The organism is Rhodococcus oryzae (genome assembly GCF_005049235.1).
Taxonomy (GTDB): Bacteria; Actinomycetota; Actinomycetes; order Mycobacteriales; family Mycobacteriaceae; genus Rhodococcus_G; species Rhodococcus_G oryzae.
Map to the genome: position 1 here is coordinate 683,190 of NZ_SUMD01000001.1, position 56,730 is coordinate 739,919.

Here is a 56,730-nt window from a genome sequence, read left to right on the forward strand (position 1 = left end):
CCGCTGCTCGGGAGTGCCGTAGCGCCGCCGGGCGCCCGCCATCGTCAGTTCGCGCAGCCAGCCGTTCTCGTCGTGGCCCTCGGGCACCTCGAACGGCGGTAGCTCGGGCGCGATCAGCCGCAGGTCGAAGGAACACTCGCGGCCCAGCTCGACCGCGCCCGGCACCGCGGTGGGATGCGCGGCGAACAGCCGGGCCATCTCCGCCCCGGACCGCAGGTGCGCGCCGCCGGTCGGCCCCAGCCATCCGGCCGCCTCGTCCAGGCTCTGCCTGGCTCGGATCGCCGCCATCGCCATGGCCAGGCGTCGGCGCGGCGGTCCGGCGAAATGCGCTGCGGTGGAGGCGATGACGGGCAGTCCCGCCGCCCTGGCGAGCCCGGCCAGCGCGCCGTTGCGTTCGTCGTCCTCGGCCACGCCGTGGTGGGTGAGCTCGACGGCGACCCGGTCCCTGCCGAACCTCTCGATCAGCCCGCGCAGCTCCGCCTCCGCCGCCGAGACGCCCCCGGAGTCGAGCGCCATGCGCACGTGCCCCTTGCGGCAACCGGTGAGGATCTGCCAGTGCCCACCCGCCGCCTCGGTCAGCGCGTCCAGGTCGTAGCGCGGCTTGCCCTTCTCGCCGCCAGCCAGGTGCGCCGCCGCGAGCTGCCGCGACAGCCGCCGGTAGCCCTCCCGCCCGCGCGCCAGCACCAACAGATGGGTGCCGCCCGGGTCCGGCGTCCCGGTCCGCGAACCGGCCGAATCCGCATCGTGTGACGGCAGGGACAATTCGGCACCGAAGACGGTGCGCATGTTCAGCTCCTTGGCCGCCTCCGCGAACCGCACCACCCCGTAGAGCCCGTCGTGGTCGGTCAGCGCGATCGCCTCGAGCCCCAGCCGGACCGCTTCCTCCACCAGTTCCTCGGGCGGGCTCGCGCCGTCGAGAAAGCTGAAGGCCGAATGCGCGTGCAGCTCCGCGTACGGCACGGTCGGCGTCTCGTCATGGGAGATCGGGCCTGCGCGGTACTCGCCGCGCTTGCGGGACCAGGCCGGGCTGTCGCTGCCGTCGCCGGGGTACATCGCCTCCGGCGGGTTCCGTCCAGGCCTGCCGGAGAGCACCCGCTCCATCTCCGACCATGTCGGCGGCCCGTTTCCCCAGCCCATCGCATTCACCTTCCCTGCGCATCCGCCGCCGGGGACCCGGCGACGGAGCTCGAGCGGGGAAGTCGCATCGAACGTGTGTTCTATTATGGTCCGAGCCGGGCGCAGGAGTCAACCGGCCTCACACGATGAGCACCGCCGCGCCGGTCACCCGCCCCTCCTTCAGGTCCGACAGCGCCCGGTCGGCCTCGTCGAGCGAGTACCCCATCGCACTGACCAGCAGCCGATGCGTCCCCGCGAATTCCAGGAACTCGCGGGCGTCGGCGCGGGTGTTGGCCGTGACCGATCGCAGCGTGCGCTCCTGGAACAGGTGCCGCTGATAGTTCAGGGGCGGGATGTCGGAGAGGTGGATGCCGGCGACGGCCAGCGTCCCGCCCCGATCCAGGGCGGCCAGCGCGGTCGGGACCAGCTCGCCGACCGGGGCGAACAGGATCGCCGAGTCCAGCGGCACCGGCGGCGGATCCGCGGCGCCGGATGCCGAGGAGGCGCCGAGCTCGAGCGCCAGGGCCCTGGCCCGCTCCCCCCTCGTCATCACGTGGACCTCGGCGCCCCGAGCCAACGCGACCTGCGCCGCGAGATGGGCGCTGCCGCCGAAGCCGTAGATCCCCAGGCGCCCGCCCGCCGGCACGTCCGCACACGTCAACGCCCGGTAGCCGATGATCCCGGCGCACAGCAGTGGCGCCAGCTCCTCGTCCAGGTAGCCGTCGGGCAGCCGGTGCGCGAACGCGGCGGGCACGGTGGCGAACTCCGCGTACCCGCCGTCGACGTCCCATCCTGTGTACCGCGAGTGCGGGCAGAGGTTCTCCCGACCCCGGCGGCAGTACCGGCACTCGCCACAGGTCCGCCGGAGCCACCCGATCCCGACCCGATCGCCGAGACCGAAGTCCGAGCCGGCCTCGTCGCCCCACCCGACCACCTCGCCCACCACCTCGTGGCCGGGCACCACGTGGCTGCGATGCACGGGCAGATCGCCCTCGACCACGTGCAGGTCGGTGCGGCAGACCCCGCACACGCGCACCCGCACCAGCAGCTCCGAGGGGCCCGGTTCCGGCACCGGCAACTCGGCGAGCTCCACCGGCTCACCGCGCATCGGCCCGGGCTCGCGGACCCGCCATCCCGACATGACATCCGGAATGCCCATGGGTCCACTCTCCGCGTTTCGGCGGCCGGGCACCAGGGGAAGCCCCGCGCAGGCCATCGGTAGAGTCGGGGCGCATCCGACCCCCCGATCCGAGAGAGTCCTACATGACGCGCTGGGCCAAATTCGTCGTCTCCCGGAAATGGTGGGTCCTGATCCTGACGGTGCTCGCCGTGGTGATCAGCGGACTCTGGGGACTCGGGGTGTTCAGCAAGCTCAGCCAGGGCGGCTATATCGACCCGAACAGCGAAGCGGCACAGGTCAGCTCGCTGGTCAACGAGAAGTTCGGCCCGCAGTCACCGGACATCGTCGCGATCTACACCGCGCCCGAGGGCAAGACCCTCGCGGACATCGGATCCGAGGTCGAACAGAACCTGGCGGCCTTCCGCGACCAGGTACCCACCCTCGGCACCGCCTCGTACTGGTCCGTCGACCCGAACACCGCGAAGCTGATGACCTCCAACGACGGCACCAAGGCCCTCGCGACGATCTCGATCGACTGGGACGCGGGCGCGGAGTTCACCGAGCTCGACAAGATGACCGCGGCGCTCACCCCACCGGGCATCGACACCGAGTTCGCGGGCGGCACCGTCGTCGGGTACTCGTTCAACGTCCACCTGCAGCAGGACCTGGTGCGCGCGGAGGCCATCGCGCTGCCGATCACCCTGCTGCTCCTGGTGGTCGTCTTCGGCACCGTCACGGCCGCGGCCGTGCCGGTGTTCGTCGGAATGCTCGCGGTGCTCAGCGCGCTGGCGATCCTGCGGCTGCTCACCACCGTCACCGAGGTCAGTTCGTTCTCGATCAACGTCGCCTCCCTGCTCGGTCTCGGCCTGGCCATCGACTACGGCCTGTTCATCGTCAGCCGCTTCCGGGAGGAGCTGGCCTCGGGCACCGATCCCGGCGCCGCGGTGCGCCGCACGGTGGACACGGCCGGCCGCACCGTGATGTTCTCCGGATTGCTGTTGGTCTGCGCCTTCGCGGGCATGCTGGTGTTCCCGCAGGCGGTCATCCGTTCGCTCGGCTTCGGTGCGATCGCCGCCGTGACGGGGGCCGCGGTGCTCTCCCTCACCGCGGTGCCCGCGCTGCTCGCGGTCCTCGGCCACCGGATCAACTCGCTCGCGTGGCGGCGCGGAACCGTCGAACGCGGCGAGGAGCGGGCCCGCAAGTTCTGGGGCGGCGTGGTCACCAAGGTGATGCGCAGGCCGGCCACGGTGGCGGTGACCATCACCGCGGGCCTGCTGCTGCTGGCCGCCCCGCTGTTCGGCGCCAGCCTCGGCGAGGTCACCTACACCGCGCTGCCGCCGAACGACCCGGCCCGCACCGCGGCAGACACGCTGTCCACCGAATTCCCCACCACCGGTGAGGCCGCGACGGTGATGGTGCGCGGTGAGAACGGGGCGCCACCCACCACCGCCCAGCTCAGCGAGGTCGGTGCGCAGGTGCGGGCCGTCGACGGTGTGGCCGCTGCGCGGATGGTCGCGGCGGCCGACGATTTCGCGGTCCTGTCCGCGACCTACGCCGAGGGGGCGACCCCGGGCCAGGTCGTCCGCGACGTGCGGGCCATCCCGGCCCCGGCGGGCGTCGACGTATTGGTCGGCGGCGGCGCCGCCCTCGTCGACGACGGCAACGCCGCGGTCACCGCGAAGCTGCCCCTGATGCTCGCGATCATGGTCGGCTCGACCCTGGTGCTGCTGTTCCTCGCGTTCGGGTCGGTCGTCCTGCCGATCAAGGCGGTGGCGATGGCCGGGCTGAGCATGGCCGCCACGTTCGGCGTGCTGACCTGGATCTTCCAGAACGGTCACGGCGCCGAACTGCTCGACGTGACCCCAGCTCCGCTCGAGGCGACCTTCGTAGTCCTGATCCTCGCGGTGGTATTCGGCCTCTCCACCGACTACGAGGTGTTCCTCATGTCGAGGATGGTCGAGGCGCGGGCGAACGGGGCGACCACCGAGGAGGCCGTTCGCTTCGGCGCCGAGCGGACGGGCCGGATCGTGACCACAGCCGCGGCGCTGCTGATCATCGTGACCGGTGCCTTCACCATCTCCGGGCTGTCGATCATGCGGTTCCTCGGTGTCGGCATGATCCTGGCTCTGATCATCGACGCGACCGTGGTCCGGATGCTGCTCGTCCCGTCACTGGTCAAGCTGATGGGCGAGGCGAACTGGTGGGCGCCCGCATGGATGCGGAAGCTGCACGAGAAGGTCGGCATCGGGCACTGACCGGTTGGCGTTCAGCACACCCGCTTGGCGAGATGAACCAACGCGTAGCCCGCCGGGAGTCGGCGTGCGATGGGTTTCCTCATATCCGAACCGGGCGTAGAGCCGGAGGTTGCCCAGGCTGCGCTCACCCGTGAACAACTGCACGTCGGTCACCGACGCCGGTAGGCGCTGCTCCACGATGGCCAGCAGGCGACTGCCCAACCCTCGCCCCTGCACATCCGGGGCAACGACCAGTCTGCCCAGCTCTGCCACGTTCGGCTCCTCCGACGAGATGTGGAAGCGAACGGCGGCCACGAGGCGAACGGCCTCATCGCGTAGACCGATCGCCGTCACACCGGGTTCGGACAGTTCGCTCGACAACTCGCCGAATGACTGCGTCAGCGGAGGTAGGTCCAGATCGTTATGGGCCTGGGCCTCAGTCACATACGCGGCACACTGCAAGGTCAGCAACTCACCCGCGGCCTCCGCCGTCAACCACACCACCGATTCCATGGTTCCACTCGTCCAGGCGCCGATATCGCCCCTTCCACAAGTTCTTACTTCGGAGTAAGTTAACTGGCGTAGCCCTATGCAGGAGGAGAGCTGATGTCGACCTACATCGTGACCGGCGGGACCGGGTTCCTCGGCCGCCACGTGCTCGCGCTGCTGCTGCGCCGCGATCCCGACGCCCAGGTGCACGTGCTGGTGCGACCGGCCTCGGTGACCCGGCTCGAGCGCCTGGCCGCCGACTGGGAGGGCGGCGACCGGGTGCACCCGCTGATCGGCGACCTCACCGAGCCCGGGCTCGGCCTCGCCGCCACACCGCCCGCCGCCGACCACCTCCTGCACCTCGGCGCGATCTACGACATGACCGCGGGCGACGAGCAGGCGAGCACCAACGTCGAGGGCACCAGGTCGGTCATCGAGCTCGCCCGGCGGACCGGCGCCACCCTGCACCACGTGTCCTCGATCGCGATCGCAGGCGACTACAAGGGCACATTCACCGAGGACGACTTCGACCTCGGCCAGGGCTTCCCCACCGCGTATCACCGGACCAAGTTCGAGGCCGAGAAGCTTGTGCGCGAGGCCCCCGGGCTGACCTGGCGGGTGTACCGTCCCGCCGCGGTCGTCGGGGATTCGACCACCGGCGAGATGGACAAGATCGACGGGCCGTACTACCTGTTCCCCGCCATCGCCGGGCTCGCCAAGCTGCCCTCCCGACTCCCGGTGGCGGTGCCCAGCCTCGGCGCCACCAACCTGGTCCCCGTCGACTTCGTGGCCAAGGCCATCGTCGCGCTGATGCCGGCGCCCGGCCACGACGGCGAGGCCTTCCACCTGGTGAACCCCGAACCGCAGCCGATGCGCGAGGTGTACGCGGCCCTGGCCCAGGCCTCCGGCGCCCCGCATCCGGTGGCCGACCTGCCCGGCGTCGTCGCCGCCCCGGTGATGCGACCGCCGTTGCGCAGCGTCAAGGCCGCCAGGAACGTGGTGCTGGGCAGGCTCGGCATCCCGCCGGTCATCCTCGACCACCTCACGCTGCCCACCACCTTCGACTCCGCCAAGACCCAGGAGGCGCTGCGCGGTACCGGGATCACCGTGCCGCCCTTCGGTTCCTACGCAGGCATCCTGTGGTCATACTGGGAACGCAACCTCGACCCGGCGCGCAGCCGCCGGTCCGGCCCCCTGGCCGGCAGGCACGTGATGATCACCGGTGGGTCGTCGGGGATCGGGCGCGCCTCGGCGCGCGCCGTCGCCGCCAAGGGCGCGACCGTGCTGCTGCTGGCCCGCGGCGCCGAGGAACTCGAGGCCACCGTCGCCGAGATCCGGGCCGAGGGCGGCGCCGCGTTCGGGTACCCCTGCGACATCACCGACGGGGAATCGGTCGACCAGACCGTCAAGACCATCCTCGACGAGCACGACCACGTCGACATGCTGGTCAACAACGCCGGCCGATCGATCCGACGCAGCGTGTTCGCCTCCACCGACCGGCTGCACGACTACGAACGCACCATGGCCGTCAACTACTTCGGCGCGGTCCGGCTGGTCCTGGCGCTGCTCCCCCAGATGCGCGAGCGCGGCTTCGGTCATGTCGTGAACATCTCCAGCGCCGCCGTGCAGAGCCACACGCCCCGGTTCTCCGCCTACGTCGCCAGCAAGGCCGCCCTCGACGGATTCACCGACACCATTGCCTCCGAGACGCTTTCGGCGGGCATCACCTTCACCACCATCCACATGCCGCTCGTCGAGACCCCCATGATCACGCCGTCGGGGAAGGCGAACATCGGCAAGGTCATCAGCCCGGAGAAGGCCGCGGCGATGGTGGTTCGCGGGCTGATCGAGCGCCCCAAGCGGATCGACGACCCGCTGGGCACCCTCGGCGAATACGGCCAGCTGTTCGCGCCCGGCGTCAAAGACCGGGTGCTGCACCGGATGTACCGGGCGTTCCCGGACTCCCCCGCCGCCAAGGGCGTGACCGAGAACGGCGCCGCGGTCCCCGTCGCGCCGCCCGCGGCGACACCCGCTGCGAAACCGAGGCACTCCACCGTCTCGAAGGTGGGACGACGGATCGCCCGCGTGGTGCCCGGCACCCACTGGTGAGGCGGTGCGGTCGGGCTAGCGCGGGCGGATCAGTGCCTGCGCCACGATGACCCGATCACCGTCGAAGGTGACGGCGGGCGATCCGTGCAGGTCGTAGCCGGCGTCGAGGGCGGCGCTGACCCGCAGACAGAACTCGGCGTCGTCGGGCCCGGTGAGGACGCGGTACCGCGGCAGTTCACTGTTCTCGGACATGCACCCCAGTGTCGCAGGGAGCGCGGCGATCACGCGGCAAGCGGCCGGACCGATTCCGCGACCAGCGCGACGACGGCCTTCGACGCGGCGCCGCAGCTCGGCGGGCGTGCCTCCAGTTCGGTCCGCGACAGCTCGACCACCCAGGCCCGCCCGTCGCGGTGGCGGACCACCGGCAGCGCGCCGGACTCGTCCACCGTGAGGTCCGAGGCACTCGCCGAAACCTGCTCCCGCACCGCGATTTCTGCGACCTGGCCGGCCGAGTCCCAGCAGCTCCGGCCGCGGAGCCCCTCGAGCTGGACCTCACCGCGACCGGCCGCGAGCACCGCCTCGGCGCTCTGCCACGCGCCGAGCCGTCCGTAGGTGTACCCCGTCGGGAGCAGGATCATCGACGGCGCGAACCGGTGACCGCCGGTGTGCGAGCACTCCCACACCGAATCCCCGAACCGCTCGGACAGCTCCGCCGCGATCGGCCTGCCGAGCACCGCGCAGCACTGGTCGCGCTTGCCGTGTGCGCACACCAGGGTCACCGGGTCGGTCACCGGCCGCCCGATCCCCGGCGCGGACGCGGGCAGCTCGAGATCGAGGTCAAGCAGGGCGGCGGGATCGGCCACCTCCAGCCGCTCGCACCAGGCACTGGACGGATCCGACCGCCCGATCAGCACGGTGCGCCTGGCCGGCGGGGCCGTGGCCCGGCCCGGGCGGGGTTCAACTGCCCGGCCCGGGCGGCGGATCAGCAGCAGCCGCACGCCCGCGGCCTCGGTCCGTCGTTCCAGCTCCGCCGACAGCTCGGGCCCGAGCGCCTGGCCGCCGAGCACGTCGCGGCCCCAGGCGCCGGGGTGTTCGAGGCACAGCCAGCCGGTGACGTGCGCCGCGGTCCCTGCAAGCGGCTCGTCCGTCGCGGAGAGCGCGGAGCAGGTCGGCGCTGGAGCTGGGGCGGTCACCCGACCATTGTGCCCGCGGCGTCACCCATGGATCTTCTTGCCCTCGGCGAACATCTGCACGAACTTCTCGATCCGGCGGGCGCGGGTCTCCGGCTTCTTCGCCTCCTGCAGCCGGTAGAAGACCGCATAGCGGTTGACCTTGTTCAGGGTGCCGAAGAACTCCTCCGCCGCCGGGACCAGGGCCAGCGCATCCAGGAAGTCCTGCGGCACGGTCGCGGTGGACTGCCCCTCGTAGGCCCGCTCCCAGCGACCGTCGGCCCTGGCCGCCTCGATCTCCGCCAGCCCCGACGGCTGCACCAACCCCTCGGCGATCAGCCGCTCGGCCTTCTCCCGGTTCCGCTTCGACCACGGGCTGCGCCTGCGCCGGGGGGTGAAGCCGCGCAGCGAGAAGTCGTCGTCGCACTTGCGGGCCTGACCGTCGATCCAGCCGAAGCACAGCGCGACCTCGACGGCCTCGTCCCAACTGGGGCTGGTCTGGGCCGACCCCTTCTTCGCGAACTTGAGCCAGATGCCGGGTGAGCTGTCGTGGTGCGCGGCCAGCCACTCGCGGAAGCTCGCCTCGTCCGGGAAGTACTCGATGCTGCGTTCTGCGGGGCGAGCGGAGCGACGGGGGGTGTTTCCAGCCATGGTGCAAACGTAGGCGGCGCCCCCGACAGGTTATTGAACAAACGCGCCGCTACCGGCGGCCGGTCGCCATGCCCGCCCACACCCGGACGAAGCCCTGCGACAGGTACGCGAGGGTACCGATGCTCAGCACCCACTTGGTGATGCTGACCGTCGACGTCGCGCGCACCACCGGGTCGGTGATGCGGTCGCGGTGGTCGAGCAGGTACAGGTCGACCACGTTCTCCACATAGTCCGCGGCCGCGGCGACGACCGGGGCCGCGTACAGCGCGCGCCGGGTGGCCGGGGACAGCTCGGTGAGCTGGCCGAGCCGCTTGGCACCGGTGACCAGCGCGACCCCGTAGATGACCGGATGGATCATGTCCGGCCCGAAATGACTGCGGAACCGGGCCGTCTCCGCCTCGTCCATGCTGTCGAGGACGTCCCGATAGGCCCTGGCGGACATCGCGGTCTGGGTCTTGAGCAGCTTGGGCCCGGCGGGGCCGAGCAACCGCGCGATGTTGGCCTGCGAGAGCAGATATGCGGCGGACCAGCCGATGAGCTTGCCGTCGAGCGCAGTCAGTGTCATATCCCGATCGTAGGATCGATGGCGATGACCGAATCGACCCCACCCCACGGCACACCGGAGGCGGTGCTGCACCCCGACGAGGCCGCCGAGCGGTTCACCGTCGCGCGGCGGCACCCCCGAGAGTCGCTGGCGCCCTTCGTCGAGTACATCTGGATCGTGCACTGGGCCGTCGACGGCACTCACGAACAGCAGGTGCTCCCGCAACCGAGGATCCACCTGGCCGCCGAGGACGGCCGACTGCTCGTGCACGGGGTGAGCCGCGACCCGTTCAGCCGAAAGCTGATGGGAACCGGGCACGTGATCGGTGTGGCATTCCGGGCGGGCGGATTCCGTCCGTTCCTACGGTCGAGCGTCGGCGCGCTCGAGGGCACCGTGCTGCCCGCCGGGGACCTCCTCGGTCGGGGCGACGGCCCGGTCGCGGCCGCGGCGCTCGACACGGTCGACGACGACGAGATGACCGCGCTCGTCGAGGACTACCTCGAAGCCGCGCGGCCGGACCCCGATCCGACCACCGAGAAGGTGGCCACGCTGTTGGACCGGATCGAGCACGATCCGAGCATCCACCGGGTCGACGAGGTGGCCGCACTGGCAGGGATGAGCGTGCGCAGCCTGCAGCGGATGTTCACCGAGTACGTCGGCATCGGGCCCAAATGGGTGATCCAGCGCCACCGCCTGCTCGACGCCGCCGAGCAGGCGCACAGCGGACACCCCGTGGTGTGGGCCGAACTGGCCGACCGGCTCGGGTACAGCGACCAGGCGCACCTGATCCGCGCGTTCACCGCGGCGGTCGGGACACCGCCCGCCACCTACGCGCGACAAGCCGGGAGCTGGCGGCCCCGCGGGTAGGCTCCGGGTTCGGGTCGGGGCCGACAACAACGGGGGTCTGCGGATGCGGCAGTGGTTGGCGACGTTCTGGGACCGGCCGCCGGGATGGTCATTGCTGGCCACCACCATGCTGGTGTGCGGAGCGGCGTTGTGGGCGTTCACCTTTCCGACGCCGAACAGCTGGATCCTGATCCTGTTCTGTCTCTGGCCCGCGGCGCTGATCGCGATCTGCTGGACCGTCAAGACCACGACCTTTCTCGTGCGGCGCAACGCCTGGTCCCATTGGATCCTCGCCGTACCGCTCGTGGCGTTGGGCAGCATCACGCTGCTGGTGTTCGGCGCACCACTGCAGGCGCGGTGGCAGCTCTCGCAGTCGGACTTCGCGGCGGCGGTCGAGGAGATCCGATCCGGCACCGACCGGACCGACTTCGACGGCCGGATCGGCGTTTACGACGTCCGAGACGTCCGAACGCACGGGGACAACGTCTACTTCGTGGTCGCCGACAGCGGCTTCCTCGACGACGACGGTGTGGCCTATCTGCCGGCCGGGGAGCCCGCGACGCCCGACCCGGTGGGCGAGGGCGTGCAGGTCTGGCACCTGCGCGGCCCCTGGTACTCGTTCAGCGCGGGGTGGTGACCCGGCCGCAGGCGATCAGCCCTCGAGGAAGGCCGTGACGGCGGCCTCGAACTGAGTCGGCCGGTCGCGGTGCACGCTGTGGCCGACCTTGATCGTGATGCCCTCGCACCGCGGGATGGCGGCCGTGGCAGCGGCCAGCCGGTCCGGATCGACCATCCCACCCGGACCGCCGCTGATCACGAGGGTAGGGGCGGTGATCCCGGACAGGTTCTGCCACCACACCGGGTTCGGTTCGCGGAACTGGGCCAGCGCGCTGCGGGTCATCGACCGGTCGAACGCGAGGACCGCGCGCGGGTGTCGGATCACCCCGGTCACGGCGTGCCAGAGTTCGACCGGCGTCGGCAGCCTGCTGCTCATCCGCCCCAGCGTCTCGCCGGTCCGGAGCGGGAGCGGCGCCTCCTCGAGGACCAACCGCCGCACCAGGTCCGGGCGCGCCTGCGCGACCAGCGAGGCCGTGTGCCCGCCGAGCGAGTGCCCGACCAGGTCCACCCGTTCGAGCAGGAGGTGGTCGCACAGGTGCAGGAGGTCGTCGCCGAATTGGGGGAACAGATAGGACGGCGCGTGCGCGCTGCGGCCGTGGCCACGCAGGTCGAGGGCGATGACCCGGCGCCCCCGGCCGACGAGGGTCCTGGCGAACCGGTCCCAGGTGTGACTGTCGCCGCCCATACCGTGCACCAGGATCACCGGAACCTGGTCGTCGCCACCGGAATCGCGAAAGGAGAGCTCGACGTCGTCGGCGGTCGTGGCGGTCATCAGCATCACCGTGCGCAACCGCCCTTCGCAGCCTCGGCCATCTCGTCCGCGGCCACGTGGTGAGGTTACCCAGGCCGCTTCGCGAGAACTGCCGAGGGCCGCAGGTCCAGCCGCCGCAGCAGCTGCGCGTTGATCGCGACGACGACCGTCGAGGCCGACATCAACAGCGCCCCGACCTCCATCGGGAGGGTGAACCCCCACGGCGCGAGCACCCCGGCCGCGAGCGGCACCGAGATCAGGTTGTATCCCGCCGCCCAGCTCAGGTTCTGGATCATCTTCCGGTAGGTCGCACGGGAGAGTTCGATCACCGACAGCACCGAACGTGGGTCGTCGCTGACGAGCACGACACCCGCGGACGCGATGGCCACGTCGGTGCCCGCACCGATCGCGATCCCCACATCGGCCTGCGCCAGCGCGGGCGCGTCGTTGACACCGTCCCCCACCATGGCCACCTTGCGGCCTGCGGACTGCAGGGCCTTGACCTTGGCACCCTTGTCCTGCGGCAGGACACCGGCGAAGACCTCGTCGATGCCCAGTCGCTGCGCGACCGACTGAGCAACCGCCTCTGCATCCCCGGTGATCATGGCGACGTGCACGCCACGCTCGTGCAGGGCGTCGATGGCCTCCTTCGATTCGGGGCGGATCTCGTCGGCGAGGGCCACGGCCCCGGCGACCGCACCGTCTCGGATCACGTGCAGCACGGTCGATCCCTGGCCCGACCATTCGTCCGCCCGCGTCAGGGCGGCGAGGCCGTGGCTCGCGAGCATTCCCGGTCCACCGACGCTGACCTCCGTGCCCGCGACGGTCGCGGTGACCCCCACCCCGTTGCGCGCCTGGAAACCGGTGGCCACGAGCGCGGTGCGCTCATTCTGCCGAGCCGCGGCGAGTCCGCGCTGCTCGGCCGCGGCGACGATGGCCCGGCCGAGGGGGTGCTCGCTGTCGCGCTCGACGGCGGCGGCCAGCTCGATGACCTGGTCCTCGGTGTGCCCGGGCGCCGCCGCGACGGAGACGACGGCGGGCTCCCCCTTGGTGAGGGTGCCGGTCTTGTCGAACAGCACGGCGTCGACCGTGCGCATCGACTCGAGGGCGCGGCGGTCGGTGATGAGCACACCGGCGCGGGCCGCCCGCTCGGTGGCGATGGAGACGACAAGCGGGATCGCCAGGCCGAGCGCGTGCGGGCAGGCGATGACGAGAACGGTGATGGTGCGGGTGACCGCGGATTCGGGGGTGCCGAGGATCAGCCAGGCGACGGCGGTGAGCACCGCGGCGCCGAGCGCGAACCAGAACAGCCAGCCCGCGGCGCGGTCCGCCAGCACCTGGGCCCGCGACGACGAACTCTGCGCCTCGCTCACCAGCCGCTGGATGCCCGCGAGCGCGGTGTCGTCCCCGACCGCGGTGATCTGCACGCGCAGAGCCGAATCGGTGGTGACGGTGCCCGCGACGACGCGGTCGCCCACCGCGCGGCGGACCGCCGCCGACTCGCCGGTGATCATCGACTCGTCCACGTCGGCGGCGCCGGAGACGACTGTGCCGTCCGCCGGGATCCGGCCGCCGGGCCGGACGATGACGAGGTCGCCGGTCGTCAGCTCGGAGGTCGGCACGGTGACCGGCTCGTCGCCGTCGAGCCGCTCCGCCTCGTCCGGCAGCAGTGCCGCGAGGGATTCGAGCGCGCTCGACGCCTGCCCCAGCGAGCGCATCTCGATCCAGTGCCCGAGCAGCATGATCACGATGAGGAGCGCGAGCTCCCACCAGAAGTCCAACTCGTGGTTCAGGATTCCGAGGCTCGCGCCCCAGGATGCGACGAACGCCACGGTGATGGCCAGCGCGATCAGCAGCATCATCCCGGGCCGGCGGGCCTTGATCTCGGCAACGGCGCCGGTGAGGAACGGTTTGCCGCCCCAGACGTACATCACCGTGCCGAGGACCGGTGAGATCCAGGTGACGGGTCCGCTGTGCGGCAGCGTGTACCCGATCAGGTCGGCGAACATCGCGTTGGCGAGCACCACAGGAACGGCGATCGCGAGCATGATCCAGAACAGTCGTCGGAACTGCCCGACGTGATCAGCATGGTCGCCGTGTCCGCCATGACCTTCGTGTCCGTTGCGGCCTTGATCGTGCACCTCGTGGCCGCCGACGACCGTCGCCTGATCGTGTCCGTGCCCCGCATGTTCGGCGGGTGCCTGATGTCCGGCATGAGTTCCGCGATCCGAAGCCATGACCCGACAATATACCCATAGGGGGTACCCAGCAAGGTGGCGCGCGACACCCGGACCTCACTCGTACACGCCCTCCACGGTCCAGACCCCCTCGGCGCAGATCAGCAGCAACGCCCTCGGCTCGTCCAGCAGCACCTGCGCCCTGGCCGCCCGCTGCGCCGCCGCCGGATCCCACCACCGCTCGTCCACCGGCCACGGCCCCGCCCAGCCCTGCAGCTCCCACTCCCGCCTGCCCCAGCGCAGCCGGACCGGCGCCACACTGAACGCACCGCGCTCGGTGACCAGCACGGCCGCGCCGCCCTCCCCCTCCAACGCCACCCGTGGCCGGCCCGACAGCACGGCCGAGGGCGACGGTTCGGGCAGCCGCCCGGGCCAGGGCGCCGAGGGGTCCGCGGCCGGCCGCAGCTCATCCCCGAGCGGTAACAGAGTGACCCGCTCGAACGGCCCCCTGCCGCCGCTGAGCACCGCCACCTGAACCGCGTCACCCCCGAGCAGACCCTGCACGCGCACCAGCGCCCGCCTGGCCCGCTCGTCCTCGGCGCCGACCCCGCCCCACAACCCCAGTTGCAGCGCACCCGCCGCGACCACCTCCACGGGCTCGAGGCGCAACACCTCGATGCCCGCCGTCGGCCGCGACTCGCTGCGTCCGGTGAGCCAGCCGTCCAGCTGCCAGCGCACCCGGTCCGCCGTGCCCTCGGGCGTGAGCGGTTCCGCGCACCGCCAGGTCCGCGAAAGATGCTCCCCGTTACCGGTGCTCGCGTGGACCAGCAGCCTGGTGCACGCGACCGCCGCGGCGGACAGCTTGGCGTGCAGCCGCTCGGCCAGCGCCCGCCCCGCGAAGGCCGCCGCGTCCACCCGCTCGATCGGTGGGTCACAGCGCTGCTCGACGTCCAGGTCCGGTGGCAGCCGCCGCGCCGACGGCGGGCGCTCGGGCTCCCCGCGCGCGCTGCGGTGCGCCGACACCGCATCGGAACCGAACCGGGACGCCACCGCCACCGGGGTCAGCGCCGCGAAGTCGCCGATGGTCCGCAGCCCCAACCGGTGCAACAGATCGACCAGGTCCGTGCGCCCCTTCGCCGCCAGGCTCGGCTCCGCGGCGAGCTCGGCCACCGGGATCGGGGCGAGGAACTCGGCACCCGCTCCCGGGGGGACCAGGGCTGCCCTGCGGGCGGCGATCACCGCGGTGGACAGCTCGTCCGCGATCCCCACCTGGCACTCCACCCCCGCCGCCGAGGCCTCGTCGATCAGCCGCTCGGCGGCGGCGGACTCGGACCCGAAATAGCGGCTGACCCCGCGCGCGGCGAGCACCAGCAACCCCGGCCGCAACACCTCCACGCCCGGCGCCACCGCATCGATCGCCGCGGCAACCGGCTCGAACAGCCGGGCGTCCCGGCCAACGTTGAACACGAACACGTGCAGCCCCGGGCAGCGCCCCTGCGCCTCCCTCTTGCGCAATCCCCTGCGCACCCCCTCCGACCGTGCCGTCGCCGAGCAGGCCACGACACGATTGCCCAGCGTCACCGCGACGGGTTCCGTCGGGGGCAGATCCGCCGCCGCCGCGGCCGCGATCGCGGGCCAGTCGGGACACCACAGCGCCAACACGCGCGCGGATTCGCCGGGGGTCACAGCGACACCGCCTCCGGGAACACCCCGGGCTGCCGCACCGTTTCCGCCGTCCACTCCACCCGGCCGCGAACCGGCCGCAGATCGAGACGGGTGGTGCGGGGCTGGAACGACCGGCCCCTCGCGCTGACCGCCAGCCGGAGCGCGCGCAGCCGCCCGCGCCCCAGTTCGGCGCCCTGCCCCATCCCGTCGTAGCCGCACACCCTTGCCTCGAGCCTGACCTCGGCGCCGTCCCAGTGTCCGTCCGTCACCACCAGGGTCGAGCCCTTGCTCCGCGCCCGCGCCACCACCGCACGCGCCCGGGAGGGCGGCACCGCGAGCCCGCCGAGACCGAGCACCACCAGGTCCAGCCCGTCGAGCAGGACGGCCGCGACCTCCACCGGGTCCTGGCCCGGGTCCGGGATCAGCGCGAGCCTGCCGAGCTCGGCCCCCATCTCCGTTGCGGCCAGCAGGCCGAGCCGGGGCAGGCCGATCACCGCCGCGTGACCTCCTGCCTCGGTCACCGAGGCGAGCAGGCCGAGCAACAACGAGCCGGCCCCCGACACGGACACCACCGAACCCCGTGTCAGCCCCCCGCGCGGCAGCAGCGACGCCAGCGCGGGCGGAACGGGAAGGATGCCCGCGGACCCGGCGGGCTGCGGACGCCCCTGGTCCTCGGCCGGCTGCGGCACGGGCCGGGCCGCAACCGATTCGCCCCGCGCGGGCACGGCCGCCATCCGGCGCCGGAGCTGCTCGAGCCGTTCCTGTCTCGACAACCCGGCCAGGTCGGACCGTCCCGAATCGGCCACCTCGGACATCGCACCAACCACCGACACCACCGTCTCCCACCTTTGCTCCACCGCCGTCACGGCCGGTCGATCACCCACGGGGAAGACGCGGTTATCGAACACGCATTCGAACTCTTCTCAGTAAAGACCCTCCTCCCGACATCCGTCAAGACGAGGGGAAACCGCCAGTTCAGCGTCCGCTCGAGACGTCCGGCCGCGCCCTCCACTAACCTCTCGGATGTGACGGAGCAAGAACAGTCGAAGCGGATCGCCGGACCGGATTACCTGGTGGCGGGCCGCTACCGACTGCGCTCCAAGCTGGGCAGCGGCGGCATGGGCGCGGTCTGGCTGGCACAGGACACGCTGCTGCACCGTGAGGTCGCCATCAAACAGGTCACCTCGACGGCCGGGCTGACCGAGGAGGCCGCGCAGGAGATCCGGGCGCGGGCCATGCGCGAGGGCCGGATCGCGGCGAAGCTGTCGCACGACCACGCGATCGCCATGTACGACGTCGCGCTCGAACACGGCGACCCGTGGCTGGTCATGGAGTACCTGCCCTCACGCAGCATGGCCCAGGCCCTCAATGTCACCGAGACGCTGCCGCCGCTCCAGGTCGCGCAGATCGGGGCACAGGTGGCCGACGCCCTTGTCGACGCGCACGCGGCCGGCATCGTGCACCGCGACATCAAGCCGGGCAACATCCTCATCGCCGATCGGGGGCGGGCGGCGGGCACGGTGAAGATCAGCGACTTCGGGATCTCCCGGGCCAAGAGCGATGCCACCCCCGCCCAGACCGGCGTGATCACCGGCACCCCGGCCTATTTCGCGCCTGAGGTCGCGCGCGGGGGCGATCCCACCGAGGCCTCGGACGTGTTCTCGCTCGGTGCAACGCTGTACACGGCCACCGAGGGACAGCCGCCGTTCGGGATCGACGAGGACTCCATCGCCCTGTTGCACCGGGTGGCGAGGGCGGAGATCATGCGGCCGGTCAAGAGCGCCGAGATCACCGACGCACTGCTGCACATGCTCGAGCCGGACCCCTCCCGCAGGCCCACCATGAGCGAGGCCCGCGACCTGCTCGCCTCACTCGCGGCAGGCGCTGGCGGCAACCTCGCCTATGTCCTCGACTCGCCACTGCTGGAGGCCGACGGCACGGTCCCGTTCTGGGCCAGGCGCGGCGCCGCGAGCGGGCAGATGCGCCGCTCGAACCGGCTGCCCACCAGCACCATCGCGGGCCTGCCCGCGGTGGACCAGAACGTCCCCCTCGGCAATGTCCCCCGCCCCGGTCCCCGGGTGCCCGGGCCGCCGAGCCTGGCCATGAACCCGTCGGCCCCTGCGCCGTCGCGCCGGTCCGTCCCCACCCCGCCGATGGCGCTCGTGCTGACACTCATCGCGATCGCCGCCATCGCCGTCGTGGTCCTGACCATCGCACTGATCACGATGTGACCGGCGGGTCGACGGACTCGCGTCGAGTCAGTCGATCTGACGCCGGTGCGCCCACCGGGTGAGCGCGTTCCGGTTGGACTGCTGGGTCTTTCGCAGCACGTTCGAGGCGTGGGTCTCGACCGTCTTCACCGAGATCACCAGGTCCTCGGCGATCTCGCGGTAGGTGTAGCCACGGGCGAGCAGCCGCAGCACCTCCAGCTCACGCGGGGTCAGCGAGTCCAGTTCGGGATCGAGCGGGGGCTCCGGGGCTGCCGATTTCCCCGTGAAGGAATCGAGCACGAAGCCCGCCAGCCGGGGCCCGAACACCGCGTCGCCACCGGCCACCCGGCGCACCCCGTCCGCGAGCTCGGATCCGGAAATGGTCTTGGTGACATAGCCACGCGCGCCCGCCCGGATCACCGCGATGACGTCCTCCGCCGCATCGGACACACTCAGCGCCAGGCACACCGGGCCCGCCGCGATGCCACCGAGCACGGCCACCCCGCCGCCGTCCGGCATGTGCACGTCCAGGAGCACCACATCGGGCGTCGTGGCGTTGATGCCTGCGATGGCCTCGGCCACCCCGCCCGCCTCGCCGACGACCTCGATGTCCGGTTCCGAGCCGAGCTCGGCCCGCACCCCGGACCTGAACACGGCATGGTCGTCGACCAGGAAAACGCGATACGCGGCGGTCGGGGTGCTCACCTGGGCTGCTCCTCGGGACGGGACTGGGGATCGGACTCGGGCTTGATCTCGGGATGCGGCATCAGCTGTTGCGACCACTCTAGAACAGCGGCCTCCTCGGCCGTGGGCCCCGCACCCTCGTCGCTCGGCGGCCCGTCGTGCCCATTGTCGTTGCGGGGCATCTGAATCCGCACCTCGGTCCCGCGCCCCACCGTGGAACGCACCTCCACCGCGCCGCCACGACGTTCGATCCGGGCCCTGATCGACTTGGCCAGGCCCTGCCGATCCTCCGGCACCGCGTCCACATCGAAACCGGTACCGCGGTCGCGCACAAACACATTCACCTCATCGGCCTCCGCCTCGGCGAACAGGTCGACATTCGTCTCGCCGGAATGCTTGGCGGCGTTGACCAGTGCCTCACGGGTGGCGCCCAGCAAGGCCGTGATGCTCTCCTTCGACAGCCCCGACTCGGCCGGGCCGACGTCGAGCCGGACATCTCCGACGGTGACAGGGCGCACCGTGATGCCGTGCTGGTCCTCGATCTCGCCCGCGATGGTCCGCAGCGCCTCGGCCAGGCTGGCGTGCGCGGCCTCCCCGCCGTCGAACAGCCACTTGCGCAGCTCGCGTTCCTGCCCGCGCGCGAGGCGCGTGACCTCCTGGGGTCGGTCGGCCTGCTTCTGGATCAACGCCAGCGTCTGCAGCACCGAATCGTGCAGGTGCGAGGCGATCTCCTCGCGCTCCTCGTTCCGGATCCGGGCGGCCCGCTCGTCACCGAGATCCCGCCACATCCGCAGCCACAGCGGCACGGTCAGCAGCCCGGCGCCGATCAGCGTCACCAACACGGCCAGCAGCGACGACCGCAGCGAGTTCAGGTCGACCCGCGCGATCACCACCACGCCGAGGCCGATCACGATGAGGCTGGCACCGCCGAGCACCCGCGCCCAGGTCAGCACCGTCGGCCGCTGTGGCAGCCCGAGCGCCGAACGCGGCCCGCCCGAATCGAACTCGCGCCACACCAGCGCAGCACCGACGGCCACCACGATCACCGGGGCTATCACCGAAGCCGCGCTACCGCTGAACAGCCAGGCCAACGACGCGGACAGCGCCAGTCCGATCACCGCGAGCCCGAGGGCCCGGCGTCGCTCCACGGGGCTCGGTGGCTCGGTGTCCGAGCCGGGAGGGGTGAAGATCCACAGCAGCCCGTAGGCGACGATGCCCGCCCCGGCCAGCGCGGCGAGGAACACGAACGCCACCCGCACCTTGAGGACGTCGATACCGAGATGGTCGGCTATCCCGCCCGCGACACCACCGACCACCCGACCGCCGACACGGCGCTCGAGGCGGGAGTAGGGCGCCTCTCCGGTGGGGAGGGCACGCGGGACCGGCTGCACACCATCGATGGTGGCACGCCGACCGCCCGACGCGCATCAGGGTCCGACCCTGAACCGACCACGGGCACCCCGACCCGGTCCGCGGCGAAAGATCAGGGTTTCTCCCGATGTGCACGGCGGCCTGCGCCGACGACGATTGTCATCATGAGCAATCCGAACTTCCAGGAACAGCTGCACGAGTTGTGGCGCACCCGTCCGGTGCGGTTGCCCAGGCAGGGGCCGATCGCGGGCGTCGCCGCCGGAATCGGCCACCGCTACCGCGTGGATCCCGTGCTGATCCGGGTCGCCTTCGCGGTGTCGACCGTCTTCGGCGGGGTCGGCATCGTCCTCTATCTCGCCGGCTGGCTGCTGCTCCCCCAAGCGGGCGACCAGACGTCCGCGGCGGAATCGCTCGTCGGCCGCGGGCACAGCTCGGAGTCCGGCACCAAGACGGTGGTGCTCGCGGTCGCCCTGATCATCGCGCTCAGCACGCTCGGACCCGTCGGTGTCGGGGCGGGCGGCTCCGGCCTGATCAGCCTCGCGCTGATGCTCGGCGGCCTGTGGCTGCTCTACCAGCGCACACCGGTGCCACCGGCGCTGCCAGCGGATGCTCATCCGGCGAACGCTCACACCGGCGTGATGTTCCCGCCGAGCCCGTTCCCGTCGACGGCGCCGTACACGGTCGGCGCGTACACGACGCTGCCGCAGACCTACGAGCCCTCGACGCCGCCCACCGCCCCGACGCCGGAGCCGGCATCGGCAGCACCCGCCGACGCGGCCGAGGCCGCCGCAGCTGCGGCTCCCGAGGCAGCTCCGGCTCCCGAGGACATGGCCGCCGCTCCCGGCGCGGCCGCGAGCACGGACACCGGCGCAGTCACGACCGACGTCCCCCAGCCCCCGGCCTGGGACCCGCTCGGCGTCGCGCCCTTCGCCTGGGATCTGCCCGAGCCCACCCCGCCCGCACCGCCCGTGCTCCCGAAACCGCCGAAGTCCCGCCTGACCACCACGGTGCTCGGCCTGGCCATCATCGCGGCCGCGGCCACCTGGGCGGTCAGCTCTGCCACCAACGCGGAGTGGCTGACCCCCGCCCGGATCGGGGCCGTCGCGCTCGCCGTGATCGGCATCGGAATGCTCATCGGAGCCTTCCTGCGGAGGGGCTACGGACTGCTGGTCGTGACCGGGCCGCTGATCGGCTTCGTACTGTTGGCCTCGCTGATCGGGCCCATCGATTGGAACACCGAGAACATGGGTGAGAAGTCGTGGAAGCCCACGGCGGCGGCGGACCTCCAGTCCGAATACTCCGGCCGGTTCGGAGATTTCACGCTCGACCTGCGCTCCCTCCAGCTCGACAAGGACACGACGGTCGACGTGGACCTGAGCATGGGCAGCTTCAGGGTGTACGTCCCCGAGAACATGGACGTGAAGAACACGTGCTCGATGGCGTTTGGGGAGACCAACTGCCTGCCCGAGGGCATCAACGGTGGGGCCGACGGAACCGGAGGCCCCGTACTGACACTCAACATGGACGGAACGTTCGGAGAGATGCGGGTGGATCGTGGCTGAGAACACCGAAACCACAGACAAGGCGGGGCGCCGCCCCTCGGCACTGCTCCTGCTCTCGGGACTGGCCGCGCTGCTGGTCAGCGTGTGGGCCCTGATCGGGCCGTTCCACTTCGAGTCCCTCGGGGACGCCCAGTTCCGGTGGATCATCGTGATCGCCGCGGTGGTCGCCGGCCTGGGTCTGGTCTTCGCGCCCGGCCGCCGCAAATAGTGCCGCCGATCCCCGACTCCTACGGCGCCCGGGTGCGTTCCTACGCCCCGGACGCCGAGGAGTGGTTGCGGCGACTGCCCGGACTGATCGCGCGCCTGCTGGACGAGTGGGGGCTAACCTGGGACGGCTCTCAGCTCTGGCACGGCAATGTCGCCGTCGTGATCCCGGTCCTGCTGCCCGACGGCACGCCCGCCGCGCTGAAGGTGTCGTACCCGAGCTTCGAGTCCGCGAGGGAGTCGGCGGCGCTCGCGCGCTGGGGCGGCAGGGGCGCGGTCCGCATGCTGCGCGCCGACCCCGACGAGCAGGCAATCCTGCTCGAACGCCTGGATCCGACCCGGTCGCTGCTGAGCGTGCCGGTGCCGCAGGCGATCCCGATCTGGGGTGCGCTGATGCGCGGACTGTCCATCGTCGTGCCAGACGGCGAGTTCGACACCCTGCCGGACCTGGCCGCGCGCTGGGCGGAGCAACTGCCGGACCTGTGGCGGCGCCTCGGCAGGCCGTGCCCGCAGTGGCTCATCGAGGACGCCGTCGCCGTGTGTCGGGAACCGGCGGGCGGTGCGGTATTGGTCCACACGGACCTGCATTTCGAGAACGTCCTCGCGGGCCCGGACGACTGGCGGGCCATCGACCCCAAGCCGCTGTCCGCGGTCGGCGAGTTCGCGGTCGCGCCGATGCTGTGGAATCGCCTGGCGGACTTGGACGGCCGGCGCGGCGCAGGCCTGCGGGCACGCTGTGACGACCTCGCCGACTCGGCCGGGCTCGACAGGGAACTGGCGCGGCGATGGTCGATCGCGCGCGAGGTGGACAACCATCTCGACTATCTGAGCATGGGCGAGGCCGCGGACGCGCAGCGTTCGTTGTGGGTCGCGACCGCGCTGTCCGGGCGCGAGGACCCCCATGTCGACCCGGCCGCGCTGGCCGCACCCTGAGACGCCGGAGCGGAGCCTGCGCAGCGACCCTGACACGGCCCCGAGTCCGCCCGACGAAAGATCGGGGTGCTTCCCGATGGTGCGCGCCGCGGCCGGTCGACAGTATTGATCACATGATCACGAACGAGACCGCGACGCCGAAAAGCACTTTCCTCCAGGACCTTCCGCAGCGACTGCCCGATGAGGGACTGATCGCGGGTGTCGGCGCCGGGATCGCGCGCCGACTGAACGTGAGCACGACGAGCGTCCGGCTGGCGCTGCTGCTCTCGCTGCTGTTCGCAGGCGCGGGTGTCCCCGTCTACCTCGCCGCCTGGCTCCTCATGCGAAAGCCGAACGAAACCATGTCGATGGGCGAGTCGCTGCTCAGCACGGACAGCGGCGAGTCCAAGACCATGCCGATCGTGCTGGCCACCGCGACCGTCATCACCACGGTCGGCTGCGCCCTCCCGGTCGGCGCGGGCCTGCTCGGCATGATCGCGCTGGTCGGCGGCTACCTGTACCTGGACGGCCGGAAATGACTGAGCGCGTGTTGCACCCCGGTCGGGGTGCAACACGCGCTCAGGGCGGCGGAGCCGCCTACTCCCACTCGATGGTGCCCGGCGGCTTGCTGGTCACGTCCAGCACCACCCGGTTCACCTCGGCCACCTCGTTGGTGATGCGGGTGGAGATCCGCTCGAGCACGTCGTACGGCAAGCGCGTCCAGTCCGCGGTCATGGCGTCCTCGCTGGAGACCGGGCGCAGCACGATCGGGTGACCGTAGGTGCGGCCGTCGCCCTGCACACCGACACTGCGCACGTCGGCAAGCAGCACCACCGGGCACTGCCAGATCTGCCCGTCCAGGCCGGCGGCCGTCAGCTCTTCGCGCGCAATGGAATCCGCCTGGCGCAGCGTCTCCAACCGATCCTGGTCGACCGAGCCGACGATGCGGATCGCGAGGCCGGGGCCGGGGAACGGCTGCCGGGCGACGATCTCCTCCGGCAGGCCGAGCGCGCGGCCGACCGCACGGACCTCGTCCTTGAACAGCAGCCGCAGCGGCTCGACCAGCTTGAACTGCAGGTCCTCCGGCAGGCCGCCGACGTTGTGGTGACTCTTGATGTTCGCGGTGCCGGTGCCGCCGCCGGACTCGACGACGTCCGGGTACAGGGTGCCCTGGACCAGGAAGTCGACGGTCTCACCGTGCGCGGCGCTCTCGCCGAGCACCTCGGAGACCGCGCCCTCGAAGCTGCGGATGAACTCGCGGCCGATGATCTTGCGCTTGGTCTCCGGATCGGAGACGCCCTCGAGCTCACCGAGGAAGGTGTCGACCGCATCGACGGTGATCAGCTTCGCGCCGGTCGCGGCGACGAAGTCCTGTTGGACCTGCTCGCGCTCGCCCGCCCGCAGCAGGCCGTGGTCGACGAACACACAGGTGAGCTTGTCGCCGATCGCGCGCTGGACGAGCGCCGCCGCCACCGCGGAGTCGACGCCGCCGGACAATCCGCAGATCGCCTGTCCGTCGCCGACCTGCTCGCGGACCTGCTCGATCAGCGACTCGGCGATGTTCGCGGCGGTCCAGCTGGACGGGATGCCCGCGATCTCGTGCAGGAAGCGGCTCAGCACCTGCTGGCCGTGCGGGGAATGCAGCACCTCGGGGTGGTACTGGACGCCCGCGAGGCGCCGGGCGCGGTCCTCGAACGCGGCGACGGGCGCGCCCGCACTGGTGGCGGTCACCTCGAAGCCCTTGGGCGCATCGGTGACCGCGTCGCCGTGGCTCATCCACACCGGCTGGGTGGTGGGCAGGCCCTCGTGCAGCACGCCGCCGTCCACGCTGAGCTGGGTGCGTCCGTACTCGCGGGTTCCGGTGTGGGTGACGGTGCCGCCGAGCGCACCCGCCATCGCCTGGAATCCGTAACAGATTCCGAACACCGGGATGTCGTGGTCGAAGAGTCGGGCGTCCAGCTGCGGGGCGCCTTCCTCGTACACGCTCGACGGTCCGCCGGAGAGGATCACCGCGAGCGGCTTGCGCTCGACGATCTCTTCGATGGTCGCCGTGTGCGGGACCACCTCCGAGTAGACGTTGGCCTCCCGCACCCGGCGAGCGATCAGCTGCGCGTACTGCGCCCCGAAATCGACGACGAGAACGGGCTGCTGCTGAGCTGGGCCGGAGTGCTGGGTATCTGCCACGTGGCCAGTCTAATCGGCCCAGCTCCCCCGCCCCGCGCGCCCCATGACCGGCTCGGCCTGCCCGAACGCCGGAAGCCCCCGACCACACGGGTCGGGGGCTTCCTGGGGTCGAACGGCGGTCAGGCCGCGCCGGTTCCGGTCTTCTCCTGCGCGGCACCGCCGCTGATGTTCTGAGCGGCACCGCCGCTGCCATCATGAGCGGCACCGCCGCTGCGGATCTCCACGATCGGCAGAACAAGAGCCGCGGGGGCGCTCGCGGGCACCACCGGGCTGTTGGGCGCGATCGGGTTGATCCGCCGGTAGCCCTCGCCCTGCGCCGGACGCAGATCCTGCTCGCCCTTGTTCGGCCACAGCGACGCCGCGCGCTCGGCCTGCGCGCTGATCGTCAGCGACGGGTTCACGCCCAGGTTCGCCGACACCGATGCCCCGTCGACCACGCTCAGGGTCGGGTAGCCGTACACGCGGTGGTACGGGTCGATGACCCCGTGCTCGCGGTCCGACCCGATCGCGCAGCCACCGAGGAAGTGCGCGGTCAGCGGGATGTTGAAGATCTCGCCCCAGGTGCCACCCGCGATGCCGTCGATCTTCTCGGCGATCCGCCGAGTGGCGTCGTTGCCCGCCGGGATCCACGTCGGGTTCGGCTCGCCGTGGCCCTGCCTGCTCGTGACCTTGCGACCGAAGACACCGCGCTTGGTGTAGGTGGTGATCGAGTTGTCCAGGTTCTGCATGACCAGGGCGATGATGGTGCGCTCGCTCCAGTTCTTCACCGTGAGCATGCGCAGCATCTGCATCGGGTTCTTCGCGACGACGCCGAGGAACTTCACCCAGCGGGGGGTGGTGCCGCCGCCGTCGGTCATCAACGTCTGCAGCAGACCCATCGCGTTCGAGCCCTTGCCGTAGCGCACCGGCTCGATGTGGGTGTCCGCGGTCGGGTGGAACGAGGAGGTGATGGCGACGCCCTTGGTCAGGTCCATCGCCGGGTCCACCGTCAGCTTGCCCGCGCCGACGATCGATTCGGAGTTGGTGCGGGTGAGTTCGCCGAGCTTGTCGGACAGCCGCGGCAGCGAGCCGCTGTCCTTCATCTCGTGCATCAGGTGCTGGGTGCCCCAGGTGCCGGCTGCGAGCACGACATTCTGCGCGGTGTAGGTCTTGTGGTTCTTGCGGATCTTGGCGCCGGTGCGCCGGGTCACCACGTCCCAGCTGCCGTCGGAGGCCTCGTGCAGCCCGGTCACCGTGGTCATCGGGATGATCGTGGCCCCGGCCTTCTCGGCGAGGCCGAGGTAGTTCTTCACCAGGGTGTTCTTCGCGCCGTGCCGGCAGCCGGTCATGCACTCGCCGCACTCGATACATCCGGTGCGGTCCGGGCCCGCGCCGCCGAAGTAGGGGTCGGGCACGGTCTTGCCCGGCTCGCCGAAGAAGACGCCGACCGGGGTCTGGATGAAGGTGTCGCCGACGCCCATGTCCTCGGCCACCGACTTGATGACCTCGTCCGCGGGGGTCATGTGCGGGTTCTGCACGACGCCGAGCATCTTGCGGGCCTGGTCGTAGTACGGGCTGAGCTCGTCGTGCCAGTCGGTGATGTCACGCCACTGCGGGTCCTCGAAGAAGGAGGCAGGCGGCTTGTAGAGGGTGTTGGCGTAGTTCAGCGATCCACCACCGACGCCCGCGCCCGCGAGGATCAGCACGTCGCGCAGCAGGTGCACGCGCTGGATGCCGTAGCAGCCGAGCGCGGGCGCCCAGAGGAACCGCTTGAGGTCCCAGCTGGTCTTCGCGAAGTCCGCGTCGGCGTACCGACGGCCGGCCTCGAGAATGCCGACCCGGTACCCCTTCTCCACCAACCGCAGCGCCGTCACGCTGCCTCCGAAGCCGGATCCGACGATCAGGACATCGAAGTCCGTTGCACGCTTGCCCATCTGGACACCTCCACCATGAACCTGGATTAGTTACTCGTCAGTATGCACCGGATCCCTGTGACCGATGCCACAAGGGTTACCTAACTGTAACGACAGGTATCAGGAACAGGCGGAATACCGACGAGCGACGTCAGGCGCGCACCGTCAGGCCGACCTTCTGGAACTCCTTGAGGTCCGAGTAGCCGGACTTCGCCATCGAGCGACGCAGTCCACCGACCAGGTTCAGCGAACCGTACGGATCGGCCGACGGTCCGGTCAGGACCGTGTCGAGCGACGGGCGGTCACCGAAGGCGACCGGCAGCAGTGCGCCACGCGGCACCGACGGATGCGCGGCAGCCGACGGCCAGTACCAGCCGCCGCCGGGGGCCTCCGCCGCGACCGCGAGGGGCGCGCCGAGGACCGCTGCGTCCGCGCCGCAGGCGATGGCCTTGGCCAGGTCGCCCGAGGTGGTGATGTCGCCGTCCGCGATGACGTGCACGTAGCGCCCGCCGGTCTCGTCGAGGTAGTCGCGACGCGCGGCCGCGGCGTCCGCGATCGCGGTGGCCATGTGCACCCCGATGCCCAGCACCTCGCCGGTGGTGGTGGCGCCCTCGGTGGAGCCGTAACCGACGATGACACCCGCGGCACCGGTGCGCATCAGGTGCAGCGCCGTGCGGTGATCGCTCACGCCGCCCGCGATCACCGGGACGTCGAGCTCGGAGATGAACGTCTTGAGGTTCAGCGGCTCGCTCTCGCCGTGCGCGACATGCTCGGCGGAGATGATCGTGCCGTGGATCACCAGCAGGTCGATCCCGGCCTTCACCAGCTCCGGGGTCAGTGCGCGCGCGTTCTGCGGGCTGACCCGGACCGCGGTGGTGACACCCGATTCACGCACCTGCGCGACGGCCGCCGCGAGCAGGTGCGGCTGGATCGGCGCCGCGTGCAGCTCCTGGAGCCGGGCGATCGGCGCGTCCGGGTCCTCGTCCGTCTCGGCGAGGTGCACCAACTCGGCGAGCTTCGCGTCGACGTCGGCGTGCCGACCCCACAGGCCCTCGCCGTTGATCACGCCGAGCCCGCCCCGCTTGCCGAGCTCGATCGCGAACGAGGGCGAGACCAGGGCGTCGGTCGGGTGCGCGAGCACCGGGATGTCGAAGCGGTACGCATCGAGCTGCCAGGCCGTCGACACCTCCTTGGAGGACCGGGTCCGGCGGGAGGGGACGATGTCGATGTCGTCCAGCTCATAGGTGCGACGGGCTGTCCGGCCCATGCCGATTTCAACGAGGTCGCGCACGCGCGCCCCTTTCTTCGTTGTGGCTGATGCTTGCCTGGATCTTCGCTGGAAACTATCCCGCGCGGCTACCGCGCGGCGTAGTTCGGCGCTTCTACCGTCATGGTGATGTCGTGCGGGTGGCTCTCCTTGAGGCCCGCGGCGGTGATCTGCACGAACTGCGCCTCCTGCAGTTCCTCGATGGTGCCGGAACCGGTGTAACCCATGGCGGCACGAAGACCGCCGGTGAGCTGGTGGATCACCTGCGTCAGCGGGCCGCGGAACGGGACCCGACCCTCGATACCCTCGGGGACGAGCTTGTCCTCGGCGAGCACGTCGTCCTGGAAGTAGCGGTCCTTGGAGTAGGACTTGCCCTGTCCGCGACTCTGCATCGCACCCAGCGAGCCCATGCCGCGGTAGCTCTTGAACTGCTTGCCACCGACCAGGATCAGCTCGCCAGGGGACTCGGCGGTGCCCGCGAGGAGCGAGCCGAGCATCGCGGCGGACGCACCGGCCGCCAGCGCCTTGGCCACGTCGCCGGAGAACTGCAGCCCGCCGTCGGCGATGACCGGGACGCCGAGCGCCTTGCACGCCGCGGTGGCCTCGAGGATCGCGGTGATCTGCGGGGCACCGACACCGGCGATGACGCGGGTGGTGCAGATCGAGCCCGGACCCACACCGACCTTGACCGCGTCCGCGCCCGCCTCGACCAGTGCCAGAGCGCCTGCCCGGGTCGCGACGTTGCCACCGATGAGCTGGACGCGGTCGCCGATCTCCGCCTTGAGCTTCGCGATCATCTGCAAGATGTTGACCTGATGGCCGTGCGCGCTGTCGACGACAAGCACGTCGGCCCCGGCGTCGGTCAGCGCCATCGCGCGCGCCCAGGCATCGTCGCCGACCCCGACAGCGGCGCCGACCAACAGGCGGCCGTCCCGATCCTTGGTGGCGTTCGGGTGCTGCTCGGTCTTGACGAAGTCCTTGACAGTGATCAGTCCGGTGAGCTTGCCCTGGCCGTCGACGATCGGCAGCTTCTCGAGCTTGTGCCTGCGCAGCAGCCCGAGCGCGGCCTCGGCGGTGACGCCCTCGCGCGCGGTGATCAGCGGGGCCTTGGTCATCACTTCGGCCACCGTGCGGTTCTGGTCGACCTCGAAGCGCATGTCGCGGTTGGTGATGATGCCGACCAGCTGACCGGCGTCGTCGGTGACCGGTAGTCCGGAGATCCGGAACCGCGCACACGTTGCGTCGACCTCGGCGAGCGTGTCCGACGGCTTGCAGGTGACCGGATCGGTCACCATGCCGGCCTCGGACCGCTTGACCGTCTCGACCTGCGCAGCCTGCGTCTCGACCGAGGAGTTGCGGTGCAGCACGCCCATCCCGCCCGCACGCGCCATCGCAATGGCCATCCGAGACTCGGTTACGGTGTCCATCGCCGAGCTCACCAGCGGAACGTTGAGCCGGATCTCGCGGGTCAGCTGGCTCGAGGTGTCCACCTGGTTGGGAACGACGTCCGAAGCCGCCGGCAGCAGCAGCACGTCGTCGAAGGTGAGACCCAGCATCGCTACCTTGTCGGCGCGGTCTCCACCGGTTCGCACGTGTCCTGCGGAATTACTCATGCGGCTTCCGGACCTTTCCTGGAACTGTGTTGCGCCGCCGCGGTGGGCGTCGAATCCCGCGGCGCTGACGAGTCGTGAATGCTCGGGCGAGAGTGAACTATTCCCTCAGCCCGCCCACCATGGTATCGGCTGTATGCGTGGGCGAGCGAACGCGGTGAGATGTGACAGCTGGCGCAGACCCGCATGCGCTGCGTACCGTGGACCTGTGCGTGATCAATTGCCCCCCGGTCTGCCGCCGGATCCGTTCGCCGGCGACCCCTCCGATCCGTCGGCCGCGTTGGACGCGATCGAGCCGGGTCAGCCCCTCGACCCCCATGAGCGACTGGCCGTGGAAGAGGACCTCGCGGACCTCGCGGTCTACGAGGCCCTGCTCGGCCATCGCGGCATCCGCGGGCTCGTCGTGTGCTGCGACGACTGCCAGCAGGATCACTACCACGACTGGGACATGCTGCGCGCCAACCTGCTGCAGCTGCTCGTGGACGGCACCGTGCGCCCGCACGAGCCCGCCTACGACCCGGTCCCCGAGGCCTACGTCACATGGGACTACTGCCGCGGCTACGCGGACGCCTCCATGAACGAGGCGCTGCACGGCGACGGCTTCGACGCCTGAGCCACACCCGACACGACGAAAACGGCCCGACAAGGATTCACCTTGTCGGGCCGTTTCGCGTCTGGGCTCGGATCAGCTGGGCGCCACGTTCGACGTCAGGTCCCGCGGCGTCGGCGTGTCCTGGGTCGGCGGCTCGACCCTGGTGGTGGTCGGCGCGGGCGGGACCGTCGTCGGCACCACCGGCGGGCTGGTGACAACCGGCGGGACCGTCGTGACGACCGGCGGGATCGTGATCGGCGGCACCTGGGTCGGCGGCACCCCCGGGTCGACAGGCAGGACGGTCGGCAGGCTCGGAAGGGTCGGCCCGGTGGTGGGCAGCACCGGCGCGGTGACCGTGTCGCCGGGCAGCGTCACACCCGGCACGGCGGGCAAGCCGGGGGTCGTCCCGGCCGCCGAGGGCAGCGTGGTCGTCGTCAGAGGGGTCTTGGCGGCATCGGCCACCAGCCGCTCCCGCCAGGCCGTCAGCTCGTCGTGCTTGGCCGACTCGTTCACGTCGTCGACCCGCTTGCGTGCGGACTCCAGCACCACCAGCGCCGCCTGCGGGTCGCCTGCGCGGATGAGGCGCTCGGCCTCCTCCAGGTTGGTGGTCGTGTCGATACCCGCGACGGTCGAGTTGGCGCGCTCGGTGAACACGACCTCCTTGACCTTCCACAGCGGATCGCCCGGTACGGCGTTGTAGGAGAAGACCGTCAGGCCGGCCATCACGACGGCGACGGCAGCGGCAGCGCCCGCGATGGGCCGGAGCAACCGCAGATTCGAGCGGCGGGGCGAGCCGATCGTGGCGAGTTCCCGGTCAACGGCGGCGGCCACCTGGTCGAGATCGGGCTCGGCCGGCATGGCGGGGGCGAGGATCTCGGCGCGCCATGCGGTCAGCAGGGTCGCGAGCTCGAACTCCTCGGGGCTGTTCGTCGCGATCGGGCCGTCACCGGCGATCGCGTCGATGAGGGCGTCGTCTCGCGCGATGGCGGCGAAATCGACGGCGGTCGCATCGGTGTCACCGAGGGACGACGCGTCCGGGGTGAGATCGGCACCGGACGTGTCCCGCTGCGTTCCCTCGCGGTCCCCACCACGCTTGCTGCCCCTAGCCATACATCTCACCCGCTTTCGCAACTTCGTTCTTCAACTTCGCGAGCGCCCTGTGCTGGGCGACCCGTACTGCTCCGGCCGTGCTGCCCACGGCAGCTGCCGTCTCCTCCGCCGACAGGCCGACAACCAAACGCAGGACCAGGATCTCCCGATGCTTCTCGGGGAGGGTTCCCAGTAGCGCGCTCATCTGCCGGGTGGTCTCCGAGTCAAGAGCGAGCTTCTCGGGTCCCTCGTCGGTGGAGATGACATCTGGTACCTCGGCCATCGACTCGGCTTTGTTACGCCCGGCGTTCCGATGGGCATCTGCCACCTTGTGCGCGGCGATGCCATACACGAATGCCATGAATGGGCGGCCCTGATCCTGATACCGCGGCAATGCGGTCATCACTGCCAGGCATACCTCCTGCGCCACGTCGTCCGCGGACAGTTGTCCCCTTTCCGCGGCTCCGACCCGTGATCGGCAGTAACGCACAACCAAGGGTCGAACACTCTCGAGCACTCGAGACAAGGCAACTCGATCGCCCTGCGCTGCCGCAGCGACGGCTGAGTCCAACTCCTCGCTCGTATTAGTCATCGTCAGAGTGATTCCTGGCGTTACAGTGGCGCCCGCTCCAGAGCGCTCCCACCTGGCGGTGGAACGTTTGAAGGATAGCGACAGACACTCACAGATCCCTGAATCGGCCACCGCGGTCGGAGATTTGCCGTCGACATTCATCCCGGATCGCCGCCGCGTCCGCACCGGGACGGACTCCATTGACAAGCATCGCCGCCGCCCAGCGCAGTGGCAACAACTCGTGCTCGGCGCACCGGTCCAACACCTGTTCGCCCAGATCAAGCGCCGCGGCAGGATCCGGGCCTGCGCTGTGAGCGGCCGCCAGCAGGAGGTCCGACTTCACCTGGTGCCGAACCGAGTCGACGTCCCTGGCGAGCTCGACGGCCGTGCTCGCGTGCCGACGCGCCGTGGCGGGATCCCCCGACGCCAACGCGATCTCGGCGCTCACCCAGTTCAGACGGATGCTCTGCCGCCACAGCCCTTGGTCGTTCCCGACCAGCGGCGCGCACCGCTCAAGGAGGGCGGAACCGAGTGCGAGCCGACCGCAGCCGAGCGCGTCCGCGGCCAGCCCGGTCAGTGCGTCGCATCGAGCGGCGATCAGCGCCGCCTCCTCCTCACCCGCCGGTCCGCCGAGTGCCGCGAGCGCTCGCCCGTCGAAGCCCGCCGCCAGCCGATGCCATCCGAGTTGCCTGAGCAACGAGGCCTCCGTGCTCAGCGCGAGCGAGGCGACGCCCTGGCCCGGGCGCCCACGCGCAATGCGCACGAGTTCGGTCCGCGCCGCGGCGTAGCGCCCCTGCCCACCGAGCGCCACCGCCCTGAGCCAGCGCTGCTCGTTGTCGTCGGCGGCAGGCAACGGGGCCAACCCGGGCTCGTCGCCGAATGCGGCGCTGATCAGTGTCCCCACCAGGCCAAGAGTAGAGCCGGCCCGCGCGCCCCCGCGCCGCACCCACCCGCGCCCGAATACCCATTCACGTCACGTTTGTCGAGAGTTACGGGCGCGCCGACGTATTTCAAGGTTGAATCAAAGATTGAATCAGGCAACTGATTCAGAGTCCGGTTTGTGGCAATTGCGTTAACCAAGAATCTCAACGCCGGTCCGCACGATGACAGGGCGCGCACCACGCCCTCCGACCGCATAGGACCAGCAAAAGCACTCGTCAGCACCCATTACAGGACACCGAGGCCGAGCCGGGGGGCCGTCGCAGCGACAGCCGATCACGGCTACATGTCCTTGTCTATGAACGGAACGTTAAATTCTCGTGCGAACACTATGGAAATCCCCACTTGAAGAACTATTGACTCGTTTTCCGCAATACCTCTAACGTTGCCGAGACGAATTGATTTCAGACCTGGAGGCTCTTCAGGTGTATGGATGGACAGGAGATGGCATGCCTCAGCCGAATCACCTCCCCGGACCGAACGCCGATATCTGGGACTGGCAGATGCACGGCCTGTGCCGCGGAGTCGACTCCGCGATGTTCTTCCATCCGGACGGTGAGCGGGGCCGGGCACGCACCCAGCGTGAGACCCGCGCCAAGGAAATGTGCCGTCAGTGCCCCGTGCTCGCGCAGTGCCGCAGCCACGCCCTCAGCGTCAGCGAGCCGTACGGGATCTGGGGCGGCATGTCCGAGACCGAACGTGAGATGCACGCCCGCAGGGGCCGCCACCGCATCGCGGTGTAGACGACGTCGTACCTCGGCGCGGCCCCGGCTTCCGGGGCCGCGCCGAGATGCGTGACCCATCCCTCGCACCACCCGCTCCGAATGCCTTCCCGACAGCACTCGCACAACACTCGGGAAGGCAGTCCCATGAGCATCAGCACCACCCGCATCCGTACCCTCGCCGTCGCGGCCACCGCGTCGATCGCCCTGATCGGCGTCTCGGCGTGTTCCTCCGACAGCGACGACTCCTCCCCCGCCTCCCCCGCGACCAGTGACGCCATGTCGCCTGAGATGACGGCCGATCCCGCCGCGAACCTGGTCGGGCCCGGCTGCGCGGAGTACGCGGCGGCGGTGCCGCAGGGTGGCGGCTCGATCTCGGGCATGGCCCAGGATCCGGTGGCCGTCGCCGCCTCGAACAACCCCCTCCTCACCACCCTGGTGGCCGCGGTCTCGGGGCAACTCAACCCCGATGTCAACCTCGTCGACACCCTCAACGGAGGGCAGTTCACCGTGTTCGCACCCGTCAACGACGCGTTCGCCAAATTGGATCCGGCCACCATCGACACGCTGAAGACCGACGACGCGCTGCTGACGAAGGTCCTCACCTACCACGTGGTACCGGGCCGGATCGCGCCGGACGAGATCGCAGGCCAGCACCCGACGGTCGAGGGCGCCGCGGTGACCGTGACCGGATCGGGAGATGCCCTCAAGGTCAACGACGCGAACGTCATCTGCGGCGGCGTCAGCACCGCGAATGCCACCGTCTACCTCATCGATTCCGTGTTGATGCCGCAGTAACGTGATTCGCAGTAACGTGATTGTCGATGAAGGGAATCGGAGAGTCGTGACGGACCCGGGGTCCACGGATTCCGGCGCCACGACCGATCACGGCATCGGCGAGGCGGCCTGCCCGGCGGACACCGGGCAGGCCCTCGCCGTGCGCGCGGCCGAGGCGGCCGAGCTGGCCGCCCTGCTGACCCGCGCCGCCGATGGTGATTCGGGGTCGTTCGCCGAGCTGTACGACCGGACCTGCGCCCGCGTCTACGGAATGGTGCTGCGGGTGCTGCGCGATCCGGGCTTCGCCGAGGAGACCACCCAGGAGGTCTACCTCCAGCTCTGGCGCACCGCCGACGACTTCGACGCGACACGGGGATCCGCGGTGTCCTGGCTGATGACCCTCGCGCACCGCAGGGCCGTCGACCGGGTCCGGTCGGAACAGTCGCACTCGAACCGCGAGGTGGTCTACGAATCACGCAACCGCGGCAGCGAATTCGACGAGGTCGCCGAGGAGGTCTCCGGGCGCCTGGACCGGCAGGCCGTCATCGACTGCCTCGACACCCTCACCTCGGTGCAGCGCGAGTCGGTCTCGCTCGCCTACTACGGCGGACGCACCTACCGCGAGGTCGCCGCGCACCTCGGGGTCGCGCTGCCGACCGTCAAGACCCGTATCCGGGACGGGCTGGTTCGGCTCAGAGGATGCCTGGGGGTGGCGTGATGGACGACGACCAGATCGACCTGGCCCACGCCTACGCCCTCGACGCCCTCGACTCGGGCCAACTCCGTGCGGTCGAGCAACTGCTCGCCACCTCCGACGAGAGCCTGCGGACCGAATTCGAGACGGTGGTGCGCCAGTGCCGGGAGACGTTGGCGGCGACCGCCGCCGCGAACGCGACCGCTCCGCCCGCACAGATCCGCGAACGCCTGCTGACACAGATCGCGCAGGAGCCCCGCACCGGCCCGGGCCCGGCTGCGGCGCCGGTCTCGCTCGCCGACCGGCGGCGCACCGCCACCCGCTGGCGCCTGGTGGGCGCCGCGGCGGCGGCCGTCGCGCTGCTCGCGGGCGGCGTGGTCATCGGACAGCAGCTGCGCGAACCGACTCCAGAGCAGCCGATGGCGGCCCAGGTGATGAGCGCCCCGGACGTCCAGACGTCCTCGACGGCGGTGCCCGGCGGCGGCTCGGCTACCGCCGTCTACTCCCGGTCGACCGATGCCGCGGTGCTGATGATGAACGACGTCACCCCGCCCGCACCGGAGTCGGTCTATCAGATGTGGCTCATGGCGGGCACCGGTGCCCCGGTCTCGGCGGGCACGATGTCGCCGGATCAGGTGTCGCCTTCGACCGTGGCCGTGCTCGACGATCTCGACGGCGCCTCGCTGCTGGCCTTCACTGTGGAACCCGCGGGCGGCTCGGAGCAGCCGACCACCGACGTGTTCGCCTCGCTGCCACTGGGATAGCAGAAAGCGACAGGCCCCGGACGGAGATCCGTCCGGGGCCTGTCGCTGCTGTCACCCGGGGGTGACGGTGGGTGCTAGTGGCTGTGCCCGTGGCCGTGATCCGCCTCGGCGGCCTCGGCCGGCTTCTCCACCACGGCGCTCTCGGTGGTGAGCACCATGCGGGCGACCGACGCCGCGTTGACGACCGCGGAACGGGTCACCTTCACGGGGTCGACCACACCGTCGGCGAGCAGGTCGCCGTAGGTGAGGGTCGCGGCGTTGAAGCCGTGTCCCTTGGGCGCGTCGGAGACCTTGTTGACCACGACGGAGCCGTCGACGCCCGCATTGGTGGCAATCCAGAACAGCGGGGCCGACAGCGCCGCGCGCACGACCTCGACGCCGGTCGCCTCATCGCCGGAGAGCGATGCGGCCAACGCGCCGAGCGTCTGGCCCGCCTGCACCAGCGCGGAGCCGCCGCCGGGCACGATGCCCTCCTCGACCGCGGCCTTGGCCGCGTTGACCGCGTCCTCGACGCGGAACTTGCGCTCCTTGAGCTCGGTCTCCGTTGCGGCGCCGACCTTGATCACCGCAACGCCACCGGACAGCTTGGCGAGGCGCTCCTCGAGCTTCTCGCGGTCCCAGTCGGAGTCGCTGTTCTCGATCTCGCGACGCAGCTGACCGACACGGGCCTCGATGTCCGCCTCGGTGCCTGCGCCGTCGACGATGGTCGTCTCGTCCTTGGTGACGACGACCCGACGGGCGCTGCCGAGCAGCTCCAGTCCGGCCTCCTTGAGGGTCAGGCCCACGTCGGTGTTGATGACCGTGCCCGCGGTGACGACCGCGAGGTCGTCGAGGAACGCCTTGCGCCGGTCACCGAAGAACGGTGCCTTCACAGCGACGGCCTTGATCGTCTTGCGGATGGAGTTCACCACCAGGGTGGAGAGCACCTCGCCCTCGACGTCCTCGGCGATGATCAGCAGCGGCTTGCCCGACTCGGCGACCTTCTCGAGCAGCGGCAGGAAGTCGGGCAGCGAGCTGATCTTCTCGCGGAAGAGCAGGATCAGCGCATCCTCGAAGATCGCCTGCTGCGCATCGATATCGGTGACGAAGTAGGGCGAGAGGTAGCCCTTGTCGAACTGCACGCCCTCGGTGACGACGAGCTCGGTCTGCAGCGTGGAGGACTCCTCGACGGTGACGACGCCGTCCACGCCGACCCGCGTCATGGCCTCGCCGACCAGCTCACCGATTTCCTCGTCGCGCGAGGAGACGGTGGCCACCTGAGCGATCGCGGACTTGCCCTCGACGGGGGTCGCGGCGGCGATGAGTGCCTCAGACACCGCGTCCGCGGCCAGGCCGATGCCCACGCCGAGCGAGATCGGGTTGGCGCCGGCCGCGACGTTCTTCATGCCGCCACGAATGAGCGCCTGCGCGAGCACGGTCGCGGTGGTGGTGCCGTCGCCCGCGACGTCGTTGGTCTTGGTGGCGACGCTCTTGACGAGCTGTGCGCCGAGGTTCTCGAACGGGTTCTCGAGATCGATCTCACGGGCGATGCTGACGCCGTCGTTGGTGACCGTGGGGCCGCCGAACGCCTTGGCGAGCACCACGTGCCGACCGCGGGGGCCGAGGGTGACCTTGACCGCGTCCGCCAGCGTGTCGACGCCGCGCTCGAGGGACCGGCGCGCGGTCTCGTTGAACTGGATTTCCTTGGGCATATTGCTCAGCTACTCCTGGATTGGGAGGGTCCGCAACGCGATCCGCCCCGGGCCCGATGGACGGGACGCCGGGGCGGATCGCAAGTGGCTTACTTGGAGATGACAGCCAGCACGTCACGTGCCGAGAGGATCAGGTACTCCTGGCCGGCGTACTTGATCTCGGTTCCGCCGTACTTGCTGTAGATGACGGTGTCGCCTTCCTTGACGTCGACCGGGATGCGGTTGCCCTTGTCGGTCACGCGACCTTCGCCGACGGCGACGACGGTGCCCTCCTGGGGCTTCTCCTTGGCCGTGTCGGGGATGACCAGGCCTGAGGCAGTCGTCGTCTCGGCCTCGTTGGCCTGGACGAGGATCTTGTCCTCGAGCGGCTTGATGTTCACGCTCGCCACGATGAGCCCTCCACTTTCAGGGGTTTATGCGTCCAGGGCTGTTCCCAGGACGTGATGGTGTGTTCGTACGCTTGCGGCATCTCACTCGAGCCCCGTCGTCGCGGGTGCCGAGGCTCGGTCAGCGCCAACTAGCACTCTATACATGCGAGTGCCAGCGCTCAAGGTCGGCGGGTACTTAGGTGCTCGATGCGAGAATTGCGTGGAACGGGGGGTCAGGACCGGAGCTCACCGTGTTCGTCGCCACCGTCATCGTGTCCGTTCTGCTCGCCGCACTCCTCGGGTTCGCGGCCATCCGGAAGCTGAGCCACCGGGATCCGGTTGTTCGCGAGTACGCCGAACTCGGCGTGCCCGAGAACCGCCTGAACTTGCTGGCCGGCCTCCTCCTCGCCGGCGCTCACGACGCGAAGCACCTCCCCGTCCCGCTCGCGTACGCGGCGCTCGCCGTCGCCGTGCTCGTTCTGCGCCTCGCGTCGAGTTGATCGACCGGCCGCGCAGCCGCGGCCGACGTCCGCTTCGACGGTGGCGTGAATCCAAGGTGTACGGCAGGTGACCTAGAGTCGTCGCCGTGGCAAACATCAGCAGGCGTGCATTCATCGGACTGGCCGGACTCGGAGCCGCGGGAACCCTCGGGGCCGGCGCTTTCGGAAGGGCGCCGTGGGGTACCTGGTACGCCGCGGCCGACCCGCTGCCCGCCTCCTTCGCCGGCACCACCCTCGAGGCCGTCGCGACCCCGGTCGGCGGATCCGGCTACCGGACGCTCACCGCGGGCCCCGGGTGGCCGATGATCGTGCGGGGCGAGCTCGCCGAGGCACGGTCGGGCCGCGAGGAGCGCAGGACGGCCCTCGCATCCGTGGTGCAGCTGACCGACCTGCACATCCTCGACGCCCAGTCCCCCATGCGATTCGAGTACGTGCATCCGCTCAACGGGTCGGCGTTCCGACCGCACGAGACGCTCACCACGCAGGGCCTGGTCTCGCTCGTGTCCCGGATCAACTCCCTGCCAGGCGGCCCGCACACCCGCCGCGCGTTCGACGCCGTGGTGACCACCGGCGACAACACGGACAACAAGGAGCACGCGGAGCTCGGCTGGCTGCTGACCGCGCTCAACGGCGGCACCTTCATCCCGAACACCGGCGCCGCGGATCGCTACGAGGGCGTACAGAACTCCGGGGCGGACCTGTACTGGAACCCCGAGTCACCGATCCGCGACATCTACAAGAAGGCCGGCTTCCCGGAGATGCCGGGACTGCTCGGCGCCGCGGCCCTCACCCCCGTCACGAGCCCGGGCCTGCGCACCCCCTGGTACAGCGTGTTCGGCAACCACGACGACTCGATCCAGGGCACCATCCCCAGCGGAATCGGACCGCTCGAGGCCATGTACACCGGCTCGATCAAGATCGAGGCGCCCGATTCCGAGCAGGCCCGCGCGATCGGCAGCGCCGCGAGCTCGGACCCGGCTGCGCTGCCGAGCATCCTCGCCGCGGTCACCACCCCGCCGCGCATCGTCACGCCCGACGGCAACCGGGCACCGTTCACCCCGCGGCAGTACATCGCCGCCCACCTCGACCCGAGGAACGCGGGCCCCGGGCCCGTCGGGCACGGCTTCGCCCCCGACGCGGGCGAGACCGGCATCGGCTTCTACTCGTTCGAGATCGCGCCGGGCGTGGTCGGGATCAGCATGGACTCCACCAACCGCGCCGGGTTCGTCGACGGCTCCCTCGGCGAGGCCCAGTTCCGCTGGATCGAACAGACCCTGCAGGCGGGCAGCAGCCGCTTCTTCGACGCGGGTGGCCGCCCGGTGACGCAGTCGCGGCAGGACACCTACTTCCTGCTGTTCAGTCACCACACCAGCGGCACGATGGACAACCTGATCCCCGACCCCGAGAACCCCGGCGAGCGCCGCCACTCCGGCGCCGAGCTGCTGGACCTGCTGCACCGCTTCCCGAACGTGCTCGCCTGGGTGAACGGGCACACCCACGAGAACAAGATCACGCCGCACCCGGGTGCCACTGCCGCACAGGGCTTCTGGGAGATCAACACGGCCTCGCACATCGACTTCCCGCAGCACGCGCGGCTGATCGAGGTTGTCGACAACACCGACGGCACGCTCTCGCTGCTGACCACGCTGGTCGAGTCGGACAGCCCGTACGAGGTCCGGCACGGGGACTTCAGCCAGGAGGGCCTGGCCTCGCTGTACCGCGAGTTGTCCTTCAACGACATCCACGCCGACCCGAAGCTGCTGGGCGGATCCGTCGATCACAACACCGAACTGGTGCTGGTCTCGCCGCGGGCATGACGGTTATGTTGCATCTCAGATGCAAGTATCATACGGTCGGAACGTGCAGCTGACGCGTTTCACCGACCTTGGGCTGCGCGTGGTGATGCGCCTGGCCGCCTCCCCCGGAGGCGGTGGCCTGACGACAAGTCAGGTGGCGGATCAGATGTCGATTCCGTACACGCACACGGCCAAGGTCGTTGTCCGGCTACGCGAACTCGGCATGGTCGAAGCCCGCCGCGGTCGGGGCGGCGGGCTCACGATCACCGAGGCGGGTCGGCACACCTCGGTGGGCACGCTCGCCCGCGCCCTCGAGGGCGACGAGGAGGTCGTGAACTGCGAGGGCGACCATCCGTGCCCGCTGCGCAGCGGCTGCCGTCTCCGCAGCGCACTGCGCCGCGCCCAGATCGCCTTCTACGACTCGCTCGACGGGGTCACGATCGATGACCTGCTCCGGGCGCCGACCGGGCTGACCCTGCTGGAGTTGTCCGCCCCCGTCAGGGCCTGACGCCCGCGCTCACGTCGCGGCGCCCTTGCGACGCTGTCCCAACCGCACCGCGGCCGTGATGATGCGGACACCGACCGCGATCAGGAACAGGTTCCCCACGATCTGCGCCGAGACGATGGCCCGGGAGACCTCGGTGGTCGCGGTGATGTCCCCGAACCCGACCGTCGAGAAGCACACCAGCGTGAAGTACAGCGAATCGATCTTCGTCAGCGGTTCGTTGAAGTTCTCCGGCCCCGACACGGACATCAGGTGGTACAGCGTCGCGAACGCGAGCAGGTACCCCGGCAGCATCAGCCCGAGGCCCGCGATCGCCTGCAGCCCCGGATGCTCCGCGCGCACGATCTTCCTGATCTGCCAGGCGAAGAGCGCACCGACGAAGACCAGCCCCAGCACCAGTCCACCGATCGCGGACGCAGATTCCAGGTTTTCCATCGGGATGACGAAATACACGAACACCAACGCGGCCGCACTCAGGAGTGGGCGGACGGCGGCGCGCCGGATCAGGCTGCGCCGCTGCTCCTTCGGCAGGTTCTCGAACGTCTCATCGGCCATCGCTCGCCGTCCATGACTGGCTGACGGTCACCGAGAGGCCCGGATCCGTGGCGACCGTCAACGGCGACGGCGTGGCGCCCCCGGCGATGACGTGCGCTCCCAACGCGGCGATCATCACCCCATTGTCGGTGCACAAACGCGGCTTGGGGATGCGAAGGGTCAAACCGGCCGCGACGCAACGCTCCTCGGCGAGCGAACGGATACGTGAATTCGCGGTCGCCCCGCCGCCGAGCACCAGGGTATCGACGCCGACGTCGGTGGCCGCCCGCACCGCCTTCATGGTGAGCACGTCGGCCACCGCCTCCTGGAAGGACGCCGCGATGTCGGGGATCGGGAGCTCCTCCCCCGCCCGCTCCTTCGACTCCACGAAGCGCGCGACCGCCGTCTTGAGCCCGGAGAACGAGAAGTCGTAGCGGGCGTCGCGCGGTCCGGTCATGCCGCGAGGAAAGGCGATGGCCCGCGGATCCCCTTCCTGCGCGGCCGCATCCAGTGCCGGGCCGCCGGGGAATCCGAGTCCGAGCAGCCGGGCCACCTTGTCGAACGCCTCGCCCGCGGCGTCGTCCACCGTGGTGCCGAGCTCGACGATCGGCCGCGCCAGGTCCTCGACGTGCAGCAGGTGGGTGTGCCCGCCCGAGACCAGCAGCGCAACGCACGGCGGCATCGGGCCGTGCTCGAGGGTGTCCACCGCGACGTGCCCGCCCAGGTGGTTCAGCGCATAGAACGGCACATCCCAGGCCGCGGCGTACGCCTTCGCGGCGGCCGCGCCGACCAGCAGCGCCCCCGCCAGGCCCGGTCCGATGGTCACCGCGAGCGCGTCCGGCTTCGCGATCCCTGCCTGCGCGAGGGCTCGCCGCATGGTCGGGACGATCGCCTCGAGGTGGGCACGCGAGGCGACCTCCGGCACAACGCCTCCGTAGCGGGCATGCTGATCGACGCTCGAGGCCACCTCGTCGGCCAGGAGCTCACAGGTGCCGTCCTCGTGCCACCGGACGATGCCGACGCCCGTTTCGTCGCACGAGCTCTCGATCCCCATCACGATCATGACAGCTGCCCCTCGACCCTGGCGGCGGGCCTGCGCATGGTGTACGCGTCGGCGCCGCTGGGCTGGTAGTAGTTCCTTCGGGTCCCGACGATCTCGAAACCCGTTCCCCGGTACAGGGCGATGGCCGGCTCGTTGTCCGTGCGGACCTCGAGGAAGACCGGACCGCCGTGTTCATCGGCCTCCCGCAGCAGCGCGTCGAGCAGTTGCGCGCCGAGGCCCCGTCGCTGGTGAGCGGGATCGACCCCGATGGTGTGCACCTCGGACTCGGCGTCGGCCCCACGGCCGAGCAAGGCGATCCCCGCGTAGCCGAGCATGGTGCCGGACTCGTCGCGGGCGACGAAGTAGCGGTTGTGCGGCCCGGTCAGCTCCGACCGAAACGCCTCCGCGCTCCACGGGCTGTCCCCGGGGAACAGCACCGTCTCCAGCTCCTCGCAGCGGGTTGCGTCGGCCGCGGTCATCCCGACGATCCGCGCGGTCATTTCTTCCGGTCCGCGATGGCGACCGCGTCGGGGCGACGCAGGTACAGCGGCACCAACGGCGCGGGCTCCGCACCGGAACGCAGCGCTGCCGCGGCGACCGCGACCAGGCCAGCGGGCGACGGCGTCTCGACCGGCTCGACGGGCAGGTCGAACAGGTCGACGTGACCGGCCGATCCCGCGATCGCCTGCGACGGAGTCGGCTCCAGGTCGGCGGGCTTGTTCACCTCCGGGCCCTGCACGCGGGCACCGCCGCTGTAGCGCGCCCAGTACACCTCGCGGCGGCGGGCGTCGGTGACCACCAGCAGATCCCGTCCCAGCGCGGCCTCGATCGCGATCGCGTCCAGGCTGCAGACACCGTGCACGGGAATCCCGAGGGCATCGCCGAACGCGGCGGCCGTGGCCATGCCGACCCGCAGGCCGGTGAAGGGGCCGGGGCCGCACCCGACCACGACGGCGTCGAGGTCCGCAGGGGTGATGTCCGCCTCCGCGAGGCATTCGAGGATGTGCGGGGTCAGCACCTCCGCGTGGGCCCGCGCGTTGACCGTGATCCGGGTCGCCAGGGTTCGTGGGGTGTCGCCCTCAAGGCGCACCACCCCGGCTGTTACGGCAGGCGTGGCGGTATCGACCGCGAGTACGAGCACGGTTACCGAGGATACCTAGGAGACCCAGGCCCATTGCGCCGTGCGCACGTCCGACTCCGGTTCGCGCCGCAACCGCACCAGCAGATGCCGCTCGGCCAGGTGCTCGACGACGCCCTCGCCCCACTCGACCACCACGACGGCACCCGCGAGATCCGTGTCCAGGTCCAGGGCGTCCAGTTCGTCGAAGGTCTGTCCCGGATCGGCGCCGATGCCGAGCCGGTACGCGTCGACGTGCACCATCGCCACCGGCTCACCGCCACCGGGACGCTCGCCGCCCGCGCGATGCTCGCGGGCGATGATGAACGTCGGCGAGCTGACCCGTCCCTGCACGCCGAGCCCGGCCGCGATTCCCCGCGAGAGCGCGGTCTTACCCGCGCCGAGCGGGCCGTCGAGCACCACCAGGTCGCCCGCGTTCAGCTCCAGGGCGAGGCGCCTGCCGAACGCCTCGGTGTCCTCGGTCGTCGGAAGATGGATCGTGCGCGGATCGTGGTCAGCCACCGACAACCGTCCGTTCGGAATCGCCCTGCTCGGCAATGGAGCGGCCGACAAGTCGGTCGATCGCGTCCGTCACCCGGATCGGGAACTCGAGCTGCACCAGATGCCCGCCGCCGACCACGCGCACCAGCTCGGACTCCGGCAGCTCGGCCGCCATCGCCTCGGACTGAGAGAAGGGCAGGATCATGTCCGCATCCCCGCAGAGCACCAACGAGGGCAGCTCGGCGATGACCGGCAGCGCCGCCGATTCATCGTGCAGCTCAAGGGACTTGAGGAAGTTCACGATCGTGGTCACCGACGTCTGGTTGAGCATCCACTCGGAGAACCGCATCAGCGATGGGCTGACATCGGTGCCGTATGAGGCGGAACGCAGGATCGGGGAGATAAGCATGCGCGCGGCGCCGCGCCCGAACTGGACCAGGCCCGGCGAGGTGCGGACCGCGAGCCGGAACGCGTCGATCACGGGGTTCTGCAGGTTCCTGCTCAGCCCGGTCTTGTTCAGGCCCTCGGCCGCGGTGGAGATGAGACCGACCCCGATCACCTTGGTGCCGAACAACTCCGGCACCTGCCTCGCCAACGCCAGGATCGTCATGCCGCCCATCGAGTGTCCGACGAGCACCACGGGGCCCCTTGGCGCGACGGCCTGGAGGATCACGTCGAGATCCCGGCCGAGCTGACCGATGGTGCAGCTCGCGGGCGCAGGGACCGCGGACCGGCCGTGCCCGCGCTGATCGAAGAAGACCATCCGAACGGCCTTGCCCCAACGCTTCTCGAGCTGGCGCCGTTGAAAATGCCAGGACTCCATGCGCAGGCAGTAGCCGTGCACGAAGACCACCGTGACGGGGGCGTCAGCGGGACCGACCTCCCGGACCGCGAGCGCCGTGCCGTCCTCGGCCGCGACGATGCTGCCGCGGTCGGCGCTCATCAATCGGAAGTCCTCCTTGGCGTACCGATCTCGCCTGCCACTGCGGCGGGCGGCCGGACGGTGCCCCACGGTGACCCCCGCCAGCGCGCCGAGCGCGGCGGCGCTGACCGCACCGCCGACGAGACCCGCCTTACCGAACGGATTCATCGCAGGTCCCCCCTACCCGTGAAGCCCCGGACGATTCGCCCCCGAACCCCGGTCACCACTTCGTAGTGGATGGTGTCGAGTGCGTCGGCCCAGTCCTGGGCGACGGGTTCGCCGTCGTCGCCGCTGCCGAACAGCACCGCCACGTCGCCCTCCGCGATCCCCGCGGGATCCGGTCCGAGGTCCACCACCACCTGGTCCATGCACACCCGGCCGATCTGGGGGTGGCGCCGACCACCGATCTGCACCTCGAAGCGGCCGCCGAGGGCGCGCGGGATCCCGTCGGCGTAGCCGACCGGCAGCAGGGCGACCATGGTGTCGCGCGGTGCGATCCAGGTGTGCCCGTAGGACACGCCCTCGCCTGCGGCGATCTTCTTCACCAGCGCCACCCGCGCCCGCAGTGTCATGGCGGGCCGCAGTCCGAACCCGCCGAGTTCCGGCACCGGAGAGAGCCCGTAGATCGCGATGCCGGGACGGACCATGTCGAAACGCAGATCCGGCCGGGTCAGCACAGCGGCCGAGTTCGCCAGGTGCACCAGCTCAGGACGCAGTCCCACCCGCCTGGCCTCGGCCACGGCATGCTCGAGGCGGGCGGCCTGGGTGTCGATCACCGGGTGGTGCGGCTGGTCGGCGTGCGCCAGGTGGGAGAACATCCCGCGCAGCCGCACCGCACCCTCGGCCTCCGCCCTGGCCAGATCGTGGAGGGTGTCCCCGAGTTCGAACGGCGAGACGCCGTTGCGCCCCAGCCCGGTGTCGACCTTGAGGGAGACGGTCGCCGTCGACCCGAGCACACGGGCCGCCGCGACCACCGATTCCAGGTGCCGGGGCGAGGAGACGCTCAGTTCGATGCCGGCGGCGATCGCGGCGGTGAAGTCCGTGTCGGGAGTGTGCAGCCAGGACAGGATCGGTGCGTCGATGCCCGCTGCCCGCAGTTCCAGGGCCTCCTCGACCGTGGTGACCCCCAACTCGGCGGCCCCCGACGCGAGCGCCGTGCGTGCCACCTCTGCCGCCCCGTGGTTGTAGGCGTCGGCCTTGACCACGGCCATCACCTCGGCGTCGCCCGCGTGTTCACACAGCAGGCGGACGTTGTGGGCGATCGCATCGAGATCGATCAGCGCTTCCGCTTGCGGCGCGGACGGGCCAACCGCGGAAGTCATGCGCAGATCGTCCCATACGGACAAGTCGGAGGTCACGATCCCCGATCCTGCCATTGACCGCCGATAGGCCAAATGATTTCCATCACTAACGAGGTCACATTTAGGGCACCGCTTGGGCACGAAGCACCCTCACCGCGGCCCTGACCTGGCACAACAGCGCATCGGCCGAGATGGGCGCGGCCGTGCCCGAGCCCTGCCCCGCGGCCAGGTTGGCGGCAAGCGAGTGCGCGCGGGCGCCCATCGCCGCGGAGGTCAACGGTGCCAGACCGGTCGACATGAGGGCCCCGATGACGCCGGACAACACGTCCCCGGCGCCTGCGGTCGCGGCTGCGGAGCCGCCGGCCTCGTTGAGCAGGACCGATCCGTCCGGATCCGCCACCACCGTGCACCGCCCCTTGAGCAGCACGCTGGTCCCCCACTCGGCCGCGAGGCCTCGGGTCGCCGCCACCCGGTCGGCCGCCAATCGCTGCGAAGCGGAGCCGCGCCCGGTGAGCCGGGCGAACTCCCCGGCATGAGGGGTCAGCAACGTCGGCGCCGACCGGCCCGCGACGAGCCCGGGCTCCGCGGCCACCAGCGTGAGTGCGTCGGCGTCCACCAACACCGGCAGGTCCGTACCGAGGACCGCGCGCAGCACCGTCAGCGCCTCCTCGTCGACCCCCATCCCCGGGCCGACCACCCAGGCCTGCACCCGGCCGGCGGCGTCGAACCCGTCCACCGCGACAACCTCCGGCCAGCGTGAGAGAACCTGCGGGGCAGCGGTTCCCGCGTACCGAACCATGCCGGACGTGGCGGTGACCGCGGCCCCCGCACACAGCACGCCCGCACCGGGATAGCGCGCGCTGCCCGCGATCACCCCGACCACGCCCTGGCTGTACTTGTCGTCCGCAGGTCCCGGCATCGGCCAGCGGGCACCGACCTCGGCCGCGGTCGGTGTCCGCACCGAGGCGTCTGGGAGGTCGAGGCCGATGTCGACGAGTTCCACCCGGCCGCAGTGCGCGGCCGCGAGGGCGTGCACGGGCTTGAGCGCCCCGAATGCGACCGTGACCGAGGCCGTCACCGCCGGCCCCGCCGTGACCCCGGTGTCCGGATCGACCCCGCTCGGCAGGTCCACCGCGACGATCGGCGCGCCGACCCTCGCCACCAGCGCGGCGGCGGCCGGCCGCAACGGCCCCCGACCCGAGATCCCCACGATGCCGTCGACCACCAGGTCGGGGTCGCCGAGATCGGCATCGGCGCCCACCTCGACCCGCCCGCCGACGGCGCGCAGCGCCGCCAGCCCCGCTGCGTGGACCCTGTCCGGGTCGAGCAGGACCGCCCGGACCGCGACCCCGCGCCTGCGCAACATCGCTCCCGCCCACAGCGCGTCCCCGCCGTTGTCGCCGGAGCCGACGAGCAGGGTCACCCGCCTGCCTGCCACACCTCCAGTGCGAGAACGCAATTCGGACGCCACCACGGCGGTCAGCCCGTACGCGGCGCGGCGCATCAGGGCGCCGTCGGGAAGCGCGGCGAGCAGCGGGGCCTCGGCGGCCCGCACCTCGTCGGCCGTGAAGTAGTCGCGCATCGAATCACCGTATCTCGCCACGGCCGTCGTTCGGCGCTACCCTTTATCCATGCGCGCACTCGGCGCCACCATCGCAACGGGACTTCTGGTCGCGTCGGTTCTCGCGGGAACAGCTGGTCCGGCTCAAGCACGGACCAAGACCGTCGAGATCAACAACATGGCGTTCTGGCCGTCCACAGCCCGGATCCTCATCGGCGACACCGTCACCTGGGAGTTCACCGACGAAGGCGTGGAGCACAACGTCACAGCGACCGCGCGAGCAACCTCGCAGGACAACTTCGCCAGCGAGACGATGTCCGAGGGCGAATTCAGCCACACGTTCATGCGGCAGGGCACCTACCCGTACGAATGCACCCTGCACCCGCAGATGGGCGGCACCGTCATCGTGCGATGACGGCGCCACGCTCATCTATTCGACGGTGACCGACTTCGCCAGGTTGCGCGGCTTGTCCACGTCGTAGCCGCGGGTCTGCGCGACCTCGGCCGCGAACACCTGCAGCGGGACCGTGGACAGCAGCGGCTGCAGCAGGCTCGGCGCCGCCGGGATCTCGATGAGGTGATCCGCGTGCGCGCGCACCGCCTCGTCACCCTCCTCCGCGATCACGATGGTCCGTGCGCCGCGCGCCTTGATCTCCTGGATGTTGGAGACCAGCTTCGAGTGCAGGACCGCGCGGCCCTTCGGCGACGGCATCACGACGATGACCGGAAGGCCCTCCTCGATCAGCGCGATCGGCCCGTGCTTGAGCTCGCCCGCGGCGAATCCCTCGGCATGGATGTACGCGAGTTCCTTGAGCTTGAGCGCACCCTCGAGTGCCACCGGATACCCGACGTGACGTCCGAGGAACAGCACGGTCGGCGAGTGCGCCAGTTCCCGTGCCAGCGCCCGGACCGGTTCGACCGTCTGCAGCACCCGCGCGACCAGCTCCGGCATGGCCTCGAGGTCGCGGTACTCCCTGGCCACCTCGTCCGGGTACTTGGTACCGCGCGCCTGCGCCAGCGCCAGCCCCACCAGATAGTTCGCGGTCACCTGCGCCAGGAACGCCTTGGTGGACGCGACACCGATCTCCGGTCCGGCCCGGGTGTAGAGCACGGCGTCGGCCTCGCGCGGGATCTGGGACCCGTTGGTGTTGCACACCGCGAGCACTCGCGCCTTCTGGTCCTTCGCGTGCCGCACCGCCTCGAGGGTGTCCGCGGTCTCACCGGACTGCGAGATCGCGACGACGAGCGTCGAGCGGTCGAGAACCGGGTCGCGGTAACGGAATTCGCTCGCCAGCTCCACCTCGACCGGCAGCCGGGTCCAGTGCTCGATCGCGTACTTGGCGAGCAGCCCGGAGTGGTAGGCGCTGCCGCAGGCCACGACGAACACCTTGTCCACGTCGCGGAGCTCCTGATCGGAGAGCCGCTGCTCGTCGAGCACGATGCGACCGGCATCAAAGTGCCCGAGCAGGGTGTCGGCCACCGCGGCCGGTTGCTCCTCGATCTCCTTGAGCATGAAGTAGTCGTGGCCGCCCTTCTCGGCGGCGGCGAGGTCCCAGTCGATCCGGAACGGACGCGTGGGGACGTCCTCGTTCCCGTCGAAGTCGGTCACCGTGTATCCGTCGGCGGTGATGACGACGACCTGGTCCTGACCGAGCTCGACCGCATCACGGGTGTGCTCGATGAACGCCGCGACGTCTGATCCGAGGAAGGTCTCGCCCTCGCCGACGCCGATCACCAGCGGGGTGGACCGGCGGGCCGCGACGATGGTGTCCGGGTGGTCGGCGTGCGTGAACACCAGGGTGAACGCGCCCTCCAGACGGCGGATGACCTTCCTGGCGCTCTCGACGAAGTCTCCGGCGGTGTCACCGGAGGTGTAGGCCCGCGAGACCAGGTGCACCGCCACCTCGGTATCGGTGTCGGAGGCGAACTCGATGCCGTCGTTCTCGAGCTCGGCACGCAGCGGCGCGAAGTTCTCGATGATGCCGTTGTGCACGACAGCGACCTTGCCCTCGGAATCCCGGTGCGGGTGCGCGTTGCGGTCGGTGGGCCTGCCGTGCGTCGCCCAGCGGGTGTGGCCCATGCCGGTGGTGCCGACAAATCGCTCGGTGCCGGTCTCCGCGAGCTCGGCCTCGAGGTTGGCCAGCCGGCCCGCCTTACGCTCGATCGCGACGCCGCCTGCACCGTCGAGGACCGCGATGCCTGCCGAGTCGTAGCCGCGATACTCCATCCGGCGCAGCGCCTCCACCACGACGTCCAGCGCCTGGCGGTGGCCGACGTATCCCACGATTCCGCACATGGGTCACCAGGGTACTGGGCTGCCGAACCCCTGCCGACCGGGAGGGCGTGGGCGCCGGGTGACCCGGGTCACGGTGCCGCCGGCCCGGTGCCGAACAACGCCGTGCACACCCCGTTGTGCAGCTCGACGGCGACCTGCAGAACCCGGGACCCGCCCGCGACCGGCAGCAGCGGAGAGCTGTAGTTCGCGCAGGTCTTGTTCTTCGCGCTCGGCGCCGCCACCGGCGCCGGGATCTCGAACCAGTTGCCCGCCCCGAAGTTGTCGTTGGCGAGCAGGACCCTGCCGTTCTTCGCCGACGGCTTGCCGTCCTTGCCGACATAGGTCTGGCCGCCGAGCACCAGTCGGGTGCCGTTCGGCCCGCCGGGAACGGACTGCAGGTAGGGCGAGTGCTGGAAGTAGCTGCCGTCGGTGGTGGTCACCCGGACCCCCGGGTCGGTCGTTGCGCCCCAGTTGACGCCGTCGTGCGAGACCTTGACGTACGGGCTGCAGTACTCGGCGCCGAAGTTGCACATCTCGTAGGTCGAGGCGAACCGTCCGTCGGCCAGCCGGGTCACCACGGCCATGCCGGGACGCACGCGCTGCGGATCGCGCGCGAGGATCACCTGCTTGTCGACCCAGTCCAGGCCGTTGACGGAGGACACCCTGCTCAGCACCTGCGAGTGCCGGGGCATCTCGGTCTCGTCGGCGTAGTACAGCCACAGGGTGCCCGCCGCATCGACGACGAACTCGGGCTCCCAGACACCCTCGTGGTTCGGGGACCTGGCCGCGACGCCGAGAGGCACCCAGTCGCGGCCGCCGTTCCAGCTCGCCCACACCTTGATGGCGATCCGCCGGTCGCGGCCCGCCTCGTACCCGACCGTGCCCGCCCACAGCAGCGTTCCCGGCGGCAGCAGGCCTGCCTGCTGTGGCACCTCGAAGAGGGTGCTGCAGCACAGCCCCGAGTTGGCCTCGGGATCACGGACCGCGCCGATCGGATGGAAGCTGGCGCCGTCGTCGGTGCTCTCGAGGATCGGCGAGAAGTAACCCTGCGCATCGCGGCTGGTCATCGACGCCAGGATCGTGCCCGACTGCTTGAGCCGGACCAGGCGCGGATACTCCCCCACTCCGAGCACCGAGGGACCCGGTTGCGCTACCGCGGGCGTGGGACCGGCGACCAGGAGAAACAGGAACGAGAGTGCGAGACAATATGCTGCTCTGCGCAAGGTGCACCGTCCGGATAGTCGGGAAGTCCCGCGAATTCAAACAGACCGGAACCCCCGATCGTGATGCTTTCGCGACATTCCGATTCCAGTGCACAACCGGCAGTTATTGTGCTGTGATATCCGGCTCGGACCTGGCCAGGAAGTCGGCTAGTGCGGGCCACATCGTGTCGCGGGCCGCGCGGCCGGTGAGCACGCCGAGGTGCCCGCCCGGGAACGCACCGAAGCGGACCGATGGCGCCCCGGTGAGCAGCTCGGTGAGGTGATGGACGGCCTTCACGGGCGCGAGCCCGTCGCCTGCGCCCGCGATGACCATGGTCGGTACGTCGATCTCGCTCAGACTCACCCGCCTGCCACCGATCTCCATGTGGCCGGTCGCGAACTCGTTCGACCGCATCACCACGTGATAGAGCTGGCCGAAGGTACGACCCGGGTACGCGTACATGCTGTTCATGAAGCGGTCCACCGCCTCGAGCTGTTCGAGGTGGTCCCGGTCGTCGAGGTTCGCGAGAACGGTGAACGGCCTGGTCAGGTACTTGTCGGCGCTCGCGGCCTTGAAACCGAGGCTGGTCAGCGGGGCCGGGATGTTCCCGAGCGCCTTGTAGAGGGGCGCGACGGTATAGGGACCGAACAGCCGGTCGAGCGGACGCAGGGTCGCGAACAACGGAACCTGCCGCAGGTCGAAGGGGCTGGCGATCGGGGTCAGCGAGGCCAACGGCAGCTCCGGATGCGCCGCGGCCGCATAGACGGCGAAGATCCCGCCCAGCGACCAGCCCGCGAGATGCACCAGCGCGCCGCCCGCGTCATCACTGACCACCCGCACCGCATCGGGGATCACATCGTCCACCCAGTGCTGGAAGCCGCGGGTCCGGTCCTGGAAGTTCACCGGGCCGTAGTCCACGACGTACACGTCGCGGCCGGTTTCCATCAGGTACTCGACGACGCTGCAGCCACGGCGCAGGTCGAAGGCGACGGAGGTGGCCGCCAGCGGCGTGACCAACAGCAGCGGCGCGCCCGTCGCCGCACGGTCGGCGGAGCGGAACCGACGGATCGTGCGCTCGTCGGTCGAGTCGACGACCTCCGACGGTGTCGGCCGCAGGTCCGCCAGCCCGTTCGACCCGAGCCGGGCGCACACGTTCTCGAACGCGCGCGGCAGATCGCGGGGCACCGGTACCGGAATGCCAAACACTTGTCGCTTCTCCCTCGTGGTTCTCGATCGGATACGGTCATCCTCGTGGCGCCGACTCCTAAGACCCTGGCCTCTCAGCTATCTAAGCGCGGTCCGCACAAGGTGCTGCGCGGCGACCTCTCGCTCGCGGGCCAGCCCGGTGTGGTGTACACACCGGCGGAAGGCTTCTCGCTGCCCGCGGTCGCGTTCGCACACGGCTGGATGACCGGCGTCGACCGGTACGCCCAGACCCTCACCCACCTCGCGTCCTGGGGTCTGGTCGTGGCCGCACCCGCCACCCAGCGCACGCCGGTCCCGTCACACCTGGGCCTCGCCGCGGATCTGCGGACCGCGGTAGACATCTGTGCGGGCGTGCGCCTCGGCCCCGGAAAGATCAGCGTCGACGCGACCCGGGTCGCCTACGCCGGCCACGGCATGGGGGCGGGCGCGGCGGTGATCGCGGCCGCCCAGCACGGCCCCGCCGCGGCCGTCGCCGCACTGTTCCCGGCACCGACCTCGCCGTCGGCCGAGGAATCCGCCGCCGCACTCGCCGGTCCCGGGCTGATCATCGCGGGCGACGAGGACATCGATTCGCTGAACTGCAATGCCCGCTCGATCGCCGAGGCCTGGGGCGGTCAGGCGATCCTGCGGACGGTCGACGGCGGATCCGCCAGCGGCCTCCCCGAGGGCCGCAGGATGCTCGGCGCGCTCGGACTCGGTGGATCCGAGCGCCGGACACAGAAGGCAACACGCGCGCTGCTGACCGGATACCTGCTCTATCACCTGCTCGGCGAAACCCAGTACGAGCAGTTCGCACTGCCCGGCGCCCACCTCCCCGGCTCCCTGGTAGTCGAGTTGGAAGCCGATCAAACGAGCCAGCTCACCGGATAGCCGTCGGCCGGCTCCGTCTCCGCGGCCGGTGAGTCCACTGCCGCAGAACACAATTGACGCGAACGAGCCTCGGCCGCGAGGTTCGCGGCCGCGATGCCGACCCGGATCCGGTCGAGCGCGGCGGAATGCTCGGCGAGCACCCACTCCGCCGTGAGCCTGCTCCTCACAGCGGACCTGCCTCGGCCAGTTCGGCCCCCGATTCCGGTGCCGGGCCGGTCGGGCTTTCGTCGACGCTGGCCGCGGGGGCCTTCGAGCCGCCGTCACGGGCCTGCCGCGGGGTCGGTGCGGTCGGCAGTGCGGGCACCGGGGGTTCGGGCGCCAGGGGTCCGGGCGCCGGCGGTTCCAACACCGGGGATTCGGGCACCGGGCGAGCTGCCTGGTCGGCGGCGAGATCGGGGAAGGCAGGCGGTTCCGACGGTTCCGCGAGCGGCGCGGATTCGTTTGTCCGCGAATCGCATTCGCACAGGTACGGCTCACCGTCGGCGCCGATCTCGACCCGGTAGATCCTCGGCTCGCCATCCTCCCGCACCAGCCGCAGGGTCTGGCCCCCGGCGGTCTCGACGACGACCATCGTCACCGTCGGTTCAGCGGCCGCCACCTGCGCAACGGGCGACTGCGCTGGAGCCGCCGGGGTGAATCCGGCGACGGGATCGGCCACCCGGTGGACCGCACCGAATCCGTCCGGATCGGAACCGGCGAGTTCCATTGCGTCCGAGACCAACCGGTGCGCGCCGTCGACGGCCCTCGCCGTCGCGTCGCACAGCTCGAGGACGCCTGCGAGCTGTGCGTGCACCTGCGGCACGAACACCTCCCTCAGCCACGTCGAGGCGAGGTCGACGGCGACGTCGAGAAGCCGGTCGCCGACCAGCGCCCCGGATCGCATCACGGACGGGATCATCGGGGTCAGCTCGGCGAACAGACCCGATGCCTGCCGCAACAGACCCCACGCGTGGTCGCCGGGCTCGAGCCGCGCGACCGCGATCATCAGGTCGACCTCCGCCGCGGTGCGGCCGCCGATCTGCGTCGCGTCGAGTTCGCCCATCAGGGTGGCGTTCGCGGCGACAACCGTCGCGATGACCTCGGCGGCCGCAAGCAGGGCGGCGTGCACGCCTGCCATGGCCTCGGTGCTCGCGCGGGCGCGATCGAGGTCGGCGACGAGCGCCGCCAGCGCCGAGTCGGCAGCGGCGCCCTCCCACCCGGCCGCGAGGCCGAGGATCAGCTGCTGCTGAGCGTCGCACTGTGCGCGCATCGTGCCGACCGCGACCCCGACGACGTCCGCGTCCGCGCGCAGCGCCGCGAGATCGCTCGCGGTGCGTCCGAAGTACCTCTCGCCGAGCTGGTCGTAGTCGATCGTCGGCTCGGTCACGGCCCCCAGCCGCGGCAGGAACCGGGCGAAGTACGCCAGCTCGTCCGACGCGGCCGGATTCACCGGTCCGCCCCGCCGACAGTCCCGGCGTTCTCCCGCTCCTGCCACGCATACGCGGTGATCGCCGCATCCAACCGGTGCGCGTTCGACCTCGTCGCCTCCGCCCAGGCCAGCACGGGACCGGCGAGCCGTTCGTCACGGCTCTTTAGCGCCGCCACCGCCGCGTCCAGCGCTGCCGCGGAGGTGACGAACCCCGCCGTGACCGTTCGCAGCGCCGCCACGTCCAGTTCGAAGCGTTCCCCCACCACGACTCCCCCCGCCGAATACACCTGTCAGGAGTACAGACGCAGCCGAGGTCCGTTCGGTTCCCTCCCGGTGACCCTAGAAGGCCTCTTCCTCCAGCTCCATGATCTCGTTGTCGATCGTCTCGAGGATCACCTTCGTCGCGGCCAGGTGCGGCAGCACGTTCTTGGCGAAGAACGACGCGACCGCGACCTTGCCGCGATAGAACGACCGGTCCTTGGCCGGTGCATCGCCGTCGAGGGCGGCCAGCGCCACCTCGGCCTGCGCCAGCAGACGCCACGCGATGAGCAGGTCTCCCACGGCGTACAGGAAGCGCACCGAGCCGAGTCCGACCTTGTACAGCTCGGACGGCTGCTGCTGGGAGGCCATCAGGTATCCGGTCAGGATCCCCGCCATCTCCTGCACGTCGGTCAGCGCGGTCTCGAGCAGCGCCCGTTCGGTCTTGAGGCGGCCGTTGCCCGCGGCGCTGTCGATGAACTGGTGCACCTGACCCGCCACGTGGGCGAGTGCGACCCCACGGTCGCGGGCGATCTTCCGGAAGAAGAAGTCCTGTGCCTGGATGGCCGTGGTGCCCTCGTAGAGGGTGTCGATCTTGGCATCGCGGATGTACTGCTCGATCGGGTAGTCCTGCAGGTAGCCGGAACCACCGAGGGTCTGCAGGCTCTCGGTGAGCAGCTCGTAGGCCCGCTCGGAGCCGACCCCCTTGACGATCGGCAGCAGCAGATCGTTCACCCGCTCGGCGAGCTCGGCGTCGGCACCGGACACCAGCTCGGCGACATCGGCGTTCTGATGCGCCGCCGTGTAGAGGTACACGGCGCGCAGGCCCTCCGCGTACGCCTTCTGCATCGCCAGGCTGCGGCGCACGTCGGGATGGTGGGTGATGGTCACCCGGGGTGCGGACTTGTCCGTCATCTCCGTGAGGTCCGCGCCCTGCACGCGCTCCTTGGCATAGGCCAGGGCGTTCAGGTATCCGGTGGACAGCGTCCCGGCGGCCTTGGTGCCCACCATCATTCGAGCGTTCTCGATCACCTGGAACATCTGGGCGATGCCGTTGTGTACGTCGCCGACGAGCCAGCCGACGGCCGGTACACCGGCGGCTCCGAAGGTCAGCTCGCACGTGGGTGAGGACTTGATGCCCATCTTGTGCTCGACACCGGTGACGTACACGCCGTTGCGCTCGCCGAGTTCGAGGGTGTCCGGATCGAAATGGGTCTTCGGGACGTAGAACAGGCTCAGGCCCTTGGTCCCCGGGCCCGCGCCCTCGGGACGGGCCAGCACCAGATGGAACAGGTTCTCGGCGGTGTCCCCGACGTCGCCGCCGGAGATGAACCGCTTGACGCCCTCGATGTGCCAGGTGCCGTCGGCCTGCTGGATCGCCTTCGTGCGGCCCGCACCGACGTCGGATCCGGCGTCCGGTTCGGTCAGCACCATGGTGCCCGCCCACCCACGCTCGAATCCGGCCTTGGCCCAGTGCTTCTGCTGTTCGGTCCCGACGGTGTAGAGCACGCTGGCCATCAACGGCCCCATGTTGAAGAAGCTCGCCGACCCGTTCGCGGCGACCAGCATCTCGCCGATCGCCCAGACCAGCGGGGCCGGAGCGGGCACACCTCCCATGCCCTCGGGCAGGCCGAGGCGTGACCACCCGGCCTCGTTCACCGCCTCGACGGTCTTGCGCAGTGGATCGGGGACGACGATCGCGTGATTCTGGGCGTCGAACTCGACGGGATGGCGATCCGCGTCGGCGAAGGACGCGGCGACCGGCCCCTCTGCCAGCCTCGCGACCTCCGCGAGGATGTTTCGCACGGTGTCGGCGTCGAGGTCGCCGTAGGCACCACCGTCGAGCAGCTTTCCGATCCCGAGCACCTCGAACAGGTTGAACTCAATATCGCGCACGTTGCTCTTGTAGTGACCCATCTCGCCGAACCCTCCCTAGTCGTCGATTCGCAAAGAAGCCTGCCCGACAAGAGATTCAGTACGCAACCGTAGGTAGCGGGACGCCCCTCAGAACTCGCTCTTCGGGATGAAGATCCACATCGCCAGGTAGATGAGGAACTGCGGGCCCGGCAGCAGGCAGGAGGCGACGAAGAGTGCTCGCACCAGCCACGGCTTCCAGCCGAGGTACTGGGCGAGGCCGGCGCAGACGCCGCCGAAGATGTTCCCGGTACGGGCACGGGTCAGGCGACGGCTGGTGGTCTG

At 70.5% G+C, this 56,730-nt stretch carries 57 protein-coding genes (2 of these 57 running past the window's edge); 19 read left to right on the forward strand and 38 right to left on the reverse strand.

Going from position 1 to position 56,730, the window contains the following annotated elements:
• Together FCG67_RS03095 and FCG67_RS03100 are read right to left on the reverse strand one after the other, a co-directional pair.
• Positions 1–1,137, reverse strand: the 5' end (the start) of a protein-coding gene (locus FCG67_RS03095; RefSeq protein ID WP_136906965.1) for an error-prone DNA polymerase. It extends 2,172 nt beyond the left edge of the window; 1,137 of the gene's 3,309 nt are visible here — the first part of the coding sequence; it begins with the start codon at positions 1,135–1,137; its stop codon lies beyond the left edge, outside the window.
• Positions 1,138–1,255: 118 nt separating this feature from the next.
• Positions 1,256–2,257: a zinc-binding alcohol dehydrogenase family protein gene (locus tag FCG67_RS03100; RefSeq protein WP_136907203.1), complete on the reverse strand. Its 1,002-nt coding sequence runs from the start codon at positions 2,255–2,257 to the stop codon at positions 1,256–1,258.
• 122 nt (positions 2,258–2,379) lie between these two features.
• Between FCG67_RS03100 and FCG67_RS03105 the strand changes: the two genes are divergently transcribed.
• On the forward strand, positions 2,380–4,491 hold the full coding sequence (locus FCG67_RS03105) for an MMPL family transporter (protein WP_136906967.1): 2,112 nt from the start codon (positions 2,380–2,382) through the stop codon (positions 4,489–4,491).
• On the opposite strand, the gene FCG67_RS03110 is transcribed toward FCG67_RS03105, so the two are convergent.
• On the reverse strand, positions 4,405–4,983 hold the full coding sequence (locus FCG67_RS03110) for a GNAT family N-acetyltransferase (RefSeq protein ID WP_136906969.1): 579 nt from the start codon (positions 4,981–4,983) through the stop codon (positions 4,405–4,407). The genes FCG67_RS03105 and FCG67_RS03110 overlap by 87 nt on opposite strands.
• 93 nt (positions 4,984–5,076) lie before the next feature.
• On the opposite strand from FCG67_RS03110, the gene FCG67_RS03115 reads away from it, so the two are divergent.
• Positions 5,077–7,068: an SDR family oxidoreductase gene (locus FCG67_RS03115; protein ID WP_136906971.1), complete on the forward strand. Its 1,992-nt coding sequence runs from the start codon at positions 5,077–5,079 to the stop codon at positions 7,066–7,068.
• A gap of 15 nt (positions 7,069–7,083) precedes the next feature.
• On the opposite strand, the gene FCG67_RS03120 is transcribed toward FCG67_RS03115, so the two are convergent.
• From FCG67_RS03120 to FCG67_RS03135, 4 genes are read right to left on the reverse strand one after another with little or no spacing between them, the layout of a single operon-like run.
• The gene (locus FCG67_RS03120) at positions 7,084–7,260 is read right to left on the reverse strand and encodes a DUF1737 domain-containing protein (protein ID WP_077043552.1); all 177 of its coding nucleotides are present in this window, start codon (positions 7,258–7,260) and stop codon (positions 7,084–7,086) included.
• A gap of 29 nt (positions 7,261–7,289) precedes the next feature.
• Positions 7,290–8,201: a ferredoxin family protein gene (locus tag FCG67_RS03125; protein ID WP_136906973.1), complete on the reverse strand. Its 912-nt coding sequence runs from the start codon at positions 8,199–8,201 to the stop codon at positions 7,290–7,292.
• Between the two features lie 21 nt (positions 8,202–8,222).
• Positions 8,223–8,828, reverse strand: a complete 606-nt coding sequence (locus tag FCG67_RS03130; protein WP_136906975.1) for a YdeI/OmpD-associated family protein — start codon at positions 8,826–8,828, stop codon at positions 8,223–8,225.
• Positions 8,829–8,877: 49 nt separating this feature from the next.
• Positions 8,878–9,393 carry a hypothetical protein gene (locus FCG67_RS03135; protein WP_136906977.1) on the reverse strand — a complete coding sequence of 172 codons (516 nt, stop codon included), beginning with the start codon at positions 9,391–9,393 and terminating at the stop codon, positions 8,878–8,880.
• A gap of 24 nt (positions 9,394–9,417) precedes the next feature.
• On the opposite strand from FCG67_RS03135, the gene FCG67_RS03140 reads away from it, so the two are divergent.
• Together FCG67_RS03140 and FCG67_RS03145 are read left to right on the forward strand one after the other, a co-directional pair.
• Entirely contained in the window at positions 9,418–10,239 is an 822-nt protein-coding gene (locus FCG67_RS03140; protein ID WP_136906979.1) for a helix-turn-helix domain-containing protein, read from the forward strand.
• Between the two features lie 43 nt (positions 10,240–10,282).
• Entirely contained in the window at positions 10,283–10,855 is a 573-nt protein-coding gene (locus FCG67_RS03145) for a hypothetical protein (RefSeq protein WP_136906981.1), read from the forward strand.
• A gap of 15 nt (positions 10,856–10,870) precedes the next feature.
• On the opposite strand, the gene FCG67_RS03150 is transcribed toward FCG67_RS03145, so the two are convergent.
• Genes FCG67_RS03150 through FCG67_RS03165 form a run of 4 tightly spaced genes read right to left on the reverse strand, consistent with a single transcriptional unit; the run spans position 10,871 to position 16,244 of the window.
• Positions 10,871–11,614: an alpha/beta fold hydrolase gene (locus FCG67_RS03150; RefSeq protein ID WP_136907205.1), complete on the reverse strand. Its 744-nt coding sequence runs from the start codon at positions 11,612–11,614 to the stop codon at positions 10,871–10,873.
• Between the two features lie 59 nt (positions 11,615–11,673).
• Complete coding sequence (locus FCG67_RS03155; RefSeq protein ID WP_136906983.1) at positions 11,674–13,824, reverse strand: heavy metal translocating P-type ATPase; 2,151 nt, start codon at positions 13,822–13,824, stop codon at positions 11,674–11,676.
• Positions 13,825–13,881: 57 nt separating this feature from the next.
• Complete coding sequence (locus FCG67_RS03160; protein WP_136906985.1) at positions 13,882–15,450, reverse strand: DNA polymerase Y family protein; 1,569 nt, start codon at positions 15,448–15,450, stop codon at positions 13,882–13,884.
• Positions 15,447–16,244 (reverse strand): hypothetical protein, encoded by a 798-nt coding sequence (locus FCG67_RS03165; RefSeq protein WP_136907207.1) that lies wholly within the window; start codon positions 16,242–16,244, stop codon positions 15,447–15,449. Before FCG67_RS03165 ends, FCG67_RS03160 begins: the two co-directional genes overlap by 4 nt.
• Before the next feature lie 210 nt (positions 16,245–16,454).
• Between FCG67_RS03165 and FCG67_RS03170 the strand changes: the two genes are divergently transcribed.
• Complete coding sequence (locus tag FCG67_RS03170; RefSeq protein WP_211243092.1) at positions 16,455–17,660, forward strand: serine/threonine-protein kinase; 1,206 nt, start codon at positions 16,455–16,457, stop codon at positions 17,658–17,660.
• A gap of 27 nt (positions 17,661–17,687) precedes the next feature.
• Here FCG67_RS03170 and FCG67_RS03175 read toward each other — a convergent pair whose 3' ends face one another.
• Positions 17,688–18,344 (reverse strand): response regulator, encoded by a 657-nt coding sequence (locus FCG67_RS03175; RefSeq protein WP_077040898.1) that lies wholly within the window; start codon positions 18,342–18,344, stop codon positions 17,688–17,690.
• A complete protein-coding gene (locus tag FCG67_RS03180; protein WP_136906987.1) occupies positions 18,341–19,714 on the reverse strand; it encodes an ATP-binding protein in 1,374 nt (457 codons plus the stop codon). Before FCG67_RS03180 ends, FCG67_RS03175 begins: the two co-directional genes overlap by 4 nt.
• Positions 19,715–19,858: 144 nt before the next feature.
• Here FCG67_RS03180 and FCG67_RS03185 point away from each other — a divergent pair, with 144 nt between their 5' ends.
• From FCG67_RS03185 to FCG67_RS24870, 4 genes are all read left to right on the forward strand, one after another.
• Complete coding sequence (locus FCG67_RS03185; RefSeq protein ID WP_136906989.1) at positions 19,859–21,256, forward strand: PspC domain-containing protein; 1,398 nt, start codon at positions 19,859–19,861, stop codon at positions 21,254–21,256.
• On the forward strand, positions 21,249–21,464 hold the full coding sequence (locus FCG67_RS03190) for a hypothetical protein (RefSeq protein ID WP_136906991.1): 216 nt from the start codon (positions 21,249–21,251) through the stop codon (positions 21,462–21,464). Before FCG67_RS03185 ends, FCG67_RS03190 begins: the two co-directional genes overlap by 8 nt.
• A gap of 32 nt (positions 21,465–21,496) precedes the next feature.
• The gene (locus FCG67_RS03195) at positions 21,497–22,393 is read left to right on the forward strand and encodes an aminoglycoside phosphotransferase family protein (RefSeq protein ID WP_169310428.1); all 897 of its coding nucleotides are present in this window, start codon (positions 21,497–21,499) and stop codon (positions 22,391–22,393) included.
• Positions 22,394–22,506: 113 nt separating this feature from the next.
• Positions 22,507–22,911: a PspC domain-containing protein gene (locus tag FCG67_RS24870; RefSeq protein ID WP_169310429.1), complete on the forward strand. Its 405-nt coding sequence runs from the start codon at positions 22,507–22,509 to the stop codon at positions 22,909–22,911.
• A gap of 58 nt (positions 22,912–22,969) precedes the next feature.
• Here FCG67_RS24870 and guaA read toward each other — a convergent pair whose 3' ends face one another.
• From guaA to guaB, 4 genes are all read right to left on the reverse strand, one after another.
• Positions 22,970–24,556, reverse strand: coding sequence for a glutamine-hydrolyzing GMP synthase (gene guaA / locus FCG67_RS03205; RefSeq protein ID WP_136906997.1), 1,587 nt, complete (start codon positions 24,554–24,556; stop codon positions 22,970–22,972).
• Between the two features lie 119 nt (positions 24,557–24,675).
• Positions 24,676–26,469, reverse strand: coding sequence for a GMC family oxidoreductase N-terminal domain-containing protein (locus FCG67_RS03210; RefSeq protein WP_136906999.1), 1,794 nt, complete (start codon positions 26,467–26,469; stop codon positions 24,676–24,678).
• Between the two features lie 130 nt (positions 26,470–26,599).
• Positions 26,600–27,739 (reverse strand): GuaB3 family IMP dehydrogenase-related protein, encoded by a 1,140-nt coding sequence (locus FCG67_RS03215; protein WP_136907001.1) that lies wholly within the window; start codon positions 27,737–27,739, stop codon positions 26,600–26,602.
• Between the two features lie 65 nt (positions 27,740–27,804).
• Positions 27,805–29,328 carry an IMP dehydrogenase gene (gene guaB, locus FCG67_RS03220; protein ID WP_136907003.1) on the reverse strand — a complete coding sequence of 508 codons (1,524 nt, stop codon included), beginning with the start codon at positions 29,326–29,328 and terminating at the stop codon, positions 27,805–27,807.
• A 205-nt stretch (positions 29,329–29,533) separates the two neighbouring features.
• Between guaB and FCG67_RS03225 the strand changes: the two genes are divergently transcribed.
• A complete protein-coding gene (locus FCG67_RS03225) occupies positions 29,534–29,938 on the forward strand; it encodes a DUF5319 domain-containing protein (protein WP_027501780.1) in 405 nt (134 codons plus the stop codon).
• Positions 29,939–30,010: 72 nt separating this feature from the next.
• On the opposite strand, the gene FCG67_RS03230 is transcribed toward FCG67_RS03225, so the two are convergent.
• From FCG67_RS03230 to FCG67_RS03240, 3 genes are all read right to left on the reverse strand, one after another.
• Positions 30,011–31,027 carry an anti-sigma-D factor RsdA gene (locus tag FCG67_RS03230; protein ID WP_136907005.1) on the reverse strand — a complete coding sequence of 339 codons (1,017 nt, stop codon included), beginning with the start codon at positions 31,025–31,027 and terminating at the stop codon, positions 30,011–30,013.
• Entirely contained in the window at positions 31,020–31,598 is a 579-nt protein-coding gene (locus FCG67_RS03235) for a sigma-70 family RNA polymerase sigma factor (protein ID WP_097210408.1), read from the reverse strand. The genes FCG67_RS03230 and FCG67_RS03235 overlap by 8 nt, the downstream gene beginning before the upstream one ends.
• Before the next feature lie 88 nt (positions 31,599–31,686).
• Entirely contained in the window at positions 31,687–32,481 is a 795-nt protein-coding gene (locus tag FCG67_RS03240) for a Cdc6/Cdc18 family protein (RefSeq protein WP_246044764.1), read from the reverse strand.
• 484 nt (positions 32,482–32,965) lie between these two features.
• On the opposite strand from FCG67_RS03240, the gene FCG67_RS03245 reads away from it, so the two are divergent.
• From FCG67_RS03245 to FCG67_RS03260, 4 genes are all read left to right on the forward strand, one after another.
• The gene (locus tag FCG67_RS03245; protein WP_027501783.1) at positions 32,966–33,259 is read left to right on the forward strand and encodes a WhiB family transcriptional regulator; all 294 of its coding nucleotides are present in this window, start codon (positions 32,966–32,968) and stop codon (positions 33,257–33,259) included.
• Positions 33,260–33,385: 126 nt separating this feature from the next.
• Positions 33,386–34,036 (forward strand): fasciclin domain-containing protein, encoded by a 651-nt coding sequence (locus FCG67_RS03250; protein ID WP_136907007.1) that lies wholly within the window; start codon positions 33,386–33,388, stop codon positions 34,034–34,036.
• Positions 34,037–34,082: 46 nt separating this feature from the next.
• Positions 34,083–34,733, forward strand: a complete 651-nt coding sequence (sigK, locus tag FCG67_RS03255) for an ECF RNA polymerase sigma factor SigK (protein WP_425467786.1) — start codon at positions 34,083–34,085, stop codon at positions 34,731–34,733.
• The gene (locus tag FCG67_RS03260) at positions 34,733–35,473 is read left to right on the forward strand and encodes an anti-sigma factor (RefSeq protein ID WP_136907009.1); all 741 of its coding nucleotides are present in this window, start codon (positions 34,733–34,735) and stop codon (positions 35,471–35,473) included. Before sigK ends, FCG67_RS03260 begins: the two co-directional genes overlap by 1 nt.
• A gap of 74 nt (positions 35,474–35,547) precedes the next feature.
• Here FCG67_RS03260 and groL read toward each other — a convergent pair whose 3' ends face one another.
• A complete protein-coding gene (gene groL, locus FCG67_RS03265; protein ID WP_136907011.1) occupies positions 35,548–37,164 on the reverse strand; it encodes a chaperonin GroEL in 1,617 nt (538 codons plus the stop codon).
• An 89-nt stretch (positions 37,165–37,253) separates the two neighbouring features.
• Positions 37,254–37,553, reverse strand: coding sequence for a co-chaperone GroES (gene groES, locus FCG67_RS03270; protein WP_027501788.1), 300 nt, complete (start codon positions 37,551–37,553; stop codon positions 37,254–37,256).
• A 230-nt stretch (positions 37,554–37,783) separates the two neighbouring features.
• Here groES and FCG67_RS03275 point away from each other — a divergent pair, with 230 nt between their 5' ends.
• The 3 genes from FCG67_RS03275 to FCG67_RS03285 all read left to right on the forward strand — a co-directional run bounded on the left by FCG67_RS03275 (position 37,784) and on the right by FCG67_RS03285 (position 40,336).
• A complete protein-coding gene (locus tag FCG67_RS03275) occupies positions 37,784–38,032 on the forward strand; it encodes a DoxX family protein (protein ID WP_169310430.1) in 249 nt (82 codons plus the stop codon).
• A gap of 86 nt (positions 38,033–38,118) precedes the next feature.
• The gene (locus FCG67_RS03280; protein WP_136907015.1) at positions 38,119–39,849 is read left to right on the forward strand and encodes a TIGR03767 family metallophosphoesterase; all 1,731 of its coding nucleotides are present in this window, start codon (positions 38,119–38,121) and stop codon (positions 39,847–39,849) included.
• Between the two features lie 43 nt (positions 39,850–39,892).
• A complete protein-coding gene (locus tag FCG67_RS03285) occupies positions 39,893–40,336 on the forward strand; it encodes an RrF2 family transcriptional regulator (RefSeq protein WP_097210401.1) in 444 nt (147 codons plus the stop codon).
• A gap of 9 nt (positions 40,337–40,345) precedes the next feature.
• Here the strand turns inward: FCG67_RS03285 and FCG67_RS03290 are convergent, their stop codons facing one another.
• From FCG67_RS03290 to FCG67_RS03325, 8 genes are all read right to left on the reverse strand, one after another.
• Positions 40,346–40,888: a potassium channel family protein gene (locus FCG67_RS03290; RefSeq protein ID WP_136907017.1), complete on the reverse strand. Its 543-nt coding sequence runs from the start codon at positions 40,886–40,888 to the stop codon at positions 40,346–40,348.
• Complete coding sequence (tsaD, locus tag FCG67_RS03295) at positions 40,878–41,930, reverse strand: tRNA (adenosine(37)-N6)-threonylcarbamoyltransferase complex transferase subunit TsaD (protein WP_136907019.1); 1,053 nt, start codon at positions 41,928–41,930, stop codon at positions 40,878–40,880. The genes FCG67_RS03290 and tsaD overlap by 11 nt, the downstream gene beginning before the upstream one ends.
• Positions 41,927–42,409 carry a ribosomal protein S18-alanine N-acetyltransferase gene (rimI, locus tag FCG67_RS03300; RefSeq protein ID WP_136907021.1) on the reverse strand — a complete coding sequence of 161 codons (483 nt, stop codon included), beginning with the start codon at positions 42,407–42,409 and terminating at the stop codon, positions 41,927–41,929. Before rimI ends, tsaD begins: the two co-directional genes overlap by 4 nt.
• Positions 42,406–43,050, reverse strand: coding sequence for a tRNA (adenosine(37)-N6)-threonylcarbamoyltransferase complex dimerization subunit type 1 TsaB (gene tsaB / locus FCG67_RS03305; RefSeq protein WP_136907023.1), 645 nt, complete (start codon positions 43,048–43,050; stop codon positions 42,406–42,408). Before tsaB ends, rimI begins: the two co-directional genes overlap by 4 nt.
• Before the next feature lie 15 nt (positions 43,051–43,065).
• Positions 43,066–43,548 (reverse strand): tRNA (adenosine(37)-N6)-threonylcarbamoyltransferase complex ATPase subunit type 1 TsaE, encoded by a 483-nt coding sequence (gene tsaE / locus FCG67_RS03310; RefSeq protein ID WP_097210396.1) that lies wholly within the window; start codon positions 43,546–43,548, stop codon positions 43,066–43,068.
• Complete coding sequence (locus FCG67_RS03315) at positions 43,541–44,617, reverse strand: alpha/beta fold hydrolase (RefSeq protein WP_136907025.1); 1,077 nt, start codon at positions 44,615–44,617, stop codon at positions 43,541–43,543. The genes tsaE and FCG67_RS03315 overlap by 8 nt, the downstream gene beginning before the upstream one ends.
• On the reverse strand, positions 44,614–45,771 hold the full coding sequence (gene alr / locus FCG67_RS03320) for an alanine racemase (protein ID WP_136907027.1): 1,158 nt from the start codon (positions 45,769–45,771) through the stop codon (positions 44,614–44,616). The genes FCG67_RS03315 and alr overlap by 4 nt, the downstream gene beginning before the upstream one ends.
• A 100-nt stretch (positions 45,772–45,871) precedes the next feature.
• Complete coding sequence (locus FCG67_RS03325) at positions 45,872–47,332, reverse strand: NAD(P)H-hydrate dehydratase (protein WP_136907028.1); 1,461 nt, start codon at positions 47,330–47,332, stop codon at positions 45,872–45,874.
• 49 nt (positions 47,333–47,381) lie between these two features.
• Here FCG67_RS03325 and FCG67_RS03330 point away from each other — a divergent pair, with 49 nt between their 5' ends.
• Positions 47,382–47,726, forward strand: coding sequence for a cupredoxin domain-containing protein (locus tag FCG67_RS03330; protein ID WP_136907030.1), 345 nt, complete (start codon positions 47,382–47,384; stop codon positions 47,724–47,726).
• Between the two features lie 15 nt (positions 47,727–47,741).
• Here the strand turns inward: FCG67_RS03330 and glmS are convergent, their stop codons facing one another.
• From glmS to FCG67_RS03345, 3 genes are all read right to left on the reverse strand, one after another.
• Positions 47,742–49,607: a glutamine--fructose-6-phosphate transaminase (isomerizing) gene (glmS, locus tag FCG67_RS03335; protein ID WP_136907031.1), complete on the reverse strand. Its 1,866-nt coding sequence runs from the start codon at positions 49,605–49,607 to the stop codon at positions 47,742–47,744.
• A 68-nt stretch (positions 49,608–49,675) separates the two neighbouring features.
• Complete coding sequence (locus FCG67_RS03340; RefSeq protein WP_211243093.1) at positions 49,676–50,710, reverse strand: sialidase family protein; 1,035 nt, start codon at positions 50,708–50,710, stop codon at positions 49,676–49,678.
• Between the two features lie 202 nt (positions 50,711–50,912).
• Positions 50,913–51,995, reverse strand: coding sequence for an alpha/beta fold hydrolase (locus tag FCG67_RS03345; RefSeq protein ID WP_136907034.1), 1,083 nt, complete (start codon positions 51,993–51,995; stop codon positions 50,913–50,915).
• A 45-nt stretch (positions 51,996–52,040) separates the two neighbouring features.
• Between FCG67_RS03345 and FCG67_RS03350 the strand changes: the two genes are divergently transcribed.
• Positions 52,041–52,865 (forward strand): poly(ethylene terephthalate) hydrolase family protein, encoded by an 825-nt coding sequence (locus FCG67_RS03350; protein ID WP_136907036.1) that lies wholly within the window; start codon positions 52,041–52,043, stop codon positions 52,863–52,865.
• Here FCG67_RS03350 and FCG67_RS03355 read toward each other — a convergent pair.
• From FCG67_RS03355 to FCG67_RS03375, 5 genes are all read right to left on the reverse strand, one after another.
• Entirely contained in the window at positions 52,841–53,032 is a 192-nt protein-coding gene (locus tag FCG67_RS03355; RefSeq protein WP_136907038.1) for a hypothetical protein, read from the reverse strand. The two genes, FCG67_RS03350 and FCG67_RS03355, sit on opposite strands and share 25 nt — an antisense overlap.
• Complete coding sequence (locus tag FCG67_RS03360) at positions 53,029–54,294, reverse strand: hypothetical protein (RefSeq protein WP_136907040.1); 1,266 nt, start codon at positions 54,292–54,294, stop codon at positions 53,029–53,031. The genes FCG67_RS03355 and FCG67_RS03360 overlap by 4 nt, the downstream gene beginning before the upstream one ends.
• Positions 54,291–54,536, reverse strand: coding sequence for a hypothetical protein (locus FCG67_RS03365; protein ID WP_136907042.1), 246 nt, complete (start codon positions 54,534–54,536; stop codon positions 54,291–54,293). The genes FCG67_RS03360 and FCG67_RS03365 overlap by 4 nt, the downstream gene beginning before the upstream one ends.
• 76 nt (positions 54,537–54,612) lie before the next feature.
• A complete protein-coding gene (locus tag FCG67_RS03370) occupies positions 54,613–56,448 on the reverse strand; it encodes an acyl-CoA dehydrogenase (RefSeq protein WP_136907044.1) in 1,836 nt (611 codons plus the stop codon).
• An 87-nt stretch (positions 56,449–56,535) separates the two neighbouring features.
• Positions 56,536–56,730, reverse strand: the 3' portion of a protein-coding gene (locus FCG67_RS03375) for a PspC domain-containing protein (RefSeq protein WP_077040870.1). The gene runs 9 nt beyond the window's last position; only the last 195 of its 204 coding nucleotides appear in the window; the start codon falls outside the window, past its right edge — the gene reads right to left on this strand; it ends in the stop codon at positions 56,536–56,538.

Excerpts from the sequence above, each read along its gene's own strand:
- FCG67_RS03100 (WP_136907203.1), bottom strand. The coding sequence starts at position 2,257 with ATGTCGGGATGGCGGGTCCGCGAGCCCGGGCCGATGCGCGGTGAGCCG.
- FCG67_RS03105 (WP_136906967.1), top strand. The coding sequence starts at position 2,380 with ATGACGCGCTGGGCCAAATTCGTCGTCTCCCGGAAATGGTGGGTCCTG.
- FCG67_RS03110 (WP_136906969.1), bottom strand. The coding sequence starts at position 4,983 with ATGGAATCGGTGGTGTGGTTGACGGCGGAGGCCGCGGGTGAGTTGCTG.
- FCG67_RS03115 (WP_136906971.1), top strand. The coding sequence starts at position 5,077 with ATGTCGACCTACATCGTGACCGGCGGGACCGGGTTCCTCGGCCGCCAC.
- FCG67_RS03120 (WP_077043552.1), bottom strand. The coding sequence starts at position 7,260 with ATGTCCGAGAACAGTGAACTGCCGCGGTACCGCGTCCTCACCGGGCCC.
- FCG67_RS03130 (WP_136906975.1), bottom strand. The coding sequence starts at position 8,828 with ATGGCTGGAAACACCCCCCGTCGCTCCGCTCGCCCCGCAGAACGCAGC.
- FCG67_RS03135 (WP_136906977.1), bottom strand. The coding sequence starts at position 9,393 with ATGACACTGACTGCGCTCGACGGCAAGCTCATCGGCTGGTCCGCCGCA.
- FCG67_RS03140 (WP_136906979.1), top strand. The coding sequence starts at position 9,418 with ATGACCGAATCGACCCCACCCCACGGCACACCGGAGGCGGTGCTGCAC.
- FCG67_RS03145 (WP_136906981.1), top strand. The coding sequence starts at position 10,283 with ATGCGGCAGTGGTTGGCGACGTTCTGGGACCGGCCGCCGGGATGGTCA.
- FCG67_RS03150 (WP_136907205.1), bottom strand. The coding sequence starts at position 11,614 with ATGCTGATGACCGCCACGACCGCCGACGACGTCGAGCTCTCCTTTCGC.
- FCG67_RS03155 (WP_136906983.1), bottom strand. The coding sequence starts at position 13,824 with ATGGCTTCGGATCGCGGAACTCATGCCGGACATCAGGCACCCGCCGAA.
- FCG67_RS03165 (WP_136907207.1), bottom strand. The coding sequence starts at position 16,244 with ATGTCCGAGGTGGCCGATTCGGGACGGTCCGACCTGGCCGGGTTGTCG.
- FCG67_RS03185 (WP_136906989.1), top strand. The coding sequence starts at position 19,859 with ATGAGCAATCCGAACTTCCAGGAACAGCTGCACGAGTTGTGGCGCACC.
- FCG67_RS24870 (WP_169310429.1), top strand. The coding sequence starts at position 22,507 with ATGATCACGAACGAGACCGCGACGCCGAAAAGCACTTTCCTCCAGGAC.
- FCG67_RS03210 (WP_136906999.1), bottom strand. The coding sequence starts at position 26,469 with ATGGGCAAGCGTGCAACGGACTTCGATGTCCTGATCGTCGGATCCGGC.
- guaB (WP_136907003.1), bottom strand. The coding sequence starts at position 29,328 with ATGAGTAATTCCGCAGGACACGTGCGAACCGGTGGAGACCGCGCCGAC.
- FCG67_RS03230 (WP_136907005.1), bottom strand. The coding sequence starts at position 31,027 with ATGGCTAGGGGCAGCAAGCGTGGTGGGGACCGCGAGGGAACGCAGCGG.
- FCG67_RS03235 (WP_097210408.1), bottom strand. The coding sequence starts at position 31,598 with ATGACTAATACGAGCGAGGAGTTGGACTCAGCCGTCGCTGCGGCAGCG.
- FCG67_RS03245 (WP_027501783.1), top strand. The coding sequence starts at position 32,966 with ATGCCTCAGCCGAATCACCTCCCCGGACCGAACGCCGATATCTGGGAC.
- FCG67_RS03250 (WP_136907007.1), top strand. The coding sequence starts at position 33,386 with ATGAGCATCAGCACCACCCGCATCCGTACCCTCGCCGTCGCGGCCACC.
- FCG67_RS03260 (WP_136907009.1), top strand. The coding sequence starts at position 34,733 with ATGGACGACGACCAGATCGACCTGGCCCACGCCTACGCCCTCGACGCC.
- groL (WP_136907011.1), bottom strand. The coding sequence starts at position 37,164 with ATGCCCAAGGAAATCCAGTTCAACGAGACCGCGCGCCGGTCCCTCGAG.
- FCG67_RS03290 (WP_136907017.1), bottom strand. The coding sequence starts at position 40,888 with ATGGCCGATGAGACGTTCGAGAACCTGCCGAAGGAGCAGCGGCGCAGC.
- tsaD (WP_136907019.1), bottom strand. The coding sequence starts at position 41,930 with ATGATCGTGATGGGGATCGAGAGCTCGTGCGACGAAACGGGCGTCGGC.
- rimI (WP_136907021.1), bottom strand. The coding sequence starts at position 42,409 with ATGACCGCGCGGATCGTCGGGATGACCGCGGCCGACGCAACCCGCTGC.
- FCG67_RS03315 (WP_136907025.1), bottom strand. The coding sequence starts at position 44,617 with ATGAATCCGTTCGGTAAGGCGGGTCTCGTCGGCGGTGCGGTCAGCGCC.
- alr (WP_136907027.1), bottom strand. The coding sequence starts at position 45,771 with ATGACTTCCGCGGTTGGCCCGTCCGCGCCGCAAGCGGAAGCGCTGATC.
- FCG67_RS03325 (WP_136907028.1), bottom strand. The coding sequence starts at position 47,332 with ATGCGCGACTACTTCACGGCCGACGAGGTGCGGGCCGCCGAGGCCCCG.
- FCG67_RS03330 (WP_136907030.1), top strand. The coding sequence starts at position 47,382 with ATGCGCGCACTCGGCGCCACCATCGCAACGGGACTTCTGGTCGCGTCG.
- glmS (WP_136907031.1), bottom strand. The coding sequence starts at position 49,607 with ATGTGCGGAATCGTGGGATACGTCGGCCACCGCCAGGCGCTGGACGTC.
- FCG67_RS03370 (WP_136907044.1), bottom strand. The coding sequence starts at position 56,448 with ATGGGTCACTACAAGAGCAACGTGCGCGATATTGAGTTCAACCTGTTC.